The organism is Cylindrospermum sp. FACHB-282 (assembly GCF_014697195.1).
Taxonomy (GTDB): domain Bacteria; phylum Cyanobacteriota; class Cyanobacteriia; order Cyanobacteriales; family Nostocaceae; genus Cylindrospermum.
This window is the reverse complement of the sequence record NZ_JACJRJ010000002.1, coordinates 173,014-219,972: the sequence shown is the minus strand read 5'-3', so window position 1 is coordinate 219,972 and position 46,959 is coordinate 173,014. Positions and strand designations below refer to the sequence as shown.

The 46,959-nt window shown below is 40.5% G+C and carries 41 protein-coding genes; 22 read left to right on the top strand and 19 right to left on the bottom strand.

Annotated elements, in window-relative coordinates; translation table 11 throughout:
* Nucleotides 1-133: 133 nt before the first annotated feature.
* On the bottom strand, nucleotides 134-1,330 hold the full coding sequence (locus tag H6G32_RS02060; protein WP_190453991.1) for a site-2 protease family protein: 1,197 nt from the start codon (nucleotides 1,328-1,330) through the stop codon (nucleotides 134-136).
* Between the two features lie 415 nt (nucleotides 1,331-1,745).
* Between H6G32_RS02060 and H6G32_RS02055 the strand changes: the two genes are divergently transcribed.
* Entirely contained in the window at nucleotides 1,746-2,030 is a 285-nt protein-coding gene (locus H6G32_RS02055) for a hypothetical protein (RefSeq protein WP_190453987.1), read from the top strand.
* A 111-nt stretch (nucleotides 2,031-2,141) separates the two neighbouring features.
* Here H6G32_RS02055 and H6G32_RS02050 read toward each other — a convergent pair whose 3' ends face one another.
* Together H6G32_RS02050 and H6G32_RS02045 are read right to left on the bottom strand one after the other, a co-directional pair.
* Entirely contained in the window at nucleotides 2,142-2,987 is an 846-nt protein-coding gene (locus H6G32_RS02050; protein ID WP_190453984.1) for a metal ABC transporter permease, read from the bottom strand.
* A 62-nt stretch (nucleotides 2,988-3,049) separates the two neighbouring features.
* A complete protein-coding gene (locus H6G32_RS02045; protein ID WP_375539784.1) occupies nucleotides 3,050-3,820 on the bottom strand; it encodes a metal ABC transporter ATP-binding protein in 771 nt (256 codons plus the stop codon).
* 197 nt (nucleotides 3,821-4,017) lie between these two features.
* On the opposite strand from H6G32_RS02045, the gene H6G32_RS02040 reads away from it, so the two are divergent.
* The 6 genes from H6G32_RS02040 to H6G32_RS02015 all read left to right on the top strand — a co-directional run bounded on the left by H6G32_RS02040 (nucleotide 4,018) and on the right by H6G32_RS02015 (nucleotide 12,811).
* Nucleotides 4,018-4,989 carry a metal ABC transporter substrate-binding protein gene (locus H6G32_RS02040; protein ID WP_375539783.1) on the top strand — a complete coding sequence of 324 codons (972 nt, stop codon included), beginning with the start codon at nucleotides 4,018-4,020 and terminating at the stop codon, nucleotides 4,987-4,989.
* 130 nt (nucleotides 4,990-5,119) lie between these two features.
* Complete coding sequence (locus H6G32_RS02035) at nucleotides 5,120-5,452, top strand: hypothetical protein (RefSeq protein WP_190453976.1); 333 nt, start codon at nucleotides 5,120-5,122, stop codon at nucleotides 5,450-5,452.
* 173 nt (nucleotides 5,453-5,625) lie between these two features.
* On the top strand, nucleotides 5,626-8,466 hold the full coding sequence (locus tag H6G32_RS02030) for a CHAT domain-containing protein (protein WP_190453972.1): 2,841 nt from the start codon (nucleotides 5,626-5,628) through the stop codon (nucleotides 8,464-8,466).
* A 118-nt stretch (nucleotides 8,467-8,584) separates the two neighbouring features.
* Nucleotides 8,585-10,756 carry a S8 family serine peptidase gene (locus H6G32_RS02025; RefSeq protein ID WP_309232553.1) on the top strand — a complete coding sequence of 724 codons (2,172 nt, stop codon included), beginning with the start codon at nucleotides 8,585-8,587 and terminating at the stop codon, nucleotides 10,754-10,756.
* 110 nt (nucleotides 10,757-10,866) lie between these two features.
* Complete coding sequence (locus H6G32_RS02020) at nucleotides 10,867-12,222, top strand: GTP-binding protein (RefSeq protein WP_190454034.1); 1,356 nt, start codon at nucleotides 10,867-10,869, stop codon at nucleotides 12,220-12,222.
* 343 nt (nucleotides 12,223-12,565) lie between these two features.
* A complete protein-coding gene (locus H6G32_RS02015) occupies nucleotides 12,566-12,811 on the top strand; it encodes a Calvin cycle protein CP12 (protein WP_190453966.1) in 246 nt (81 codons plus the stop codon).
* A gap of 230 nt (nucleotides 12,812-13,041) precedes the next feature.
* On the opposite strand, the gene H6G32_RS02010 is transcribed toward H6G32_RS02015, so the two are convergent.
* The 4 genes from H6G32_RS02010 to apcB all read right to left on the bottom strand — a co-directional run bounded on the left by H6G32_RS02010 (nucleotide 13,042) and on the right by apcB (nucleotide 15,880).
* On the bottom strand, nucleotides 13,042-13,491 hold the full coding sequence (locus H6G32_RS02010) for a DUF29 domain-containing protein (RefSeq protein ID WP_190453961.1): 450 nt from the start codon (nucleotides 13,489-13,491) through the stop codon (nucleotides 13,042-13,044).
* Between the two features lie 135 nt (nucleotides 13,492-13,626).
* Nucleotides 13,627-14,445 carry a TlyA family RNA methyltransferase gene (locus H6G32_RS02005; RefSeq protein WP_190453958.1) on the bottom strand — a complete coding sequence of 273 codons (819 nt, stop codon included), beginning with the start codon at nucleotides 14,443-14,445 and terminating at the stop codon, nucleotides 13,627-13,629.
* Between the two features lie 127 nt (nucleotides 14,446-14,572).
* A complete protein-coding gene (locus tag H6G32_RS02000; RefSeq protein ID WP_190453954.1) occupies nucleotides 14,573-15,214 on the bottom strand; it encodes a Uma2 family endonuclease in 642 nt (213 codons plus the stop codon).
* A 156-nt stretch (nucleotides 15,215-15,370) separates the two neighbouring features.
* A complete protein-coding gene (gene apcB, locus H6G32_RS01995; RefSeq protein ID WP_190453951.1) occupies nucleotides 15,371-15,880 on the bottom strand; it encodes an allophycocyanin subunit beta in 510 nt (169 codons plus the stop codon).
* A gap of 361 nt (nucleotides 15,881-16,241) precedes the next feature.
* On the opposite strand from apcB, the gene glnA reads away from it, so the two are divergent.
* Nucleotides 16,242-17,657 (top strand): type I glutamate--ammonia ligase, encoded by a 1,416-nt coding sequence (gene glnA, locus H6G32_RS01990; protein WP_190453948.1) that lies wholly within the window; start codon nucleotides 16,242-16,244, stop codon nucleotides 17,655-17,657.
* A gap of 219 nt (nucleotides 17,658-17,876) precedes the next feature.
* On the opposite strand, the gene H6G32_RS01985 is transcribed toward glnA, so the two are convergent.
* The gene (locus H6G32_RS01985) at nucleotides 17,877-18,416 is read right to left on the bottom strand and encodes an SH3 domain-containing protein (RefSeq protein WP_190453946.1); all 540 of its coding nucleotides are present in this window, start codon (nucleotides 18,414-18,416) and stop codon (nucleotides 17,877-17,879) included.
* Between the two features lie 250 nt (nucleotides 18,417-18,666).
* On the opposite strand from H6G32_RS01985, the gene H6G32_RS01980 reads away from it, so the two are divergent.
* On the top strand, nucleotides 18,667-18,918 hold the full coding sequence (locus H6G32_RS01980; protein ID WP_190453944.1) for a hypothetical protein: 252 nt from the start codon (nucleotides 18,667-18,669) through the stop codon (nucleotides 18,916-18,918).
* A gap of 45 nt (nucleotides 18,919-18,963) precedes the next feature.
* Here H6G32_RS01980 and H6G32_RS01975 read toward each other — a convergent pair whose 3' ends face one another.
* Nucleotides 18,964-20,472 (bottom strand): UbiD family decarboxylase, encoded by a 1,509-nt coding sequence (locus H6G32_RS01975; RefSeq protein WP_190453941.1) that lies wholly within the window; start codon nucleotides 20,470-20,472, stop codon nucleotides 18,964-18,966.
* Nucleotides 20,473-20,927: 455 nt separating this feature from the next.
* Between H6G32_RS01975 and H6G32_RS01970 the strand changes: the two genes are divergently transcribed.
* Nucleotides 20,928-23,390: a vWA domain-containing protein gene (locus tag H6G32_RS01970; RefSeq protein ID WP_190453937.1), complete on the top strand. Its 2,463-nt coding sequence runs from the start codon at nucleotides 20,928-20,930 to the stop codon at nucleotides 23,388-23,390.
* A 336-nt stretch (nucleotides 23,391-23,726) separates the two neighbouring features.
* Here the strand turns inward: H6G32_RS01970 and H6G32_RS27220 are convergent, their stop codons facing one another.
* A complete protein-coding gene (locus H6G32_RS27220; RefSeq protein WP_190453933.1) occupies nucleotides 23,727-24,770 on the bottom strand; it encodes a response regulator in 1,044 nt (347 codons plus the stop codon).
* A gap of 588 nt (nucleotides 24,771-25,358) precedes the next feature.
* Between H6G32_RS27220 and H6G32_RS01960 the strand changes: the two genes are divergently transcribed.
* The 8 genes from H6G32_RS01960 to H6G32_RS01925 all read left to right on the top strand — a co-directional run bounded on the left by H6G32_RS01960 (nucleotide 25,359) and on the right by H6G32_RS01925 (nucleotide 34,513).
* Complete coding sequence (locus tag H6G32_RS01960; protein ID WP_190453931.1) at nucleotides 25,359-25,781, top strand: response regulator; 423 nt, start codon at nucleotides 25,359-25,361, stop codon at nucleotides 25,779-25,781.
* Between the two features lie 396 nt (nucleotides 25,782-26,177).
* Nucleotides 26,178-27,884 carry a circadian clock protein KaiC gene (gene kaiC / locus H6G32_RS01955; protein ID WP_190453929.1) on the top strand — a complete coding sequence of 569 codons (1,707 nt, stop codon included), beginning with the start codon at nucleotides 26,178-26,180 and terminating at the stop codon, nucleotides 27,882-27,884.
* Nucleotides 27,885-28,418: 534 nt separating this feature from the next.
* Complete coding sequence (locus tag H6G32_RS01950; protein ID WP_190453926.1) at nucleotides 28,419-28,727, top strand: circadian clock KaiB family protein; 309 nt, start codon at nucleotides 28,419-28,421, stop codon at nucleotides 28,725-28,727.
* 20 nt (nucleotides 28,728-28,747) lie between these two features.
* Nucleotides 28,748-29,110, top strand: a complete 363-nt coding sequence (locus H6G32_RS01945) for a circadian clock KaiB family protein (protein WP_190453922.1) — start codon at nucleotides 28,748-28,750, stop codon at nucleotides 29,108-29,110.
* A 4-nt stretch (nucleotides 29,111-29,114) separates the two neighbouring features.
* Complete coding sequence (locus tag H6G32_RS01940) at nucleotides 29,115-31,697, top strand: PAS domain S-box protein (RefSeq protein WP_190453919.1); 2,583 nt, start codon at nucleotides 29,115-29,117, stop codon at nucleotides 31,695-31,697.
* A gap of 15 nt (nucleotides 31,698-31,712) precedes the next feature.
* Entirely contained in the window at nucleotides 31,713-32,093 is a 381-nt protein-coding gene (locus tag H6G32_RS01935; RefSeq protein ID WP_190453916.1) for a response regulator, read from the top strand.
* 500 nt (nucleotides 32,094-32,593) lie between these two features.
* A complete protein-coding gene (locus H6G32_RS01930) occupies nucleotides 32,594-32,848 on the top strand; it encodes a DUF4212 domain-containing protein (protein WP_015208192.1) in 255 nt (84 codons plus the stop codon).
* 9 nt (nucleotides 32,849-32,857) lie between these two features.
* A complete protein-coding gene (locus tag H6G32_RS01925) occupies nucleotides 32,858-34,513 on the top strand; it encodes a sodium:solute symporter family protein (RefSeq protein WP_190453913.1) in 1,656 nt (551 codons plus the stop codon).
* Nucleotides 34,514-34,534: 21 nt separating this feature from the next.
* Here the strand turns inward: H6G32_RS01925 and H6G32_RS01920 are convergent, their stop codons facing one another.
* Both H6G32_RS01920 and H6G32_RS01915 read right to left on the bottom strand, forming a co-directional pair.
* Entirely contained in the window at nucleotides 34,535-35,374 is an 840-nt protein-coding gene (locus H6G32_RS01920; protein WP_190453909.1) for a tetratricopeptide repeat protein, read from the bottom strand.
* Between the two features lie 366 nt (nucleotides 35,375-35,740).
* Entirely contained in the window at nucleotides 35,741-36,661 is a 921-nt protein-coding gene (locus H6G32_RS01915; protein ID WP_190453907.1) for a ribonuclease D, read from the bottom strand.
* 290 nt (nucleotides 36,662-36,951) lie between these two features.
* Here H6G32_RS01915 and H6G32_RS27005 point away from each other — a divergent pair, with 290 nt between their 5' ends.
* Nucleotides 36,952-37,476 (top strand): methylated-DNA--[protein]-cysteine S-methyltransferase, encoded by a 525-nt coding sequence (locus tag H6G32_RS27005; protein ID WP_309232552.1) that lies wholly within the window; start codon nucleotides 36,952-36,954, stop codon nucleotides 37,474-37,476.
* Here H6G32_RS27005 and H6G32_RS01905 read toward each other — a convergent pair.
* Nucleotides 37,444-38,301 carry an acyl-CoA desaturase gene (locus H6G32_RS01905; RefSeq protein WP_190453905.1) on the bottom strand — a complete coding sequence of 286 codons (858 nt, stop codon included), beginning with the start codon at nucleotides 38,299-38,301 and terminating at the stop codon, nucleotides 37,444-37,446. The genes H6G32_RS27005 and H6G32_RS01905 overlap by 33 nt on opposite strands.
* Nucleotides 38,302-38,455: 154 nt before the next feature.
* Between H6G32_RS01905 and H6G32_RS01900 the strand changes: the two genes are divergently transcribed.
* Both H6G32_RS01900 and H6G32_RS01895 read left to right on the top strand, forming a co-directional pair.
* Nucleotides 38,456-39,673, top strand: coding sequence for a TetR/AcrR family transcriptional regulator (locus H6G32_RS01900; protein WP_190453902.1), 1,218 nt, complete (start codon nucleotides 38,456-38,458; stop codon nucleotides 39,671-39,673).
* A gap of 235 nt (nucleotides 39,674-39,908) precedes the next feature.
* Nucleotides 39,909-40,190 carry a zinc-binding dehydrogenase gene (locus H6G32_RS01895; RefSeq protein ID WP_242046466.1) on the top strand — a complete coding sequence of 94 codons (282 nt, stop codon included), beginning with the start codon at nucleotides 39,909-39,911 and terminating at the stop codon, nucleotides 40,188-40,190.
* Between the two features lie 106 nt (nucleotides 40,191-40,296).
* Here the strand turns inward: H6G32_RS01895 and H6G32_RS01890 are convergent, their stop codons facing one another.
* The 6 genes from H6G32_RS01890 to H6G32_RS01870 form a co-directional block, all read right to left on the bottom strand.
* Nucleotides 40,297-40,605 (bottom strand): RNA recognition motif domain-containing protein, encoded by a 309-nt coding sequence (locus tag H6G32_RS01890; RefSeq protein WP_015208201.1) that lies wholly within the window; start codon nucleotides 40,603-40,605, stop codon nucleotides 40,297-40,299.
* A gap of 198 nt (nucleotides 40,606-40,803) precedes the next feature.
* A complete protein-coding gene (locus tag H6G32_RS01885) occupies nucleotides 40,804-41,970 on the bottom strand; it encodes a hypothetical protein (protein ID WP_190453898.1) in 1,167 nt (388 codons plus the stop codon).
* A 127-nt stretch (nucleotides 41,971-42,097) separates the two neighbouring features.
* On the bottom strand, nucleotides 42,098-42,298 hold the full coding sequence (locus tag H6G32_RS01880) for a hypothetical protein (protein WP_190453895.1): 201 nt from the start codon (nucleotides 42,296-42,298) through the stop codon (nucleotides 42,098-42,100).
* Between the two features lie 264 nt (nucleotides 42,299-42,562).
* A complete protein-coding gene (locus H6G32_RS01875) occupies nucleotides 42,563-42,937 on the bottom strand; it encodes a hypothetical protein (RefSeq protein WP_190453893.1) in 375 nt (124 codons plus the stop codon).
* 28 nt (nucleotides 42,938-42,965) lie between these two features.
* Nucleotides 42,966-43,889 (bottom strand): CHAT domain-containing protein, encoded by a 924-nt coding sequence (locus tag H6G32_RS26430; protein ID WP_309232555.1) that lies wholly within the window; start codon nucleotides 43,887-43,889, stop codon nucleotides 42,966-42,968.
* A gap of 2 nt (nucleotides 43,890-43,891) precedes the next feature.
* Nucleotides 43,892-45,721, bottom strand: a complete 1,830-nt coding sequence (locus H6G32_RS01870) for a tetratricopeptide repeat protein (protein ID WP_199327953.1) — start codon at nucleotides 45,719-45,721, stop codon at nucleotides 43,892-43,894.
* Between the two features lie 379 nt (nucleotides 45,722-46,100).
* On the opposite strand from H6G32_RS01870, the gene H6G32_RS01865 reads away from it, so the two are divergent.
* Complete coding sequence (locus H6G32_RS01865) at nucleotides 46,101-46,709, top strand: DNA-3-methyladenine glycosylase family protein (RefSeq protein WP_190453890.1); 609 nt, start codon at nucleotides 46,101-46,103, stop codon at nucleotides 46,707-46,709.
* Nucleotides 46,710-46,959: the final 250 nt, after the last annotated feature.

Below are 46,959 nucleotides of genomic sequence, written 5' to 3'. Positions count from 1 at the left end.
CTCGGTCAATCCTGCGGATTGATGTGGTCAAGGGACGTTTCGTTTTTGTCTCGCAATTCCTCTCGTCACCTCCCTTGCGGGTAGGTGAGAGGCTCCTTGCTGTTCAAGCTGAATGCTGATTAACTTCCTCTCTTTAACTTCTAGTTGATTTTGCTATTACCCCTAGTTGTAAACCAGGTGGATAGCTGCCTTCGTCTTTGATGCGCTTGATTTCAGCTTCGGTAATCTGCAAATCTAACTTATGTGCTAAACACTGCATAATGTCTCCCCGGTCAATGACACCTGCGACTGCACCGGCGGGAGAAAGAACGGTGATTTGGCGTAGATGTTCATTTTCTAATTTGTTAATCACCTCTGCCAGAGTAGTTGACTCAGCAACGGAGGGTATTGTGGTGAGGGGATGAACAATGCTGTGCAGGGTTTGGGTTTCCCATTGACTTCGTTCAATTGTTCGCAAATCATCAACGAAAACCATACCCCGGTAGCGTCCATCAGAAGCGGCAAAATAAGCTTGCAAAAAGGCAGTTTCTAAAAGGTATAGGTCGGCGAACTCACGTAATGTCTGGTCTGCATCGACCACACGAAAATCACGGGTCATAGCATCGGTGGCGGTTAGCTTTAACAAGGTTTCTTGCAATGTGGTAACACGGTCATAGCTGTTGGCGTTGCGGACAGCAAACCAACCCAACATGACAATCCACAAACCAAACACTAATTCTTTGGTTAAGAAGTCTACAGCAAATCCTAAGGCGATCGCACTATAACCCAAAATTTGCCCCGCCCTTGCTGCCCAGTGTACCGCTTGAAAGCGATCGCCTGTTATTTTCCATAGTGCTGCTTTTAAGACTTGTCCCCCGTCTAGTGGTAAGCCAGGAATCAAGTTAAACAAGGCTACAACTAAGTTAATTCTCGCTAAATCCCCCAACATTACATCCAGAGGGCTAGCCTCAGGCACAACATTGCTAGCCAGACGCAGCACTAAAAATAGGATAACGCTAACTATCGGCCCGGCGATCGCTACTTGAAAAGCTTTGCCCGGAGTTTTTGATTCTTCTTCTATGGCAGCAATGCCACCAAACAAAAACAGGGTAATTGAGTTAACCTTAATACCTTGTGACTGAGCAACTAAGCTGTGACCCAATTCATGCAACAATACAGAAGCAAATAGCAACAGCGCCATGACTATGCCAGCACTCCAACCAATCGCTGTCCCCCATTCCTGGTAAGCTACCCCAAAATTGAGGGTTGCCAGCCCTAAAATTACAAACCACAACGGGTCTAAAAATAGAGGAATTCCAAATAAAGACCCTATTTTCCAATTTGTTTCCATTGCATTGTCCTAAAACTAAATATTTCCAGCAGTCTCTATCCTGAATATTGTGTGTCTATTTTTATACGGCAATGGCTCTAACACAATAGTCTCGGTGCGAGATGCTCTAACTTCTAGAATAGACAATTAATTTCAGATATTCACACCGCAAGGCGGAATTCAAAATTCAAAATTCAAAATTCAAAATTCAAAATGGATATAGTGTGAGATTTTTAGAGATTTGGAATGAGTGGTTTATTTTGTCCGATCTGTACTAGTTCAGATTTCTTTACAAAGTTATTTTTAATTAATGACGCTTTTCTACTTAAACAAATCATAAATAATTTGTAAAACCTTAAACACTTATAAACCATAAATCATGATAATGTGTGTTTTATAACGTAGATACTAATGCTGTATTGCCGAGATAGACGGTATGATATTAGAAGCTTTTTACATGAAAGGCCTTGATGATATAGACATTGTAAACCTTCCTCCTGCTGAAATCCAGGCGCGGACGATTGCCAAGAATGTTTCAGTAATTCCTACTTTTTTTGTTTATGCACTATTTCTACCATTGTTGATGGTTTTACATTTCTGTCATCAACCTAGTCAAGAGAAAGTACAGGCGATTATTTTTTATTTCCTGCTTAAACCAATTCGTTGGATTTGGTATAAAATAGTTATCTTTGTCTGCCGTTTGTTAATCAGCGGCAATTAAATTTGTGAAAATTAATCTTAACTTGTCTTTAAATACTCGCCTTGCTAAATCCTCTCTCAAAGGGAGATAAATCACAGTCCAGTCATCGCCTTGCTTCACCAAACCCCAAAACTATTTCTGTTTGACATTTGGTATCAAAATCCCGTGTCTCGGACTAAATAGTAATGCCAACAAAAATAACCCGGATACGACTAACACAATTGCCGGGCCAGAGGGCAAATTATAAAAATAGCTGAGATACATACCGCTGATACTGGAAAATACGCCAATCACTGCCCCGAAAATCATGACTTGGTGTAAGCGTTTAACTAATAAATAGGCAGTGGCTCCCGGCGTAATCAAAAGTGATAATACGAGGATGACGCCTACAGCCTTCATGCTGGCTACAATTGTTAAAGCAATCAGCAACATTAAGCCAAAATTTAGCCGATTAACTGGCAAGCCTGCGGCTTGAGCACCTAAAGGGTCAAAGGTGTAAAATAAAAGTTCTTTGTAGATTAAAACAACGACTATTAAAACTATAGCGGCTATGATCGCCGTATCTCGCACTTCGTCACCAGTGACGCCGAGAATGTTGCCGAAAAGAAAGTGGTTTAGGTCGATTTTGTTATCTTTTTGAATGAGGGTAATTAGAGTAATTCCCAGAGCAAAAAATGCTGAGAAGACTATACCCATTGCGGCATCTTCTTTAATAGGCGATCGCGTCCTAATTACAGAGATCACCATTGTACTCAAGACACCGGCAATAAACGCCCCCAGATATATATTGCTTCCCACCATAAAGGCGATCGCTAAACCGGGCAAAACTGAGTGGCTAATAGCATCACCCAGCAATGCTAGTCGTTGTACCATCAAGTAACTACCAACGACTGCACACAACAAACCAACTAAAATGGCAATCATGAGTGAACGCTGCATAAAGCCATATTGCAACGGCTCAATTAATGCTTGGAGCATAGTTTCTTGATTGATAAAATGTAGGGGCAGGGAAAACCGATCCTTGAGGGTTTCTCCATCCTTTAGGCAGCATCAGAAAAGTACATTACTTTACCGCTATAAGCAAGATTGAGATTTTCTTCTGTGAGTACTTGTTGCCGTGAGCCTGTGGCGATTAATTCACGGTTTAGTAAGATTAAATCATCAAAGTGGGTGATTGATTCGCCTAAATCGTGATTGACTACTAGGACGATTTTGTCAGCAGCGGTGAGTTCGTGGAAGACTTCAAAAATTACTGACTGGGTTTTCTGATCGATACCTACCAATGGTTCATCAAAGCAGAAAATGTCTGCTTGCTGGGCTAAAGCACGGGCTAAAAATACCCTTTGTTGTTGTCCTCCAGAAAGTTCACCAATCGGGCGATCGCCATAAGCACTCATACCCACCCGTTCTATGGCAGCTTTTGCTACTTGGCGGCTAACTGCTGAGAAACTACGTAACCAGCCCGTTTTTTTTACCCGTCCCATCATCACCACATCCCAGACTGTAGCGGGATAAGTCCAGTCTATTTGACTACGTTGTGGCACATAGGCAACTTTCTCTAGTTGCTGCATCAAAGGCTTACTTTGGTATAACGCTGTACCACCACTCAGGGGAACTAACCCCAATATGCCTTTCATCAGCGTACTTTTACCAGCACCATTGGGCCCAAAAATCCCCGTCAGCCGCCCCGGTTTAACAATACAGTTAACATCCCTCAAGGCTTCTTGTGTACGGTAGTGTACTGCTAAATGAGCGATGTTAATTGGTGCTGAGGAATTCATCTCAATGGTTTTTATAGCTTGTGCAGGCATCTCTCGGAACTGTCGCTGAGATTGGCTAAATTTCTGGTAAAAAAAGACTTTTTGCATAACTTTGTTTAATTATCCATTTCTTGAGCTTACTATAAAAATGAGAGAAATATGAAAAAAATCATAATTAGAAGTAATATCTAACATAAATGAAACTAATACTTAAGATAGAGAGTCAGGCAGCCGGGAAGCAGAAAACAATGGTTTCGAGGCTTTGCCTAGGGATGCTTTTACCTTTGGCTTTATTGAGTTGTACCAAAGTGAACCCTAACCCCGACTCGGCCAAAGGAGAGGGTAAGCCCCAAGTCGTAGCAACGAGTACCATTATTGCTGACTTGACACAAGAGATTGCCGGCGACGAGATTCACCTCAGCGGAATTCTCAAACCCGGTACTGATCCTCATGTTTACGAACCAGTACCAGCAGATAGCCGGGTTTTAGAAAAAGCCGACTTGATTTTGTATAACGGCTACAACCTAGAACCAGGACTGATTAAGTTAATGAATGCCACTGGGGGGAAGGCACGGAAGTTAGCGGTGGGGGAAGTTGTCAAACCTTTGCAGTTGGACAAAGGCAAAGGGCAAATCGTGCCAGATCCCCACATTTGGGGGGATGGAAAAAATGCGATCGCCATGGTAGAGGCAATTCGAGATGCTTTGATTGAGTTATCACCAGCAGATAGAGAAAAATTCACTCAGAAGGCCTCAGAACTTACTCAGGAATTACAGCAGTTAAATATTTGGATTAGTCAACAAATTCAAACCATTCCCCCAGAAAAACGCAAACTCATCACCACCCACGATGCATTTCAATATTATGGGCAAGCTTATGGAATAGCGATCGCCGGGACTTTAATTGGCATCAGCACCGAAGAACAACCCAGCGCCCAAACAGTACAGCGATTAGTAGAGTCAGTTAAAAAGATAGGCGTACCCGCAATTTTTGCCGAAACAACAATTAATCCAGCATTAATTAAAACCGTTGCCCAAGAAGCAGGCGTGACATTAGCCCCGCACCAACTTTACTCTGATTCTATTGGTGCAAAAGGCAGCGACGGAGATACTTACATCACAATGATGCAGGCAAATACCCGCAGCATTGTAGAAGCATTGGGCGGAAAATATACACCATTCCAAACAAATAAATCTAACAGCATCAGCAAGGTTGATTAACTCTGATGTAACTATTATTTAATACCTCAAAATCTCCCTCAAGCTCTCTCTGGAGAAAGAACTGTTCACGCTGATAATTTTCTAAAATTTATGTTTAGCGAAAACACAGTTGTTCATTTGCGACACACCTATGACTAACGATTATCTAGACGAGGAAATTCACCAGCCAGTCAGTGAAGACCCCCATTCTCGTGAAGAACCAACAGTCAAAGAAAGAGATTTAACAGCAAATCCGGGAGATAGAATTTCCGAAAAACCACAATCAATTCAAGAAAAAGCCAAGCAGGTTGCTGTAGACGTCCCCGACATTACAGGTGACTGGATTAAAGTCCCGACTTACTTTGTGGTGGAATATCCTGATGGTACAAAAAAAGCACTCCACCATGTAAAAGATGCTGAAGAAATATCTGATATCATTCGCCAAGCACGAGTGGATGAACACGGTAATCGTATTTGGTGGTAGTGGCTAATCATGGGGCTTAAACCTGGCGTCCTTTGCGGTAATACCGACCGCTCCCGAAGGGATAGGTTTCTTTATCCGTCAAAATTTATTTGACAGACTACTAGTTTTGGGAAAGTTTTTCAGAGCGGATATAACTGTAAGCAAGCAATCAAACTACTGCAAGAAGAATTGCAATGCACAACTGCCTGAAATACTTCACACTTTTGACCTTATCTCCCTTGCCTCTGATATCCCTCTCTCCCCTAACAGCCCAGGCGCAAACTTATCAACAGCAAAAAAATCAGGCTTTGCGGCTTTACCAATTAGGTATTCAGCAGTTTAATCAAGGCCAGTTTCAAGAAGCTTTAAAAACCTTTGAGCAAGGTTTAGTAATTGTCAGACAAATCCGCGAACGCCGAGGCGAAGGAGTAATTCTTAATGAAATCGGTGGAGTTTATCGCAGCTTAGGAGAATATGCCAAAGCCTTGGAGTTTCTTCAGCAAGCTTTAGCCATTTACAAACAAATTGACGACAAAGCCAGCGAAGGGGGAACTCTTAACAATATTGGGTTAGTTTACAACAAATTAGGAGAATATCCCAAAGCTTTGGCGTTCTACCAGCAAGCCTTAGCTATTCACAAAGAAATCGATAACAAAGGGCAGCAAGGGGGAATTCTTGAAAATATTGGCTCAGTTCACAACCGCATGGGAGATTATACCCAAGCGCTAGATTTCTTTGAACAAGCCTTAGCCATTTACAAAAAAAGCGGTGACAAAGGGCAGCAAGGGGGAATTCTCAACAATATTGGCTCAGTTTACAACCAACGAGGAGAGTATACCAAAGCCTTAGACTTATTTGAGCAAGCTTTAGCTATTCACCAAGAAGTCGGAAACAAAGCACAGCAAGGCATTAATCTCAACAATATTGGCTCAGTTTACAACCAACGAGGGGAGTATACCAAAGCGCTGGAGTTCTTTGGGCAAGCCTTAGCCATTGACAAAGAAATTGGAAACAAAGCTGAACAAGTAACAGTTTTCAACAATATCGGATTGACCTACGATAATCTAGGGCAATATGCCAAAGGGTTAGAATTCTTTGGGCAAGCTTTAGTCATTGCCAAAGAAATTGGTGACAAGGCTGGAGAAGGGGTAATTCTCAACAATATTGGCTCAGTTTACCGCAACTTAAGACAGTATCCCCAAGCTTTGAAATTTTTAGAACAAGCTTTAGTAATTCGCAAACAAATTGGCGACAAGTTTGGAGAAGGCAAAACTGTCAATAATATTGGGGAGGTTCACCGCAACTTGGAAAAATATCCCCAAGCCTTGAAATTTTTTCAACAAGCATTAGTCATTCACAAAGAAATTGGTGACAAGCAAGGGGAAGGAACAACTATTAATAATATTGGAGAAGTTTACCGCAACTTAAGACAGTATCCCCAAGCCTTAGAGTTATTTCAACAAGCATTAGTCATTCACAAACAAATTGGTGACAAGCAAAGGGAAGGAACAACTATTAATAATATTGGAGAAGTTTACCGCAACTTGGGAAAGTATCCCGAAGCCTTAGAGTTATTTCAACAATCAAATGCCATTGCCAAACAAATTAGCGACAAGCTGGGTGAAGGGATAACTCTTAACAACATTGGAGCAATTTATAATCGTCTTGGTCAATATTATAATGCTGAAAAAACCCTATTTGCTGCTGTAGAAATTTGGGAATCTCTGCGACCAGGATTAACTGATGATCAAAAAATATCTATCTTTGAAAACCAGGCAGAAACTTACCGGTTTCTCATACACAGCTTAATTGCCCAAGATAAAATTGAAGCTGCTTTAGAAGTAGCCGACCGCGCTAGAGCTAGAGCATTTGTTGAGTTGTTAGCCTCTAAACGATTAGAAAAACCAAACGCTCAATTTAATATTAAACCTTTGACAATTCAGCAAATTAAAGAAATTGCCAAAATTCACAATGCTACTCTCATTCAATATTCCACAACATGGAATAATGCACTCTACATATGGGTAGCCAAACCTACAGGTGAAATTTTCTTTGAGCAAGTTGACCCGCAAAAAAGCCTAGATACTTCCCTCAAAGAGTTAGTAAACAACAGCCGTCAATCTATGGGTGCAAGAGGTCGGGGTATCAACGTTGAGCCTACAGGTGGAGGTCAGCAAACACAACAGCTACAAAAACTCCATGAAATCTTGATAAAACCCATCGCTTCCCATCTTCCCACCAATCCTAATGCCCGTGTCATCTTTATTCCCCAAGACTCGCTGTTTCTTGTGCCTTTCCCTGCACTGCAAGATGAACAAGGCAAATACTTGATTGAGAAACATACTATTCTCACAGCCCCTGCAATTCAAGTTTTAGACTTAACCCGCTTTTCAAAACTAAGGAGTGGAAAACGGGGAGTAGGGAGTGAAGAAATTTTAGTAGTTGGCAATCCTACAATGCCGAAAGTTCCCATTGCAAACGAGCAGTTACTAGCTCTCCCTGGTGCAGAAATAGAAGCTATTAAGATTGCAAATTTGTTTAAAACTAAAGCAATTACAGGTAGCAAAGCAACTGAGACTTCGATTGTGCAAAAGATGACTAAAGCCAGGATAATTCATTTTGCTACCCACGGCTTACTTGATGATTTTAAAGGATTGGGTGTACCGGGAGCTATGGTTTTTGCTGCTGGTGGTCAAGATGACGGTTTTTTGACAGCCGGCGAAATTCTTGACATGAAACTTAACGCCGAACTCGTTGTCCTGAGTGCTTGTAATACTGGGGTTGGCAATATTACAGGTGATGGTGTCATCGGCTTATCCCGTTCTTTGATTACTGCCGGAGTTCCTAGCGTCATTGTATCGCTATGGTCTGTACCAGATAACTCTACAGCCTTTCTCATGACCGAGTTTTATCAGAACCTCCAGAAAAATCCTGATAAAGCTGTAGCCCTAAGACAAGCCATGCTGACTACAAAACAAAAATATTCTAATCCGATTGACTGGGCTGCATTTACCCTCATCGGTGAAGCAGAATAAAACTCAGTGAAAACCCAGATAAACCTGCTGCCTTGGGTCGTGGGATACTAATAAAAAATATTCAAATCTTCAATATTGGGCAGCTTTTACCCTAATTGGGGAATGTGAGTAATGTTCAGTGAATGACAAAAATAGTGGAAATCGGGCTATGAAAGGCATCGCATCTGGCATTTTACTAACTGGTTGTGTTTGGTCTGGGTTGGGTATGTTTTCCATTTCACCACAGGTAAGGGCAGTGGCACAAACTCAAGAGAGTGGTGATTTATTTTACATATATAAAGGACAACGCATAGCTCTAAATCAGCGAGAGGATGCGATCGCAGTTGCTTTTAAAAAAGTAGCTGGAACACGTCGTCTTGGTGGTAGTCCCCCCCTGTACCTCCAACTCCAGCAAGACATCCAGGGCAGCGTTCGCACAACTACTCCACCAAAGGTCAGTCCTTTGGGCGAAAATTATGCTGTGGTCAGTCTGCCAACGGGAACGGAGAAAGTTGTGCAGCAGCGTATCCAACAGCAAGCCTATGTGCAAACAATCCTACCGGTGCTGACTCGCAGTCAAAGCCAAGAAATTATTATTGTCCCCAACGAAATTATTATCAGCTTTGATGCCAAACTCACGGAGAGTCAGAGGCAAGCAATTTTACAGCAAAATAATTTAGCGATTGTCCGTCCATTGCGCTTCAATCGCTCACGCTATCTAGTCAAATCCACTACTGCTGCTGGCACAAAAGTCCTCAATGTTGCCAACCAACTCAACGGTGTCAAGGGGGTGACTTCTGCATCACCCAACTTTATCCAATCTGTTACTGACCAAAAGCTCAAAACATCTGCCAAACAAGTTGCCAAGCTCAAAAAATCTGCGCAATTTTACCCCCTGACCAAAGAAAATACCGCCCCCGAATCTAGCAAAGGCATTTCCCCAAAAACCAACTTACTAGGATTAGCATGGCATCTGAACAGCTTACCTCTCAAACAATGTCTGCAACAGGAAACATCTGCCTGGGAATCACTGCAAACCTGCCTGCAAAAACCAAATGTGGCAACAAAAACGGTAATATCCCGCACAGATATGCGGGTTACAGATGCCTGGAAACGTAGCAATGGGGGACGCGGTGTAGTTGTGGCAGTCCTAGACAGCCTAATTCAGTGGGATCATCCCGATTTGGCAGATAATTTATATACAGTCAAAGCTGCCGATAAATGCCCAGGAGAAGTTCACGGCTGGGATTTTTCTGCCGGTGGTGATAGCAGCGACCCCTGCAAAATCGGTGATGCTGATACTCGCGTCAGTCCAGAAGAACTGGCTGTTCTCGGTGCAAAATTTCAGGATACCTTCCAACTAACTGACGCTCGATTAGTTGAGCGATACCTCAAAGAAGCGCTGGAAGTGAAGCTAGAAAACCCAGAGTATTCACTAGAAGAAGTTGCTGAGGTGTTACGTTATGTTTTTCGCACTGATCAAATAGGTGGGGAATTTCACGGTACTTATGTGAGTGGAACTATTGCCGCTAAACCACAAAATGAACAAGGATTAGCAGGTGTGGCTCCCAATGCTCAAATTTTACCAGTGCGGGTGTTTGGGTTAAATGGTAGTTTTGAGCCTTCTGCCTACATTGAAGCCATTGGCTATGCGGCTAATCGCGGCGCTGATATTATCAATCTCAGCTTGGGTAGTACCCTACCTTCTACAGAAGAAGAAGAAGCGATCGCTGATGTCCTCAAAGCCAACCCTAAACTAGTAATTGTCGCTGCTGCTGGTAACTCCAACAGTCATCAAGTCGCTTTCCCTGCTGCTTATCCGGGAGTAGTTGCAGTTGGGGCCACTAATATTTTGGGTAATCGTGCTTCCTACAGTAATTACGGCAAGGGATTAGATGTAGTTGCACCAGGAGGCGACCTAGATACACCAGGATTGTTGGGGGGAATTCCCGCCACAGGTGGTACTTGGCTAAATGCCTTTTGGCAAGGGATACCCAACCCCACCTCTCGTTGGTCTTCTGAGGTTGACTCTAAAGGTAAGTATTGGTGGGTACAAGGGACATCTTTTTCTTCCCCAGCGGTGGCTGGAGTGGTGGCATTAATGAAGGGAGAAGATCCCAAAAGAGTATTGAGTCGCGATCGCCTGATCAGTATCCTTAAATCTACAGCCACTTACCAAGGGCTGACTATTTCTGAGGAAGATGCCAAGGGATATCGTACACAACCCTCAGTTAAAGGTCAGCAACTCTTCTTTGGTAAAGGACTAGTCAACGCCGATGCAGCAGTTCAGGCAGTGAAACAGGGACGTTGAGCAATAAGTCTGAAAAAACTAGCTACAGAAGTGGAAACAGACAACCCAAAAATTAGACCAAAATAGATATGTAACCTGTGGTTTCTTCCACCTTGAATCAACCTAACCCAGTGCGAAATCAGCAAGAAAGTCACTTAAACCGCGCTCGTGCTAGCCTCAGACAAGCGCTGTCTTGGTATGGATATCTCCGGAAATCAGGACAGTTAACATCAAACCCAGAATTGGCGGCTTTGGTGAAACCAGAATTAGAGGCTTTAAACGCTACCCTCAACAAGCTAGATTCTAATGTGATTAGAATTGCTGTTTTTGGTTTGGTGAGTCGGGGGAAGTCAGCGGTATTAAATGCCTTGCTGGGAGAAAAGATTTTGCCAACTGGGCCCCTTAATGGTGTTACTCAATGGCCTCGTTCTGTACGTTGGCAACCAGGAGGTAAAGTTCTGGTTGAATTAATTGATACCCCTGGATTAGATGAAATTGAGGGTGATGCACGGGCGCAAATGGCGCGATCTGTGGCACAGCAAGCTGATTTAATCTTGTTTGTGGTGTCTGGAGATATCACGCGCACAGAGTATCAGGGATTGCTGGAATTGCGACAAGCACAAAAACCCCTGATTTTGGTCTTTAACAAGATAGACTTATACCCAGATACAGACCGGACAACGATTTACAATAATTTACAGCAACTGGGCGCAGCAAATCCTCAAGCCCAGCCTTTACTACCTGATGAAATTGTCATGGTGGCAGCGGAACCTGCCCCAATGGAGGTGCGGGTTGAGTGGCCTGATGGAAGTGTTAGTTATGAATGGGAGACACAACCACCTCAGGTAGATGAACTGAAGCAGACAATTTTGAAGATATTGAATCGTGAGGGGCGATCGCTACTTGCTTTAAACGCACTCATCCAAGCACGGGATGCATCCGTTGCGATCGCTCAAAAAACCATCGATTTACGCCAACAAGAAGCAGAGGCTACCATCTGGCAATTTACCAAATACAAGGCTTTAGCAGTTGGGCTAAATCCCATCGCTTTTTTAGATATTCTCGGCGGAACTGTGGCGGATTTGGCTTTAATTCGCTCTTTGGCTAGGTTGTATGGTTTACCAATGACTAGCTATGAAGCTAGCAAAATTCTCAAAACGATTTTATTTAGTTCCGGTGGCTTGCTACTCTCAGAATTAGGCAGCAGTGTGCTGTTAGGTTTAGGCAAAAGTACAGCCGCTCTTGCTAGCGGTGACAATCCCACCAATATTACTGTTTTCGCTGGCAGTGCGATCGCTCAAGCAGGTATCGCCGGTTATGGCGCCTATTCTGTAGGTAAAGCCGCCCAAGTCTATCTAGAAAAAGGCTGTACATGGGGACAATTGGGCGCTAGCACCGTCATACTAGAGATTCTTTCTGAAGTTGACCAAAATACAATTTTGTATCGTTTGCGCCAAGAGTTGGGAGGTAAGTTCGGAGAGTTTTAAAATGTAACTCGCCTCAGCCCTGCTCATAAATAAAAATTATTTTGTAGCCTCAAATACAATATGTTTTTAAGAAATTCAGTTAAATTAAATGTAACCCGCAAAACAGATGAGTTGCGTACATAAACAGCCCGAAACTCAACAGTTATTGCAACAGGTGAAACTTGAATAGCTTGAAAAATTGCAAATGACAAGAGGGCTTTCACCACTCATTTTCGCTAAAAGAATGACGGTGTTTACACCAAACTCTTTTGCGGAACTTATCTAAACTAAAAGAAATGTGAGTTTCCTGATGTTAACAGCCGCTCACAATCAGTTTTTATCACAAGGATCAAAGGTAAAAAACATGACCACAACTTTAAATGCAACTACCAGTCTTGAGCAAACAATTGTCGATGCGATCGCCGAAGCCCGCGAAACCTGCGATATTAATGGCAGTAACTCCGCCGGTTGTGCTGTAGCCTGGGACATCGTCGAAGAATTGCAAGCTGAAAAAGCAGATCAACAGCGAGCAAAACAACAACAAAACTCCTTAGAAAACTATTGCGACAACCATCCAGATTCCGTAGAGTGCCTAATATACGACGTTTAAGGGAACCCCAACAAATAAATTATCCCATCTTGTAGGATGGGCGTCCCGCCAGTCCAATAAACTGGGCGGGCTAGAAGCCCACCCCACAAGAATTAGTTGGATATTTTTTTTTAATCGGAAGTCCCTAATCGTTTCCTAGATTCACCACCGCTGATTTAGTCATTACGCCCAATAGCTTCTAACATCAGCGGTAATGCCTTAAACAATATGTACTAGCATTTTTTTGGCTTTTAATCAGGTAAAAATTGACTATCTATTACCTGTTGACGAGTAAAGGGACATTGTGGTGGAAAAATATCTTGAGATAACCCGGTTTCTTCCACCGCCCAATCTAAAGCAGGAGGATAACATTCCTCAAAAATAGTCTCATAATATCTGCTCAAACTGGGATGTTTTTGGATAGATTTATTAATGCGGCGACGATGTTCTTTAATACTCCCTCGCCAACTTCCTGAACGATGACCGGGTTGATATTTCCATTTAAGTAAATGGGCTAAAATAACAATTAAATTATTTTCTAAAGCATCTTTTAAGCTCCCACCCATTTCCTCTATTTCTTCTATTAATAAATCAATATCTAAATTATCAAAGTCATGCTGTCGCAACTGATTAATAGTTGACTCCAGCCATAATTCATAATCTTGTCTATAGAGAGATGACAAACCGAATTGATTACTCATTTTTAAATCTCCCATTGATTAAATAGTAAATATTTTTACCAGGGCTGTTTCATTCTTTTAAAGCCTAGAATAATTTTAGTTATTTAATCTCCGACGTCGGAGTTCGTTCTGGTAGCTACGATTTCCAGTCATTAGCTATTTTTTTAGAAACTCCTGAACTACTTTCTTCGTCATTTGCAAAATCGCCTCTAAATCTGGCGGTGGTGTTTCACCTTCCATTCCCAACCACAAAAGATACTCAATATTCCCCGCAGGCCCGGTTATTGGCGACCAAGTTAACCCCTGATATTTCCATCCTAACTCTAGAGCCACCTGCAACACCTGGAAAATCGCCCCAGCCTGGTCACTAGGATCGCGCACAACACCCTTCTTACCCACACGAGACCTCCCAACCTCAAATTGTGGTTTCACCAGCAACACAGCCTCTCTGGGAGATTGCGTCAATTGCCACAAAGCAGGCAAAATCTTAGTTAAAGAAATAAACGACACATCCACCACCGCCAAATCAGGAAGCGTTGCATTTTCAGCATATAAATCTTGTGGTTGTAGTTGACGTAAATTGGTACGTTCTTTTAAAACTACCCGTTCATCAGTTCTGATTTTCCAATCAACTTGTCCGTAACCAACATCAACCCCGTAAACTTGGATGGCGCCGGCTTGCAATAAACAATCAGTAAAACCACCCGTAGAAATTCCCCCATCCAAACAAATCCGTCCAGCTACAGGAATTGCAAAGATTTCTAAAGCCTTAGAGAGTTTTTCCCCACCTCTAGACACAAAAGGAGGACGTTCTTTTACTTGAATTTGCGCCGCAACATCAACCTCAGTCCCGGCTTTATCAATCATTTGTTGATTCACCGTCACCTCCCCAGCTTGAATTAGCCGCTGTGCTAGCTGACGAGATCCACATAAACCTAAATCTACTAAAAGCGTATCTAGTCGCTGTTTAACCAATTAAATTGACTCTCCTGATGATATTAAATCTAAAGCATAGATGTTGTAGCCAAGTCAAAAAGTTTGGTCACAGAAATCTTGAAGTCTTTTCCCGCATAACTACGAGTAAAAAATGAGTTTTTATGGGTTAGGATTTTTCATGATCAAGGAATTGCCTCAGTTCTCGTATGGCTGCACTCGTATTGCGGTTATAGGCAGTTTTCAAACACTGCTGGACAATCCCATGTAAGTCAACATTAGGGAAGTAGCGGCTATGGGTTTGGGATAAATAGCTGTTTTGGTGAAGTTGATAAATAAACAGTTGCTTTTGTTTACACAGCCAAATTTCTGGCACTCGATAGGGTAGATAGTCGTTGACATCAGTATAACTGGTGACATCAATTTCCAGCACCAGATCAGGAGGTGGATCAATACTCCAGTTAATGCGCTTTTTGCCAGATACAGCTTGCCAGTTGTCAATGTAGAAACAGTAATCGGGTTCTAGTCCGCTTTCTTCGGGGAGTTCCATTGTCACCGGGGTGAAAGCATCATACTCAAGCTGAAAATAATCGAGAAGGGTAGTAATTACACTGGCGATGAGGTGAACATCTCGACCATGTTGTGGCAACGGTGACATCAGCAGAACTTCCCCATCTCGATATTTTAGCCGGGGAATTGTGCGATCGCCCCGTTGTTGGCAGAGAGTTTGATATTCTTCCCAAGTTGCTGGCATCCGCACCACTGCACCTGGGGGAATTTGGGTTTTATCTGGTGATATTAGGGCAAACATAGCTTAAGCATCAGACCGCTAACTATAGTTTTATTTTAGGTTTAAAAAAAAGTAAACGCACCTTGCTAATAAAGCCAAAGTGCGATAGTCATTGATCCCGCGTAGGCGGACTTTATTTGTATAGCCGCGATTTATAATCGCCCTGGCTTAAATTAGCTAAATATCTCTCTCGCTCAACTCACGAGTGATATGGTCAAAAGGTTCATCCACAAAAGCCGTATTGGCGATACCAGCCCCTGCAACCTGTGCCTTCACTAGATCCTTCATAATCTGGACACCGCGAACCGTAGGCCCAATAGGAACGCCTAAAGAATTGTAAGTTTCCCGCAAACCTTGCAGCACGCGTTCATCCAACACATTGGTGTTACCAGCAACCAGGGCATAGGTAGCATAGCGTAGGTAGTAGTCCATATCCCGCAGACAAGCCGCATAACGACGAGTCGTATAGGCGTTACCACTAGGGCGAATCAATTCTGGCTGTTCTTCAAATAACTTAGAACCAGCCTGTTTGACAATTGCCGACGCATTGGAATTAATTGCCGCTGCTGCCTGCACTCGTGCTGTACCGCTTTCAAAGTAAGACTTGAGGCTATCGATCGCATTCCGGTCAAAATACCGTCCGGTTACGTCATAATTCTTAATTAAACTTGTTACTGCATCGCGCATTCCTGTTTCTCCCAATCATTACTATCTGTGGTTTGATATTTATTTGACTGCACTCATGCACCAGTAAATTTTTTGTGCCATTTAAAATAGACTCGGCACAAAAACAATCCATCCGCTATCTAAGGATTCTATGCCAAAGTTGTCCCATGATGTGATGAACTTTCCAGTTTTGTGCAGATCAGCCGAGAAAGGTTAATATAACCTGTAATCAGGATAATCTGTATCAAAGGCTACAAATTTACCCAATGTCTAGTATCTAGGATATTTCAGGTGTGTCGCAACTTGGGTTAGTTCCGCAGGGTTAGGATGCTTTAGCAGATTCTGGTTTGACTTTAGTTAATTGGCTACAGAAGGAGTAACAATGACAACCCCAAAAGAAGTCTTGAAGTTGATTCAAGACAAAAAAATTCAGATGATTGATCTGAAATTCATCGATACACTAGGTACTTGGCAGCATCTCACCGTGTACCAAAACCAAATCGATGAGAGTTCATTCTCTGATGGTGTACCTTTCGACGGTTCCAGTATTCGGGGTTGGAAAGGCATCGAAGAATCAGACATGACAATGGTACTTGATCCAAACACCACTTGGATCGACCCGTTCATGAAGGAGCCAACTCTAAGTATAATTTGTAGCATTAAAGAACCACGGACGGGTGAATGGTACAACCGTTGCCCACGGGTTATTGCCCAAAAAGCAATAGATTACTTAGCTTCCACTGGACTTGGTGATACAGCCTTCTTTGGGCCAGAAGCTGAATTCTTCATCTTTGATGATGTCCGTTACGACCAAACCGCCAATGCAGGCTACTACTACGTAGACTCCGCAGAAGCGCGTTGGAACACCGGCAGAGAGGAAGGCCCCAACCTCGGTTACAAAACACGCTTCAAAGAAGGTTACTTCCCAGTTGCACCCACGGATACCTTCCAAGATATTCGGACAGAAATGTTGTTAACAATGGCAGATTGCGGTGTACCCATTGAAAAGCAACACCACGAAGTGGCTACTGGTGGTCAGTGCGAACTAGGCTTCAAATTTGGTAAATTAATCGAAGCAGCAGACTGGCTGATGACTTACAAGTACGTCATCAAGAACGTTGCCAGAAAGTACGGCAAAACCGTCACCTTCATGCCAAAACCAGTTTTTGGCGATAACGGTTCTGGTATGCACTGTCACCAGTCTATCTGGAAAGATGGTAAACCCCTGTTTGCAGGTGATAAGTACGCTGGTATGAGTGAAATGGGACTGTACTACATTGGTGGTATTCTCAAGCACGCACCAGCACTATTGGCAATCACCAACCCCACCACCAACTCTTACAAGCGCCTAGTACCTGGTTATGAAGCACCTGTAAACTTGGCTTACTCCCAAGGTAACCGTTCTGCTTCTGTGCGGATTCCTCTGTCTGGTGATAACCCCAAAGCCAAGCGGTTAGAGTTCCGTTGTCCAGATGCTACTTCTAACCCTTACTTAGCATTCGCTGCTATGCTTTGTGCTGGTATTGATGGTATTAAGAACAAAATCCATCCTGGTGAACCCTTAGATAAGAATATCTATGAACTGTCTCCAGAAGAGTTGGCAAAAATTCCTTCAACTCCAGGTTCTCTAGAATTGGCATTAGAAGCACTAGAAAACGATCACGCTTTCTTGACAGATACAGGCGTGTTTTCTCAAGACTTTATCCAAAACTGGATTGACTACAAGCTAGTTAACGAAGTTAAGCAAATGCAGTTGCGTCCTCATCCTTATGAGTTTTATCTCTATTACGATTGCTAATTTCAACAATTAGTAAATTTTTTTGCCACCCTAGAGGGTGGCTTTTTTTCCACATTTGATATGTGTACAGTAAATATATTCAACTAATACCTATTTGAAAAAAAGAATGTGACAAATACAAGCCCGGAAACCTATGAAATCAAGCTTTATTAATTTTGAATTTTGAATTGGTATAACGTTTTTTTAGATTTGCATAGGTTTTTCAAAACGGCTATTTGATTAAGAACAACTAGTAAGGGCAGCGCCACATTGATCTTCTTTTTTCAACCAACCCTTAACACCTTGATATTCCACCCATGCCCAATTGCTCTGACAGCCTAACAAATTAACATTTACATCAGGGGAAACTCGTCCTACTTTTTTGCTTTGTTGATTAGCATTGGCGTAAAGATTCACGCCATTAGAACCATAGCCCCGTGTTGATATGCCTAACTTGAGCACAGACACCCAACCAGTTCCTTTAAAACCATCACTAGCATTAATAATCTTTACCCAATTTCCCAAAACAGCAATAATTTTAACTGTTTCGTTGGTGGGTACTGTGCCTAAAATTTTGTTCCTGGTACTTGCACCACTCCGCACATTTAAACCTTGGGGATCTTTCTCAGTCACATAGGCAAAAATATCACATTTTACTGGATTGGCGGTTTTCGCCAAAACTATTTGATTAGCTATCCCACTATTAATCATCACACTAATACAACTTAGGGATAATCCCATCACTAGTTGTGATGCCGAATTTTTAAATGTTTTTTTCATAACTGCTCTAAACTTTTTCACACCAGCACTAATACTATTGTTCTATTTTAACGTCGGATTTTACATAAATTGGGGTTAGCTTTATAGCTAGATTACTTAAAATTCAAAGCGAATTCTGTAACAAAAATTAATAATTTTATTCTCATTCTCCCTGGTGGATGCAACACAATAATTACTATTGAGTCTAAAATGTGAATATTATATTGTGTTTTATTGTGTTTAGAAAATTACTCAGCACTTATTAGGTTTTATGAAAATTAATTTACAGCCAATATCAGAAAGAATAGGTCAACAAATTATTAATATCAATAATGCCAGGATTTTGGAAATAGATAAAGAGGCAGTTATTAGTCTATTTAAATCTTCTGGTGTCTTACTTTTTAGAGGATTTGAAACTAATGCTGATATTTATAACACTAGAATACTTCATGGCAGAAGAGCTTTTACGGATGTTCAAAGAGATATTTATATCAGGCTAGGCGTCCCAGGTTTTGCATTTTAAGGAAATCTCCCCTCCCGGATGTTTCGTGGAGGGGTTTTGTGGGTATTACTTCATATCGTAGCCGAATAAGTTGGGATCAACTTCTCCTAATTTCAAATCTGCTAAACCATACTCCGCCCATCGCTTTTCAACCATCGCCGCCACATTGGGATCTGACTCTAGGGGTTTACCCCATTCATGTTCAGTTTCTGGGGGAATTTTTGTCGTTGCATCAATTCCCATGCGTCCACCTAAACCCAGTTTTTCACTGGCAAAATCTAACGTGTCAAAGGGAGTATTTGGTAAGATAAATACATCCCGTGTGGGGTCAACTTTGGAACTAATTGCCCACACTACTTGACGCGGATCACGAATATTTATGTCTTTATCCACGACAATGACAAATTTGGTGTATGTAAATTGGGGTAAGGCACTCCAAAACGCCAAAGCTGCCCGTCGTGCTTGTCCCGGATATGCTTTATCAATGGAAATAATCGCCGCTTTGTAACTTAAAGCTTCCATTGGTAAGAAGAAATCGACAATTTCGGATACTTGTTGCCGTAGGATGGGGGTATAGATGCGATTTAAGGCGATCGCCATCATCGCTTCTTCTTTGGGTGGACGACCGCTGAATGTGGTTAGATAAATCGGATTTTTGCGGTGTGTCATGCACTGGAAGCGAATCAAGGGCGAATCCTCGACGCCGCCGTAATAACCCATGTGATCACCAAAAGGCCCGTCTGGTAAAACTTCCCCTGGTGTAATTGTCCCTTCTAATACAAATTCAGAATCTGCGGGAACTTCCAAATCTACGGTTTTACACTTCGCCAACTGCACCCCAGAACCGCCGTACAGCCCCGCAAACAGCCATTCTGATAAATCTACAGGGATGGGTGTGGCAGCTGCCATAATGATTAAAGGATCTACGCCAAGTGCGATCGCTACCTCTAATTTTTTACCCCGTTCCGCCGCTTTCCGCAAATGTCTCGCCCCACCCCGCACTGATAACCAGTGAACTGTCATCGTATTCGCCGATTGCAGTTGCAAACGATACACACCCACATTTGGCGTACCAGTCTCACAATCCTTAGTAATCACTAGCCCCAACGTAATAATCCTGCCAGCATCACCAATATAAGGACGTATCAAAGGCAACTTATTTAAATCTAACTCATTGCCTTGAAGCACCACTTGCTGACAAGCGGGGAAAAAGTCCCGTCCCGGTTTCGCCTTCACCACATCAAACAGCACTTTACCAAAATCTATCGCCTGAGAAATCTTCTTCGGCGGTTTTGGCTGTTGCAGCATACTCAGCTTTTTCCCCAGAGTCTCCAACTCCTCTGGACGCTGCATATTCATCGCCCAACAAATCCTTTCCACGGTACCCATCAAATTCACCGCCACCGGGAAGGAAGCACCTTTAACATTTTCAAACAACAACCCAGGCCCACCCTTTTGCAGCATCCGGTTGGAAATCTCCGCAATCTCTAAGTCTGGGTCAACTAAAGCGGAAATTCGCCGTAATTGTCCTCTTTCTTCCAGAATTTTAATGAATCCCCGTAAATCTCTCGCCATTGTTCTAGTACAGATGAATAATTAAGAATTATGAAGCGCTCTCTTATATTATTCAGCATTCTCGCCGCCTCTGAAGAGGAAGCCACTTGACATTTTATTAGTACTAATGTACTATATATTTATGAACATTCAATTAAGTGTGCCAAGCAATTTACAAGATGATGCCCCAGATTTGTAGTTGCGGATAGTCCATAGCACCCGTTTCGTAAATCCAACTATCACCACATAGTAATTTGTGTTTTCTATGTCAATTTTAACATTGGCATAAATTTTTAAGCGCGGATTTTTTGATTATTATAATAAATCCTAACACCTTGACAAATATTGTCTTTTTTGTCTTGGCGAATTTAGCGATTTATTTAAACAAAAAATACCCGTAACTTACTCAAAAAGCATTGCCAGATTTTGCGGTAAAAACAAACTGGAATAATACTGTAAAACTTCAGGATAAAACTATGTCAACTCAAACAGCAAAATTCATTCTTTACAACTTAGCTGGCAAAGAAAAAGATTACTATTTAGTAGACAGAGTTAATCTAGAAATCAAGCCTAATGCTATCCCTAAAAAAACAGTAGCTCATAGTATCATTATCATTGATCGTTCTGGCTCAATGTCTAGTGATATTGATGCTTTGAAAGACACACTAATTAAACTTTTGACTTTAGATGAATACAGCAACTCTCAGTTAGTTATTTCTCTAATATCTTATTCTTCTCAGGGTGATGTTACTTGTCATTTCCAACGCATCCCAATTCAAGAAGTGATGAGCCGGAATTCACCGTATTTAGAAGAAATTCAAAAAATTAGCGCCAGCTATCTTACCTGTATTTCTCAGTCATTGCAATTAGCTAAAACCCTGATTAAAGTTGGTGAATTGACAGCGATTACTTTGCACAGCGACGGTTATGCTAATGATAGTAGCCCGACTACAGAAATAAAGGCTTTAGATGCGATATGTAACGAACTCAAGTACCTAGATGTTTTTGTTAATACTATCGCCTATTCACCTTATTCTGATTTTAAATTATTGGCTAAAATTGCCAATAATCTTTCTGGTAGCTGTGTCCAAGCAGGAAATATTAAAGAAGTGTATGATGCAATTTACAGCACTGCGAACTTATTAACTGAAGCAGTAGGAATATCAATCGAAGAAGCATTAGGTAGTGATTACAGCTATCAGGTGTTTTTCTCTCAAACTGCAAAGAAAATTTACGGAACAAGCCAGACACTTAAAATCTTGGGTTTGAAACCAGAAGATGAGGGGATTATCTATAAATATAAGCAAGTCACTAAAGACGCTTATGAACAACTTCAAGATATCCCGGTGATGCAGAATCATGAATCAGTTTATGCCTTTGCTAAAGCAAATTTAGCTGAAGGAAATTTGAATACTGCGAAGTATGCGCTGGGGAGTACATTTAACGCCACATTAACAGAAAAACACGCTAAAGCACTTACCAATCACGATATTTGTAACTTTGCTCAAGATATTGACATTGTTTTGTTTTATCCCGATGTTCTAGAAAAGCATGAAATATTTGATGAAGTAAAAGTCAACAACAGAATTTCCTTACTCGAACTTATCCAAATCTTTGCGGAATATCGTCAAAGCATTATTGTCAACATCAAAAATCTGCAAGATAACTATCAAAGAAAAGGTGTCAAGCGGGTAAAAGGTGTACGAGATGAAAATGGGGAACTTATCAAGCCTTGGTTACAAACAGAAAATATCATTCAAGGTGATTATGTGGAAATGGGTGTGTTTGAAATTAATCGCAACACCGCCACTATCAATATGCTTGTTAACCGCAAAGTCAAGCTTGTCAAAGCTGAAGATAAAACCCCGATTATTGAAGTTGCAGGTTTGTTGGTAAATGACTTAGCTACTTTTAATAATTACACCATTGTCAGTGATGGTGAAATAAATGTTAAATCTTTGCAAGTCAAAATTAGCAATAAAAAAGCCTTTAATTTGCTTAAAGATAAAAGTGTTATTGACGCTGAAAAATTTGATTTTCATGCTGAATACACCATCCAATTAGACAACTTACCTCTAGTACCCTTTGATGTAAGTCACAGCAGTATTGATGATTTATTCACTCAACTAGCAGAAATCAAAGTTGTCTCTAGTATTATTTCTGCTTACTTGCGCGATGAATCCGATGTGTTTATCCCAGAACAATTAGATGAGTTGAAAAAATATTACTTATCTAAAAACCTGTACCTCAATTTTCCCTCAACCAACGATTACACCGACCTCAACGAAGCTATAAATAACGGGAAAATTGACTCCCGTGTTAGCTATAAAATCGATATTGGTAGTCAAGATATCCTCAACCTGAGCAAGCTTTATTCTGCTAATAAATTCTTAGAAAGAAGATATGAAGCTTATGATAAAGAAACTGGAGAGATTTTTACCAGTCCTAGCTTAGAAATGGTATTTAATCAAAATATAGCTTTTAGACCAAAATCAATTTCGGCGCGGATGAAAATTACCAAAGTTGATGAATTGATGAAACCAATTTTTGATGACTTTCTCGGACTTGATAACAATCACAGAGTTGCAGAAATTTTGAGCAAAGTTGGTGCTGATATTTTGGTGCTAGTATTGCAAGCTAAACACTCTGGTAAAAATGTCAGTAAGGAGGAAATTATTGCTGCAATGACAGCAGCAAATAGTAAGTTAGAGCAATATACTGACAAAATTTACCAGGAGAAAATTTCTCCTTTGGTATTTTATATTGGTGCTACAGGACTGTTACCAGATGAAATTTTAGCTAAAGCCATGACTGCTGAAGAAGTTGCTGCTAAATACCCCAATTTGCAGTTCTCTAAACATGAGCAAGAAGGCACATTTTTTGTAGTTAGTGATAGCATTATCAGCGTCTATGCTCAAACTGAATATTACAGCAAATAGTAGGTGACTAAGTAGGTAGCCTGAATTAAATATCAGACCTCCCTTTCATTCCTCTCCCCTGGAAGGCTACCGATTACTCAAAGAGTCCTGACCGAAATCCCTCTCCTTCATAAGGAGAGGGACAGGTAAAGCGATAGCAAAACCAGGGTGAGGTTTTGTTTCCTCTGTTCTATAAACCATAAAACTGTAGGGTGTGTCATCGCTTTCGTATAGTGCAGGTTGGCGGAAAATAAACCACCCATTCCAAATCTTTGAAAATCTGACGCTGTATTCATTTTAAATTTTGTATCCCTTACGGGAGCCGGAGGCTCTATGAGAGAATTTCCCCTTGCGGTACTAGTCTAAACTCCAGTGGCTGATTTCTTGTTGTATAACTTTGCTCAATTCCATTGCTTGCTGGATATGCATAGTATCTAAAACTGTCTGTTGCAACAACAACTCTAGCTTTCTTGCTTGTTGGGATGCATTCACCAAACCAAAAATTCCCAAAGCTCCAGCTAATTTATGAGCAATTTCCTCCGCTTGATGTTGTACTTCTAGATCAGATTTTTTCGATGACAAAACAGTTATAATTTGTGCCAATTTCCTGGCTTGTTCTGTATACTGAGTCTGAAATTTTTTCCATACCCCTGAGGTAATAGTCTGGGCTTTTTGTTTAGTATCATCTTTAATATTTGAAATGCTTGACAGTGAGCAGTGACAAGACTCGCTGGGAGTCTTTAAACGATACCCCAAGCCATACACGGTTTCAATTGGATTTTCTGCTCCCACCGCTTTTAACTTTTGACGCAAACTCTTAATATGAGTACTGACAGTACCTTCGCTGGGAGATTCAGAAAAATCCCAGAGTCGATCTAAAATGGCTTGACGACTAAATATCCGTTTAGGGTTGAGTAAAAATAATTCCAATAACCAATACTCTTTAGGTGTGAGATGTAAAAGTTGAGTGCCATAAGTTACTCTGCTATTTACTGAATCAAAGTGGATATTTTCCCAAATTATTTCCTGATGATTGAGATATTTTCTCCGGCGCAATAAGGCACTAACCCTTGCTAGTAATTCTTCTAAATTAAAGGGTTTTGTAACGTAATCATCTGCTCCCGCCTCAAGTCCGCTAATTTTTTCTGTTACTTTATCTTTAGCAGTAAGTAACAAAATTGGAGTTTCGTAGCCTTGCTTTCGCAACTGCTTACATAGACTAATCCCATCTATTTTAGGAATTATAATATCTAATATTACCAAATCATACTCAAACTCTTCTATCAATTCTAATGCCATCTGTCCATCGGTAGCTAAACTGACTTGGTATTGATGAGCAGTTAGCAAATTAGCAAGTATCTCACTGGTAATACTATCATCTTCTACTAATAATATTTTCACAATATTTTTAGCTCCTATATGTTAATTTTGCCCTGATTTAAGGTAATTTGTTGTTTTTTGGTTGATAGTAAAAGTATTAAAGCCCAACATTACAACAGGATGAGCAAGACTATAAATCTATTTTACACAATACTTTTAAGTAAGGTTTTGTATAATAACCAGGCATCTTGCATCACGACTAGAAAGTGCAAATATTGTGAATAAATGAGCTTAAAAATAAGAATTTTAAGCTCAAAAAGATGTATTTCTGAGCTTTTTGACGAAAAGCTAGAAGATGTAATCCTCTAATTAGCAACTATTGCCACTAGCAACACATCAAAGAAGCACATCTAACTAAATTATTCCCTGTTATCTGTTTTATGGATAAAGTTAAGTTTAGTAGTAAATTTAAATACTAAGATAAAATAATGATTCTATAGCAAGACAGTTTAGAGTAAGCTTTGTTGTCTCACAGCACTCACTTGAATAAATAAATTTACTGAACCAAACTGTATTAAATCTAGAGTAATTAAAGTTTTGCCATCTTCAAAAAATCTTCAAAACTATTGTGTAATCTTAAAAATAGTTGAGGTAGGTTGAAATAGCTATATGAACAGTAAGTTACAATCCTGCACTCCTGACAAAATGGTAAAGAAAAAAATTTTGGTGATTGATGATAACCCTGATATCCGGACGTTGGTGCAGTATTCTTTAGAAGATATAGGTGGTTGGGATGTAGTGACTGCCAGTTCAGGATGCGAAGGGTTAGCAAAAGTCATGGCAGAAAAGCCAGATGCAATTATTCTTGATGGGATAATGCCAGAGATGGGTAGTCTAGCGTTTTTAAAAGAACTGAGAACTAGTCCAGATTTCCAGTTTTTACCAGTAGTTTTAGTGACAGGCTGCACAAAGTTAACTGAACATATACTGTGTTCAAATTTAGATGTGGTCGGAGCAATTATTAAACCCTTCGATCCCATGCTTCTCTCTGAACAAGTCGCTAAACTTCTGGGTTGGACACTAGAAGCCTAGGAGATTAAAAGTATTTTTGCTGTCATGATCAATGCAGCATAAAGCCCTGCGGGCATAGCTAGAACTTACGGCACGCTACACGACCTAGCGTCAGCCATAGCGAAATAAAGCATCTCATTGTATGCCAGAAACCCAAGATTATAGAGCCTCGGGCACGCTAAACGAACAGAATTACAAATTCTACCTACCCTGATGTAAAACATCCTCTAAGAGGCTTTGTCAATCTTCAAAAAATATTCAAATTTTAGATTTAAAATTTTAAGCAAAACTCAGATAAAAGTTGGGCTGCCGTTTTAGAAATTTTTGAATTAAGTATGAGTACTGTGTGTAAGAGCAAATCATAAAGCAATGATGGGAAGAAAAAAGTAGCAGATTTCTCCTAAATGAGTATAAGTTATGGTTAAACAAGATACATCTGCAAAAGTTAAAAAAAATTATCTTCCTAAGTGTCCAACTGGCATTCAAGGTTTAGATAAAATTACAGATGGAGGAATACCATTAGGTCGTCCAACATTAGTTTGTGGTGCTGCGGGTTGTGGCAAAACCTTAATGGGGATTGAGTTTTTGGTACGAGGTGCAACCGAGTATGCAGAACCAGGAGCATTCATTTGTTTTGAAGAAACCCCAGAAGAAATAGTGCAAAATGTTACTTCTCTGGGGTGGGATTTAGAGCAGCTAATACAGGAAAAAAAATTAGCTATTGAACACATCTACATTGAACCCCAAGTAATTCAAGAAGCAGGTAATTATGATTTAGAAGCGTTATTTATTCGCATTGGTATGCTTGTAGATTCAGTAGGTGCCAAAAGAATAGTACTAGATACCATCGAAGTGTTATTTGTCGGTTTAAGCAACGCTGCTATTGTCCGCGCTGAGTTACGTCGTCTATTTCGCTGGCTTAAACAAAAAGGCTTAACTGCCATTATCACTGGAGAACGGGGCGACAACACCTTGACACGCCAAGGTTTAGAGGAATACGTTTCTGACTGTGTAATTAGGCTAGATCAACGAACTAATGAGGAGCTAGCAATACGACGACTGCAAATTATTAAATATCGAGGTTCTCAACATGGTTCTAACGAGTATCCCTTCTTAATTACTGATGATGGCATTTCCGTTTTGCCCATTACCTCTGTTGGCTTAGACCATGTAGTCTCAACAGAACATATTTCCTCCGGTATCCCTCGTTTAGATGCCATGTTGAGTGGAAATGGATACTTCCGGGGTAGCAGTATTCTTCTTACTGGTACAGCTGGCACAGGTAAAACTACTATAGCTTGCCATTTTGCTGCTGAAACTTGCCGTCAAGGAGAAAGGTGTTTGTATCTAGCATCAGAAGAAGCACCGCAACAAATTATCAGGAATATGCGCTCTGTTGGCTTAGATTTAGAACCATATTTACAGCAGGGGTTGCTCAATTTTCAGGCTGTCCGTCCCACCGAGTATGGGTTAGAAACACACCTGGTGAATTTACATCACCTCATACAGAAATTTAACCCCTCTACCGTGGTTATTGATCCTATAAGCAACCTCACCTCAAGCGGTAATCTTAATCAAACCAAGATGTTCTTTATCCGATTGGTTGATTTTCTCAAATCCCAACAAATTACAGTGTTGCTCAATAACCTAACTCCTGGGGGTGGCCCATTTGAGCAGACGGAAATGGGAATTTCCTCCCTCATGGATACTTGGATAGAAGTCCGCATGCTAGAAAGCAACGGGGAACGTAGCCGACTTTTGTATGTTCTCAAATCTCGTGGTATGGAACACTCTAACCAAGTGCGGGAATTTTTACTGACTAAACAAGGTATTCAACTGTTAGATGTGTATTTAGGACAAGGAACTGTCTTAACTGGTAGTGCTAGAATTATTCAAGAAGCACAAGAAAAATTAGCAGCCAGTCAACGCCAACTGTTGTTAGAGCAAAAGAAACGAGAATTGGAACGCAAACGAATGGTAGTTTGCTCCCAAATTTCTACATTAGAAGCAGAATTGGCAGCAGAACAAGAAGAACTCCGCATTCTCACAGAACAAGAAGCTCTTAATCAAAGCAATTTAAAGGAATATAGCCAGATACTAGCTCAATTAAGAAAAGCAGATTAGCCTTGTTTTGCCACTTTCGTTCAAGAAAAAATCTGACATTCTATTTTACCACTAGTTTCAACTTTTTTGGAGAAAAAGAAAGTTTATCTTCAGTTTAGTTGTAGCTTGCTTAGTGTAGGGAATGAAGTGAAATTCAAATATAGAATTGCTGTTTGATTTTTGGAAAAATTACCTACACGTCTACCTCCCTTATTTGCTTGTTAAGAGCCTCTATGAGTAAGTATGGCTACGCCATGCAAGCTATCACAAATCAAATCGGATTCCGATAATTCACTGGTAATGTTGGGTTTAGTTCCTCAAATGCCACTGCACTCCAAGGTGAGAACCCCCGCAGGTGAGTGGCTCCCCAACCTACATCTGAATCCTATTCGTTGAGAATCTCTAAGCAAGTATGCAAAAAGAAATCAAACTATATTAAGTAAAGTAATAAATGTTGAAATTAGCCTCAAAGTAGGGCTGAATTCCTTACTACAAACCTTTAATTATTTACGTTACTCTACTTATTAGTTTTAGCAAATTTAAGGAGATTGTGTTATGGAAGAAATCAATCAATCAGAGGAATTAGTTTTCTGGAAATTACGTCTTTATGTTGCTGGACAAACACCTAAATCGGTGACAGCATTTGCCAACTTAACAAAAATATGTGAGCAAAATCTTCAGGGCAAATATCAAATTGAAGTAGTCGATTTAGTTCTACACCCTCATCTAGCCCGAGAAAATCAAATCTTTGCTATCCCCACTTTAATCCGCCAGCTACCTGTTCCTATCAGGCAAATAATAGGGGATCTATCAAATCAAGAGAAAGTATTGTTGGGTTTAGAAATCAAGCCTGTTAATTACTAATAAATTAGAGGTAAAAGTAGATGAATAATGAAAATGAACAAGACAATCCTGAAGATGTGAGTTCTGAATTTAAAAAGCTAATGGCAAAGGCGGAAAATCCAGTTTTTTGTTTACGCCTTTATGTGGCTGGTGCTAATTTGCATTCTCTTGCTGCTTTAAAAAATATTAAAGATATCTGTGAACAATATTTACCTGGTCAATATAGTCTGGAAGTAATTGATGTTTATCAACAACCGGGATTAATTATTGTAGAAAATTTAGTTGCTGTTCCTACATTAGTGAAAGAATTGCCTCTTCCCATCAAAAAAGTGATTGGTGATTTATCCAATACATCCAAAGTGCTTTTAGGTTTAAATATTGTGTCACATAACAAGGGAAATTAAAAAAATGACTCTATTCAATTATTCTAAAGAAGAACTTTTGAAAGAAATTCAAGTACTGCGAGAAAGGCTAGTTGTCGCTGAAGATACATTACAAGCTATTCATGAAGGGGCAGTTGATGCTTTTGTTATTTCTAGTCCAGAAGGTGATAAGATATTTACGCTGCAAAGCGCAGATTATACCTATCGCTTGCTGGTTGAGCAGATGTGTGAGGGAGCAGTTATCATCACATCAGATGGATGGATTTTATATGCTAATCAAGCATTCGCTAACTTACTCAAGCATCCTTTAGAGAAGATTATTAGCTCTCGGTTCCAAGAATTTATTTTAGAGCGAGATATTAATATATTTCAATCTTTAATGAAAAAACAAGAGCAAGAATTAACGGCAATAGGTGAATTATTACTGGTTACTATTAATGAACAGGAAGTACCTGTTTATCTGGCCGCTAATAAGTTCAATGTAGATAATCATTATATTAATTGTATTATTATTACTGATTTAACAGAAAAAAGACAAAATGAAGAAATTATTGCTTCTGAAAAGTTTGCTAGATCCATTTTAGAACAAGTGGGCGAGTCTGTAGTGGTTTGTAACCAAAAAGGTATAATTATTCGTGCTAGTCAAGTTTTTAAAACTCTATGTTGTGACAATTATCTTTTTCAAGACTTCGACCAGATATTATCATTGTATTACTCTAAATTAGATATACATATCAAACCCCAAGCAACTCAATCTGACCAAAATATTCTCCCAGAAAAATTTTTAATGGAAAATTGCTTTTCTATTAGTAGAGTTTTACAGGGACAGCATTATAAGGGAGTAGAAGTTTACTTTCAACGTTCTAATGGCGAGCGGGTTGATTTACTACTGAATGCCTGTCCCTTGTTAAACTCAATGGGAGAAATTATTGGAGCAATTATTAATCTTACAGAGATTACAGAGCGCAAACGCCAAGAAGCAGAACTCCACCTGGCTAAAGTGGAATTAGAAATGCGTGTTGCAGAACGGACTGCTGAACTCTCTGAACTCAATAAACAGCTACGTCTGACCCTAGATGATGTAAAACAAAAGAAACAAATTCTTTTGGAACAATCAAAACTTTTAGATTTAGCCCACGATACGATATTGACGCTAGATTTAAACATGGTGATTACCTTTTGGAACAAAGGAGGAGAGCAGATGTATGGCTGGACAAAATCTGAAGCTATAGGACAGGTATCTCACATACTTTTGCAAACCAAATTTCCGCAGCCATTGACAGAAATTGAAGCTCAATTACTCAATCTAGGATATTGGGAAGGTGAGTTAATTCATACTGATAAAAATGGCATTTCTATAACTGTATTCAGTCGTTGGGTGTTACAAAAAGACGATCTAGGTAGACCTATAAAAATTCTAGAAATTAATAATGATATTACGTCCCGAAAGCAAAAAGAAGTAGCACTACAGGCAAGTGAAACTAAGTTTCGCTCACTAAGTGAATGTTTACCCATAGGTTTGTTTGTGATTGATCAACAGGGGATATGCACTTATGCTAATCCTTGTTTTCTACAAATTTTCGGTTTGACGATGGCAGAAGTGATAGGACAAAGTTGGTTAGAATTGATTAATGCGGATAATAGGGAGAAGTTGTTAAATCAATGGTTGAGGATTTTTAAAGATATATCAGAAAGTTTTGATCACGAGATTCGCTATCTTCACAAAGATACTAAAACTCGCTATGCGCGAATTATACTTGCTCCTATATTGATGGAGAAGACGAACTTGAGTGGTTACATTGGTACTGTGGAAGACGTGACAAAAATTCGTGCGGTTGAGCAAGTAAAAAGGGATTTTATCTCTATTGTCAGTCATGAATTGCGAACTCCATTAACAGCAATACATGGTTCTTTGGGATTGTTAGCAGGTAAAGTCTATGACAAAAAGCCAGACAAGCGTAGCCAGATGCTGAATATTGCTACCTCTCAAACAGAGCGTTTGGTACGGTTGGTTAATGATATTCTTTGCCTAGAAAAGTTAGAGTCTGGCCAAATGAAGCTGGTGAAACAACGTTGCGATGCGGCTAAATTAATTATAGATTCGGCGGATACTATGCAAGCGATCGCCCAAAAACAGCACATTAGTATTAATGTTAAACCGCTCCCTGTGGAAGTTTGGGCTAATTCCGATGCCATTATTCAGACTTTGACAAATCTGTTGAGCAATGCCATCAAGTTTTCTGAACCTTGTACCACTATTTCTGTCAGTAATAAATTAATTGAGACAAAAGAAACTCAAGCACAAATATTTTCCCATCTTGCCAATCGTTCTATTTTTAACTTCCTCACACCACCTTATATCCTGTTTCAGGTTCAAGATGAAGGACAGGGAATTCCCGCAGATAAATTAGAGAGCATATTTGGTTGGTTTCAACAAGTTGATGCTTCCAATGCGCGGGAAAAAGGTGGTACAGGTCTGGGACTCGCAATTTGCCAGAAAATTATCCGGCAACATGGGGGATACATTTGGGCAGAGAGCATATTAGGTCAAGGTAGTACATTTTTCTTTACATTGCCCTTCGTACCAAATTACGTGATCGAAAATTAGGAACTTTTTTAAGTTATGTCTAGAAAACGAGTGCTGGTCGTTGACGATGAAAATGCAATTCAAGCTGTGATTCAGGGTTGCTTAGAAGACATTGCAGGATGGGAAGTTTTGCTTGCTAGTTCAGGTCAGGAAGGATTGCAATTGGCTGAAGCTCAAAACCCAGATGGTATACTTTTGGATGTTTCTATGCCACAAATGAGTGGAATTGAAACATTTCAAAAATTACAAGCAAATTTTGCGACTCAATATATTCCAGTGATTTTTTTGACAGCAAAACTACAGCCTGAAGACAGAGCGCAATTTTCGCAGTTAGGGATTTTGGGTGTGCTAGCCAAGCCTTTTGAGCCAATGAATCTTGTGTATCAAGTAGCTAATATATTTGGTTGGGAAGTTTGAGCAAAATCTGAAAACGGCTATTGTACTAATTGCCAACAGTCGTGAACTAAAGTTCCGGCTGAAAGCATAAACTAGTTAAAACTAGTTAGAAGTCGTTAAAATTAGTTAAAACCAAATTTTTTGGTATATTTCTCCAATAAAGTTGCGTAAACTACTATATTGTGGTATTGACAATTAATAGGGAATATTTGGATTAATAAAATTTAAAATTTGTTAATAATGACGGTTAAATAAGCTACATTTTATTTTGCCGTAAATTCTCATTGGTGTTGGCGGAAAGAGCTTTAGTTAAAGTACTTTTTTATACACAAAAATGAATTAGCTCTTAATATGCGCCTAATACACCTTACTGTTTTTGTATGTTTACTTTATAAATGACCTCTTACGGTTAAAAATTTTATATATCTAACTCTAATAAAGAAATAAAAAATAACATAAGAATTCGCTATTAAAATATCGGCTTATTGCTATTATTTTTGTTGCACTTATGGTAAAGAACGATGGATGAACTTGAGCGCCGTGCTTATTGGCGTGCTAATACTGCTTTAATTCGTAATCTTTTAATTGTCTGGGCGCTGGTTTCCCTCGTTTTTAGTATTTTGTTGGTTCAGCCGTTGAATGCGATCCGTTTTTTTGGCGTACCTTTTGGTTTTTGGATGGCGCAGCAAGGATCAATCCTGATATTTGTGGCATTGATTTTCATTTATGCGTTCCAAATGGACAAGCTAGACCGCAAATACAATATCAGGAAGTGAGGAAAAACTGTGTCAGTTGAAATTTGGACTATTTTGTTGGTGGGACTGTCTTTCCTCATCTACATTTATATTGGTTGGCAATCACGAGTTGAAAATACGAAAGACTTCTTTATAGCAGGTCAGGGGATACCTTCAATTGCTAATGGTGCTGCTACTGCTGCTGACTGGATGTCCGCAGCTTCGTTTATTTCAATGGCGGGATCGATTTCTTTTTTGGGTTATGACGGTTCTATTTATCTGATGGGCTGGACTGGTGGCTATGTGCTGTTAGCATTGTTGCTGGCTCCCTATCTGCGAAAATTTGGTAAGTATACAGTGCCGGATTTTGTAGGCGATCGCTACGATTCTAATCTTGCACGTTTGGTGGCGGTAGTTGCAGCCATTTTTATCTCCCTCACCTACGTTGCTGGACAAATGCGAGGTGTGGGTATTGTCTTCAGTCGTTTTCTCCAAGTAGATATCAATACAGGTGTGATCATCGGCATGGTGATCGTTGGCTTCTTTTCTGTGTTGGGGGGGATGAAAGGCATCACTTGGACGCAAGTGGCCCAGTATTGTGTGTTGATTTTTGCTTATCTGATTCCGGCGATCGCGATCGCTTGGCTGTTAACGGGTAATCCTATCCCCCAATTAGCATTTACCTTTAGTGATGTGGCTGACAAGCTAAATCAAATTCAAGTTGAACTGGGGTTTAAGCAGTATACTGAGCCATTTGTTAACAGGTCGATGTTAGATGTGCTGTTCACCACTCTCGCTCTGATGGTAGGTACTGCTGGTTTACCCCATATCATCGTCCGGTTTTATACGGTTAAAAATGTGCGTGCAGCACGTTTTTCTGCTGGTTGGGCACTATTATTTATTGCCATTCTTTATACCACAGCCCCCGCCCTCTCGATGTTTGCCCGCTATAACTTAATTGATACTCTGCATAATCACACGGTTGCAGAAGTGCAGCAGCTAGACTGGGCGACCAAGTGGGAAAAAACTAAACTGCTAAGTTTTGAGGATAAAAATAAAGATGGGCGTTTGCAATTAACCCCCAATAAAGACACTAACGAAATTAAAATTGACCGAGATATCATTGTGCTTTCTACCCCAGAAGTGGCGAAACTCCCAGCTTGGGTAATTGCTTTAGTGGCTGCTGGCGGGTTAGCTGCGGCTTTGTCTACAGCATCAGGTCTGTTGCTGGTAATTTCTAGTTCCATCGCCCATGATGTCTACTACCGGATTATAGATTCGACGGCCTCGGAAGAGAAACGAGTGTTTGTTGGGCGCGTTATGGTTGGTTTTTCCCTCGTCCTCGCTGGATATTTTGGGGTGAATCCGCCGGGATTTGTGAGTGAGGTGGTGGCTTTTGCCTTCGGTTTAGCTGCTGCTAGCTTTTTCCCGGTTATACTCCTGGGGATTTTTGACAAGCGTACCAATGCGTCCGGGGCGATCTCTGGTATGTTGACTGGTTTGATTTTTACAATCATCTACATTATCGGAGTCAAATTCGGGGGTATGCAACCCTGGTTTTTTGGAGTTTCACCGGAAGGAATTGGTACTTTGGGGATGATCTTTAACTTCATAGTTGCCTTGGTGGTTTCTCGCCTTACACCACCTCCAAGCGCAGAAATTCAAGCGCTAGTAGAAGACCTCCGCAGCCCGACTATTGAAGAATAGACGAATTGTAAAAATTGCTGACTACCTCATTTCTTGAATGTTCTTCATCACTTGTCGGTATAAGTCGTCGTTACCTTCTTTTTCAAAGATAGCAGCGGCCCGTTGTAAGTCTTGCAGCGCCCCCATTTTATCTTTATTGGCGGCGCGGGCATTACCTCGGTTGTTGTAGGCAGGGCCAAAGTTGGGATTGAGGCGAACGGCTTCATTGTAATCTGCGATCGCTCCTTGAGGATCTCCCTTAGCAGCGCGGATATTTCCCCGGTTATTGTAGGCAATGCTATATTTTGGGTCGAGGAGAATAGCTTGGTTGTAATCATCTAGGGCGCCGTTTTTGTCTCCTTGGGTAGCACGGGCGTTCCCCCGGTTGTTGAAAGCTTCGGCATAGTTGGCAGCCAAGCGAATTGCTTCGTTATAATCGGCGATCGCCATTTTGTTGTCTCCCATTGATGCACGGGCGTTTCCCCGGTTATTGTAGGCTTCGGCATCATTAGGGTTGAGGCGCAACGTTTGGCTATAATCGGCGATCGCAGCTTCCTTGTTTCCGATATCAAAGTACGCCAGTCCGCGACTCCTGAAAGCCGGGGAATACCTGGGATTTAAACTAATCGCTTTGCTATAGGCAGCAATAGCAGCTTGGGAATTGCCTTTAGCATGTTGATTCTGTCCCTGAATATAGAAGTCCCCAGCTTTGGTTGTTTTCGCTGTCCGACGATTTGGAGGACTAATTCCTACTTCTGTTACCAATACATCCTTGTTGCTACTACAAGAAACTATTGTAATTCCGCTCAAAGCGGTAAACAAAGCGATAGTAAATACTCTGCCTACCCCTTGCCCTCTGTGTGCAAATAACCGCCATCTCATAAGTTTCTATAAACCGCCATTATACTTAGAGGAAATTAGTACCAAAATCTAGTTAATTATTTAACTCCAGAATAATTCTAACTTTTGGCAGAGGTTTACAGTCAATTGACAATCTTTCCTTATGTTTTCTTGGTGTAATTAACAGCTTTTTGAAGAATAGATTAGGCAGAATGAACTATGAAGTATAAAACTTTTCATCTTTGATTTTTTATTCTTCAGCCATTGCCTGATCATCTCCTGATTGAGGAAAGCTATTTATGTTTTTTATGATACTTTGTACAAAGAATGTATTTGCTATTTCCCAGATTAAGTTTTCTGCTTTACCATAACCCGATAATTTCTATTAGTCATCTGGTGATGACTAATTTATTCCTGATCAACATCACTTTCCTGGGTTTTGGCAGTCAGTCGCCAAGCAGTCGTTTTATCGATATCTACAGCTAGTTGTTCTAGATTTTCCCCTAAATCTTTCTGAATTTTCTCAGTTAGGGTGATGGGAAAATCTAAATCAATTTCTTGGTTTTGGACTAGTTTTGCTAATTCTATAAACTTTACTTTTACGCTTTTGCGCTCATAACTAGTTAGCTTACAATAGTCAGTTTCTGAAATATTTTGTACCTGCATAGCATTTTTAATTCTTTCTTGCAGATGTTCACATTCTGAAGTCAATAGCTTCCGCTGCTGCTCTAGTTGTGTATATCTTTCTCCAAGTATTTGTAAGTCTTCTGTAGCGGGTTCATGGCTGATATTTGCCTGTAACTTTAATAAACGCCAGTGTACTTGAGCCAGATAAATACAGTCTAAGTAAGCATATTCTATCTGTTCTTCCGTTAAAGGTCGTCTGCCCCAATCGCTGCTTTGTTCTTGTTTATCTATATTGTTAAATTGACAAAGTTTTGTAGCAAGTGTTTTAAGTTGGTAGTTAGGTAATGACAACAGATAGTAAGGAATACTTTTTGCCATTTCTAAAGTGCAAGTAATATTTTTCGCTCGCTTATTACCGAGAAATTTCAGATCAAAACTAGCATTATGGAATACCTTTTCAATGGCAGAATTTACCATGATTTTTTCAACAAAATTATCTATAATGTCAGTCTGATCTAATACATCTAAAATGTAAACAGAATCGCCACTCATATCTTGAGGATTATCCAAAATCTGAATCAGTGACAACCTGGGCTTACGACTTTTATAGTCAGCCACTTCTGTATCTATCCACAAAGTTTTAGCTTTGGTATATTCAGCGATCAGGGAATGAATTTCGCTGGCAGTAGTAAGATAAGGCATTGGCTAAGATTCCCGGAGATTTGGGACAGCGTAAATAAGTCATAGTCCCCCAAGGTAACATTTTGTGAATATTTTTGCTGGCAAGTACTGCCAAATTATTATGATTGACAATTTTTTCCAAAATATCCTGCCAATCTGCCAAAATACTCAGACTTGGGGATGATTTTCCCTTTTTTTGCTGCAGATGATAACTTCCAATTTTTACTTGACGAAAAGTAGGGTTTCTGGCAAAATAAATTTATATGTTATAATTTGCTCATATATTTAAATTTTTAGGTTAATTCTAGATTGTGCAATTACTAATTGACAAAATCAATTCGGAAATTGGGACAATTTTAATTGTTTCCGATGGTGAGAAACTCTGCGCTGTTGATTTTGTCGATAGCGAGCTGAGAATGATCAAACTTCTTCAGCGGCGCTATGGTAACTTTACTTTCCTAGATGTGAAAGATCCGCAGAGTTTCAGTAGCCGGATTCGGGCTTATTTTAAAGGTGATGAGCAAAGTTTAGATGATATTCCTGTAAATACTGGGGGTACTGCCTTTCAGCAGCAGGTTTGGTTAACACTGCGAACTATTCCTTGGGGAAAAACAATTTCCTACGGTGAGCTAGCAAAGAAAATTGGTAAGCCGACTGCTTGTCGTGCTGTCGGCTTGGCAAATTCACTCAATCCAGTAGCCATTGTGCTTCCCTGTCATCGAGTGATTGGTACCAACGCTGCACTCACAGGATACGCAGGGGGTTTAGAGCGCAAACGTTGGTTACTTCACTATGAGGGGGCATTAACCTTGACCTGCACTTTGAGGAGGATGTGAGACAACCTTTTTGGCTAAACCTAGTGTTTGTAAAGCTTTGATGCTCCACCAAGTAACATCAATTTCCCACCAACTCAATCCAGATTTTGCCATGTGGGGATAAGTATGATGGTTGTTGTGCCATCCTTCTCCATAAGTTACCAGGGATACCCACCACAAATTACGCGCACCGTCGTTGCTTTCAAAGGTGCGATAGCCCCAGATGTGAGATGCAGAATTCACAAACCAAGTGGAATGCCAAATCAATACTGTCCTGACAAACATACCGTAAATTACAAAAGACCACCCGCCTAAGGCATACAGCAGCACGCCTAGGGGAACTTGTAGCAGCAAAAAGTAGCGATCTAACCAGCGATAGAATGGTTGCCGTGCGAGGTCTGGCGCAAATTTTTGATAAATTTGATAATCAAAAAATTCTGGACGAGGGTATAAAATCCAAAGAATATGACTCCACCAAAAGCCTCGTTGAGCCGAGTAGGGGTCGAGGTGAATGTCTTCAGTGTGGGCGTGATGCTGGCGGTGTGCGCCAACCCAGGAAATTGGGCCTCCTTGAAGTGCAAGTGCTCCAATGAAGGCGATCGCATATTCTAACCCTTTGGGTACTTGGAAACTCCGATGGCTTAACAGTCGATGATATCCCAAGCAAATGCCGATACTCCCAAACAACCAGTGGAGAAATAGCAGCAAACCTAGTGCCGACCAGGAGAAAAACCAAGGGGCCAAGAGAGCTAAAGCATGAACTGCGGCAAAAAATGCCACATTCGTCCAACTGAGGCGTAGTGCTTGGCCTCCCTCAGGGGCGATCGCCAGAAATTTTGCGGGCATAAAAATTCTTGTGGATGGGTTATTTAAGTGATCGGTTGTTTGTCTGGTGCAACCTGACAAAAGATTTCGTTAAAGTAAAGCAAAGCAAGTATCACTTACATTTGCTATGCTATCAATTCTCCTATTTTTATGCAAGTGACACTTGCATTATTATATGTCGTCTCAACCGAGTTCAACTCGTCAACGCCTGATTCAAGCAGCACTTGAGTTGTTTTCTGCCCAAGGGGTGATTGCTACCACTACCCGTCAAATTGCCATCAAAGCCGAAGTTAACGAAGTTACACTATTTCGACATTTTGGTAATAAGCATGGGCTGCTATTAGCGGTATTGGAAGAATCCGCAGCCTTTAAGAATTTAGGCGAGTCACTGGTACAGCGGGCAACTCCACCTGGTAATGTCTATCAAGCACTGAAAGATTATGCAAGTGACAGTCTACTAGCATTAGAACGAGTGCCTGAGTTTGTCCGGTCTGTGGTAGGAGAAGCAGACCAGTACCCGATGGAAAATCGCCGTGCTTTAGGCAGGGGGTTAACAGAGGCGAACCGCTATGTAGCCCAGTATTTAGCCACCGTTATTGAGCAGGGACATTTAAATACTTATTTACCCGCTGAGAAATTAGCCAGTTTGCTCAATGGAATGATCTTAGGATATGCCGTGATCGAATTTACAAGTGAATTTCACGAATTGTGGGAGGGGAGGGATGATTTTCTCGAAAATTTAGTGGAGTTATTTTTACATGGAGCCATGTCATCCCTAGGGGAATCAACCTTAGAAAGCCCCATTACCAAAGAAGTGGCTGATTTACCCGCTGGTTTAGTTCATGAAATTTTACACCAAGCCAGAAAATTGGGAATTCAAGATTATGCCTTGGCTTACGTGTTATTTAGCACAGGAATATCTCCCATAGAAATAGTTAGCTTGCAACGAACGCACCAAATCTACGACACCAAAGGGTATTTCCTGCAAATTACAACTCCAGGAAGCACCCGTCAGGTACCCGTAAATCAGTGGATTCTAGGCAAACGCTATGGCTCCTACACAAATAATCCCTTAACCAAATGGCACAAAAGTCGCAAAGATTCTCAACCCGCGATGTTTATTAACAGCACAGGTAAACCCATCTCAGAATTAGAGCTTTTGGGACATTGGCAAGCATGGACTGAGGGAACATTGACTCCCCAAGGAAAACCACCTGCGATCGCCCAAGCACAACATACTTGGTGTGTAGAAATGTTGATACGGGGCATTAGCTTAGATAACCTGACGATTCTTACCGGTTGCGATCGCTCCAAATTACAGCCCTATGCCCGGAGAGCTAGAGAAAAAGCCGCCCTAGAACAAGCCACCCGTTTAGATCAGAAACTAGGATAGAAGTTATACCAATTCAAAATTCAAAATTCTCTCATAGAGCCTACGGCTTCCGTAAGCGATACAAATTCAAAATTAAAAAAGCTTGATTTGATAGGGTTTCCGGGCTTGTACCTGTCGCATTCTTGTTTTAAATTGATATTAGTTATATGACAGAATAATCAGCAATGGCGCTGCCTACAAATTGTTAATTAAAAATCTATGAAAAAATCTATTTGCACGTATTACCCTATGCGGTTTGATATCCACTTATAATGCTGATAAACCTGTTCCTGGCCCCTATAATTACAGCAAAATTTTGATAAAGCGTTTGCGCTTGCAGGGGTTTATTGTCACCGATTATTTAGCGCAATTTGATGTTGCTTTCAGGCAAATCGGACAGTGGCTACAAGAGGGGAAAATTAAATATACTCAAGAAATGGTTGAGGGTTTAGAAAATGCGCCACAGGCAATCCTCAAGCTTTTTAATGGCGATAAGACGGGAAAACTGATTGTGACAATTTCCGAGGCACCTCGTTAATTTTTTGCATTAAAAAGGCTCAAGCATTACTGCCTGAGCCTCTTCTAACTCTAATTAAGTTACTAATAACTTACGAGTTAGCTAAATAGGTTTATCCTATTTCGCATTAGTAGCGGTTACGGTTACCGCCACCGCCGCCGCCACGATTACCGCCACCAAAGGAGCCTCTGTCTTCTCTGGGTTTAGCCTTATTCACTTTTAGGTCACGTCCCATCCATTCAGCACCATCAAGGGCTTCAATGGCAGCTGTTTCTTCAGCTTCTGTGCCCATTTCTACAAAACCAAATCCCCGTAACTGACCTGATTCACGGTCAGTAGGGAGTTGAACGCGTTTTACAGAACCATATTCTGCAAAAACTGCGCTCAGAGTATCTTGGGTAACTTCATAAGAGAGGTTGCCTACATAAATTGACATAGATTGTCTCCAAAATCATAAGAGTGTAGAGATTTAGATTTCGGAGAAAAGTCTGTATATACCATACCAAAAGGGAAAAGCCTGTCAATACTAAAAACAAACGCTGTCGCCGAATTACTTCTCAACTCCCATCATGGCACAGCAATCAACTATTGGGGGGAAACTGGAAAAACTGTTACATAACTTTATATTGGCCATTTATTTATTCTTTGCCAGCCAAGTTTTACAACCCCACCAAACGGCAAAACCAATCACAGTACTTAACACTAAGGAGATAATCAAGGGATGGGGATAGTTGCTAGCATCTTTATCCCCAGGCATTCGCCAAGGTATAGTGATTAATCCAGAACTGGAGGCGATGAAAGAACCAGCAGCGATTCCTGTACCAATAGATGTAATGGAATTTTGCAGTTGCTGATCAGCTTGCTCTTTGGCTGTTCTTACCAGTGCTGCTGCTTGCTCTCTGGCTCTGTGCTCTTTTTCAGCAAGTTCTGCTTGGTCACGGGCTAAACGCGATCGCTCAATCTCCACAATACCGCGAATCGATGCGATCGCTTTATCGAGCAAGCTAGAACCATTCTGGAAATAACCTAAATCAACCTTTATCTGTTCTTGAAAATAAGGATAATTTTTCTGATAAAAATATTCTAAAAATTCGAGGTTTTCATCAGGTAATAAACTCTGTATTTCTTCCAGTCTACTTTTATAAGTATGTCCGTTAATATATATTGTATTTTTAAACTCGGCTAAATATCGCAGTAAATTCTCATATTCTAATGCTAATTGAGGTAAACTCTTGATTTTTATTTGTAATTTATCCAAATCATCATTGCTTAATCTAGGGTTATGACCTAGGTTTTGTAATATTTGAATTTCTTCTTCAATTTTGGTATAGCAGTCTTTTATCTTTTGATAAATTTTTCTACTATCTTTAAAAGCACTGATAACTTTATTTCTAAAGAAAAACAAATCAATCAATTGATTATAATATTCATCAAGGATTTTCTTCTCAGCATCACTATTAGCAAATAGCCAAACTAAAATATGGTGATAATTTGGCAAGTCGTTCAAACCATATTCAAAAATCTGACTACCAATTAGTGAACCAGAACGATTAAAAGGTGGTAGAGAACCATCAACAGGCAAAAAAGCTGTTAAACAAGCATCAGCGAGAAGTCTTAATTCTGCTGCACTCTTATTTTTATCTTCATCAGTCAGGAAAGCTGTAATTAAAAGAGTTTCCCCCAGAAATTCGTCTGTATCAGTTAAAAATAAGCAATTATCTGGATTTAGTAGCTGTAAAAAATTGATTTCTACATCTTCAGATTTTTGACCTTTTTCTTGTTGAGGACGACGCAAATTCAACCATAAACCGTAACTATCAAATAGCCGGAGAGCGTAAACAATGCCTGTAACTCCGATAGGTTGGCTATTGAAATTTACATCCCCCTTCAGGGAAACTAGAAAGTTATTATTTTCGACTTTCTCAGGTTTAGTTAAAGCGATGCGGGAAGAATCTTTTTTTTTGCGTTACATCTAGCCAATCATCTTTAAGCTGAAATCGTTGCTGGAGAACTTTAGCAATAATTTGATCACAGTTTTGCCAAAGCCAATCTGTATCATTTCCCTGATTATCTTCTTGCAGATGAAAGGCGAATAAATGTACGTTTGGCGCGTAAACTTTAAAACTCATTATCTATACCTAATTTTTTTATAGCGATTCTCTGTCGGATGAAATACAATCGATGGCGGGTAAACCCCGCCCCTAGAGGGTTTGCGATTGAAAACTGTACCTCACTGATATGAAAACCGCTATATCGTGCGTTAAACCTACAGTAAATTTTATCTGAGTGAGGTACACAAAGGCGGGCAAGATGCCCACCCCACAGGATTTATAATATTGAAATGTGTACTTTATTTACTTATGAAGTACTGTATTTAACGCACCCCTAATATTTTAAGGATTATTGTTGGAATTATTAGTTGTACTATCAGCAGGTGGATTTGGAGGATTTTGGCAATTTTTAATTGCCTCTTTTATGCGGGGATAATGATTAACGAGGGTAGTTTCTGTACTGGCTGATTCACCTGAACCTGCCGTTTGAATTTCTCTGTTATTATTATAATTGTATCGGACTACATCTCTAACTTCTGGATGTTCCTTACACCAAGCGATAATTGCCTCAGCGCCTAATTTGATGGGTTGATTTTGCAAATTTGACAGAGTTTTATCAAGCTGATACAAATCGGCAATAGTTTCGGCTGCTAACGGATATTCACTGTCTTTCAGAACTTCTATAAAAGATTCAATAATTGCATTATCTTTCATCATGATGAAACTCCTTTTTAGTTATTTAGCATTATCCAATTATACAGAAGCTAGCCCAATCTATAGGTTTATAAAATGGTTTTTGTTCTGATTTAAACCATAATTCTAATTCTTCCTGAATCCTATCCTTATAATGTTGCTCAATTTTTGGGTGTTCGCTAGTCCATTTAATTAATTTTATTTGGGTGGCGTTACGTAACCAAAGCTGAGATTCTTGTAAGGCTTGCACTATGCTTAGAGAGTTTAAATTATCATAAAAGCGAATCATTAATAAAGTAGTAGAAAAATCTTCCACAGACCATAAGGTACTAATTACAACTGCACTACCTGCTTTGATAAAACCACTAGGTAAGCCAATGTATTCATCGCTGGTGTTTTCGTGGTTAATGATTCCGGTTTGACAAGCTGAAAGAGTGACAAGGCGACATTGACGGAGATTAAGATTAAAAATATCACCTAAAGTTAGACATTTTTGTAAGTCGAAGTCGCTATCTTTGGTAAAGCGGCTATAGCGTCTGCTGTCGGCATTGGGAACGGAAGAAACGCGAGAGTTAGCTAGGGCTAGGGCAGAATTTAAAGGTGCTTCGAGGTCAAAATAACCGTGACAAGAAAAGTGTAAGCAATGGGCAGACTGCAAACTATCATTATGTGGAGGTTGATATAAAGCGTCTTTAGTAGCTTGGCTTTTTTTCAAAACTATTGGTGCTGGTTGAAAGTGACGGGCAATGGTTTCAACTTCGATATTAGTGTAATACAAGTCTTCATTGGGGTCTTGAATGGCAAAGATTTTACCTAACTGCCCAGAAGGCTGTGGTTGATTTTTAGCAAGCTGCAATAACTGACAACTGGGAGCATATCTCACACCATTGGTGAACCTATCTATCAAAAATTCTTTATCGCTATTTATAGGTAAAGCATGGAAAGGAAATAAATGTAAGTAGCGATGGGGGACGATAATTAGGGCTTGAATATTGGGGGGATGAATTGGGCGAGAATTTCGTTAATGTGGAGAATTTCTGCTAACTGCTGTAGTTTTGCGGCTAGGTTTTGTCGCCAAGTGCTGTTTTTGGGTTCGTAGATGTTGAGATAATCTGCTTTCCAGTTTTCTAAATTATCTAAATCTTCCCGTGTAGATGACCAAACTTGTGGTTTTGGATGGTGAGGGGTAATGATGAAGGCGCGGAAGCAATCATCAAAAATGTACCATTGCAATATTGCGGTGTGATCATCTATTAAAGCTTGGATATCGCTGAAGCTGATGGTAGATAAGGGAACTTCACCCTTTTGGATTTCCTCACGTTTTGCTTGGAGTTGATTAAGGTGTGTTTGATCTGGGTTTTCTGAGGTTTTGAGGCGTAGTAGTTCCTCAGCAATTTCGTTGTCTAGAGGTTGCAGTTCCTGTTGGAGAATTCGCTTAACTATTACTTCTACTAAATTCTGCGTTTTACTCCGTTCAATATATCTCAGCGCTTGGGAGGAATCATGCCGTTGCAAACACACATCTATCATCCGGCGATAAAGTTCGTTCCATTCTTCCGCCAGTTTTTGTTTACTTTCATCACCAGAAACAATTTGCCGCCGCAGAAATTCTACACCTTCAATGGCAGATTTATAGGCGTTGTAGGCTAGTTCTAAATTCCCTGCCTGACTGTATGCATTACCCAGATTGTTTTGGGTCTGTGCCCATTTTAGGGGAAAGGCAGTGCGGGTGTAGACTTGCAATGCGGCTTCGTAAAATGCGATCGCCTGATCTAAATTCCCTGCCTGACTGTATGCATTACCCAGATTGTTTTGGGTCATTGCCCATTTTAGGGGAAAAGCTGTGCAGGTGTAGATTTGCAATGCAGCTTGGTAAGATGCGATCGCTAGTTCTAAATTCCCTGCCTGATTGTATGCATTTCCCAGATTATTTTGGGTCATTGCCCAGTCTTGGGGTAAAGCTTCGCGGGTGCGAACTTCCAATGCAGCTTCGTAAGATGCGATCGCTAATTCTAAATTCCCTGCCTGACTGTATGCAATTCCCAGATTGTGTTGGGTCTTTGCCCAGTCTTGGGGAAACGTTGTGCAGGTGTAGACTTGCAATGCAGCTTTGTAAAATGCGATCGCCATTTCTAAATTATCTGCCCTGTTCCCAAGTATCCGGTTTCTGTATGCAATTCCCAGATTATTTTGGGTCATTGCCCAGTCTTGGGGAAACGCTGTGCGAGTGTAGATTTGCAATGCAGCTTGGTAAGATGCGATCGCCATTTCTAAATTCTCTGCCCTATCCCCAAGTATCCGGTTACAGTATGCAACTCCCAGATTATTTTGGGTCATTGCCCAGTCTTGGGGAAACGCAGTGCGGGTGTAGACTTGCAATGCTGCTTGGTAAGATGCGATCGCTTGTTCTAAATTCTCTGCCTTGTGCCCAAGTATCCGGTCACTGTATGCATTTCCCAGATTGTTTTGGGTCATTGCCCATTCTTGTGGAAAATCTGTGAGGGTAAAAAAAGTCAGTAATAGCTCGTAATCGGCAATCGCAATTTCTAAATTACTCGCCCGGTTGCCTAAGGGGAATTCACATATCCGATTAGTGAAATTATTAATATTGGAGGCAATATCTCGTGCTGCTTCCCTCTCCAATATGTCAAACTGTTCCCTAGCCCAGCTTTGCAAAACTTGAGCAAATTCTTGATCTAATAGGTGTTGCTTCGCCTTCAGCCGGGGATAGATGTTTTCCGGCGTGTTGTTCTTGGCGACGGCTTTTAAGATTTCGATTAAAAACTTAAGGCGCGGGTTATAAGGCATCGAGGGATATTATCTGGCTATAAATTTATCCAGAAGGCGGTTTTCTGGCATAAACTCGCTTTTTCCAACTCAGGGCGAGGTTTTCTGACCTCCATATATTATTATCACCATAGGTATAAAGTTTTTTGCAAAATTTCGCCTTAATCGTATTTCTCTAGGGAGTAGGTTGTTTGAAAAATACAAAACCTCACCCTGGTTCTGCTACGCAAAACCTGTCCCTCTCCTTGCGAAGGAGAGGGATGTCCGTTAGGAATCTTTGAGGTTTTTCAAGATTTTTGGGTAATCGGATAACTTGTGTGTACACGGTAGCCCCTCAAGAGGGGAGAGGTTTTGAGAGAGGTCAAATTTAATTAAAATACTGTTAGCGGCTATAAAAACAATGGATTATTCTTTGGCTATTGCGGCACTCAAAAAAGACCCGATTTTAGGATCTGTAATTGAGCAGGTTGGTGATTGTCAACTTGACCAAGTACAGCCAACTGGAGATTTATTTTTTTCTCTATCTAGAGCAATTCTCTATCAGCAACTTTCTGGTAAATCCGCCGCTGCAATTCATCGCCGATTTCTAGAACTTTATGCTGAACAACCTTTTCCCACTCCAGAAGCTATCCTCAATACCCCAGATGAAATGTTGCGCGGGGTAGGTATTTCTCGCCCCAAAGTTGTCTATCTCAAAGATTTGGCGCAGAAAATAATTGATGGATTACCAACTCTTGCAGAGTTAGAGGTAATGGAAGATGAAGCTATTATCCAAACCCTGACGCAAGTCAAAGGCATTGGACGTTGGACTGTGCAAATGATGCTGATTTTTCGCCTACATCGCCCTGATGTGTTACCTGTGGATGATTTGGGAGTTCGTTCGGGAATTCGCCGCCTCTATGCGCTGCCAGAATTGCCAGATAAGAAAACTGTAGAGCATTTTGGGCTAAAGTGGAAGCCTTATTGCACTGTAGCATCTTGGTATCTGTGGCAAAGTGCAGAACTTTAAAAATCCTGGCTCAACTAATGTGATTTCAAACTTGCTTTTTTTTAATAATTAGGAACCTGGATGATCAATTTTAGGAATCTTGGATTATAGATAAAATTTAAAATTTTAATCCGTGCGTTAGGGAACGCACCCTACTAAAATGCGTCAGGGGACGCATTAAAACACTATTAAAAAAACCAAAATTAGGATAAATTTCCAAAGGAAGTAAGTCCTATATCTGTGGTTTCAAATAATCAAACAGGATTTTTGC

What these genes read in the sequence shown, in the direction of transcription:
- H6G32_RS01960 (WP_190453931.1), top strand. Translation starts at nt 25,359, where the DNA reads ATGAACAGTAAGTTACAATCCTGCACTCCTGACAAAATGGTAAAGAAA.
- H6G32_RS01975 (WP_190453941.1), bottom strand. Translation starts at nt 20,472, where the DNA reads ATGGCGAGAGATTTACGGGGATTCATTAAAATTCTGGAAGAAAGAGGA.
- H6G32_RS01905 (WP_190453905.1), bottom strand. Translation starts at nt 38,301, where the DNA reads ATGCCCGCAAAATTTCTGGCGATCGCCCCTGAGGGAGGCCAAGCACTA.
- H6G32_RS01945 (WP_190453922.1), top strand. Translation starts at nt 28,748, where the DNA reads ATGAATAATGAAAATGAACAAGACAATCCTGAAGATGTGAGTTCTGAA.
- H6G32_RS02060 (WP_190453991.1), bottom strand. Translation starts at nt 1,330, where the DNA reads ATGGAAACAAATTGGAAAATAGGGTCTTTATTTGGAATTCCTCTATTT.
- H6G32_RS02055 (WP_190453987.1), top strand. Translation starts at nt 1,746, where the DNA reads ATGATATTAGAAGCTTTTTACATGAAAGGCCTTGATGATATAGACATT.
- glnA (WP_190453948.1), top strand. Translation starts at nt 16,242, where the DNA reads ATGACAACCCCAAAAGAAGTCTTGAAGTTGATTCAAGACAAAAAAATT.
- H6G32_RS02010 (WP_190453961.1), bottom strand. Translation starts at nt 13,491, where the DNA reads ATGAGTAATCAATTCGGTTTGTCATCTCTCTATAGACAAGATTATGAA.
- H6G32_RS01940 (WP_190453919.1), top strand. Translation starts at nt 29,115, where the DNA reads ATGACTCTATTCAATTATTCTAAAGAAGAACTTTTGAAAGAAATTCAA.
- H6G32_RS01870 (WP_199327953.1), bottom strand. Translation starts at nt 45,721, where the DNA reads ATGCCTTATAACCCGCGCCTTAAGTTTTTAATCGAAATCTTAAAAGCC.
- H6G32_RS02050 (WP_190453984.1), bottom strand. Translation starts at nt 2,987, where the DNA reads ATGCTCCAAGCATTAATTGAGCCGTTGCAATATGGCTTTATGCAGCGT.
- H6G32_RS01920 (WP_190453909.1), bottom strand. Translation starts at nt 35,374, where the DNA reads ATGAGATGGCGGTTATTTGCACACAGAGGGCAAGGGGTAGGCAGAGTA.
- H6G32_RS01985 (WP_190453946.1), bottom strand. Translation starts at nt 18,416, where the DNA reads ATGAAAAAAACATTTAAAAATTCGGCATCACAACTAGTGATGGGATTA.
- H6G32_RS01950 (WP_190453926.1), top strand. Translation starts at nt 28,419, where the DNA reads ATGGAAGAAATCAATCAATCAGAGGAATTAGTTTTCTGGAAATTACGT.
- H6G32_RS02035 (WP_190453976.1), top strand. Translation starts at nt 5,120, where the DNA reads ATGACTAACGATTATCTAGACGAGGAAATTCACCAGCCAGTCAGTGAA.
- H6G32_RS01930 (WP_015208192.1), top strand. Translation starts at nt 32,594, where the DNA reads ATGGATGAACTTGAGCGCCGTGCTTATTGGCGTGCTAATACTGCTTTA.
- H6G32_RS01900 (WP_190453902.1), top strand. Translation starts at nt 38,456, where the DNA reads ATGTCGTCTCAACCGAGTTCAACTCGTCAACGCCTGATTCAAGCAGCA.
- H6G32_RS01980 (WP_190453944.1), top strand. Translation starts at nt 18,667, where the DNA reads ATGAAAATTAATTTACAGCCAATATCAGAAAGAATAGGTCAACAAATT.
- apcB (WP_190453951.1), bottom strand. Translation starts at nt 15,880, where the DNA reads ATGCGCGATGCAGTAACAAGTTTAATTAAGAATTATGACGTAACCGGA.
- H6G32_RS01915 (WP_190453907.1), bottom strand. Translation starts at nt 36,661, where the DNA reads ATGCCTTATCTTACTACTGCCAGCGAAATTCATTCCCTGATCGCTGAA.
- H6G32_RS02045 (WP_375539784.1), bottom strand. Translation starts at nt 3,820, where the DNA reads ATGCCTGCACAAGCTATAAAAACCATTGAGATGAATTCCTCAGCACCA.
- H6G32_RS02015 (WP_190453966.1), top strand. Translation starts at nt 12,566, where the DNA reads ATGACCACAACTTTAAATGCAACTACCAGTCTTGAGCAAACAATTGTC.
- H6G32_RS01880 (WP_190453895.1), bottom strand. Translation starts at nt 42,298, where the DNA reads ATGAGTTTTAAAGTTTACGCGCCAAACGTACATTTATTCGCCTTTCAT.
- H6G32_RS01970 (WP_190453937.1), top strand. Translation starts at nt 20,928, where the DNA reads ATGTCAACTCAAACAGCAAAATTCATTCTTTACAACTTAGCTGGCAAA.
- H6G32_RS02000 (WP_190453954.1), bottom strand. Translation starts at nt 15,214, where the DNA reads ATGTTTGCCCTAATATCACCAGATAAAACCCAAATTCCCCCAGGTGCA.
- H6G32_RS02030 (WP_190453972.1), top strand. Translation starts at nt 5,626, where the DNA reads ATGCACAACTGCCTGAAATACTTCACACTTTTGACCTTATCTCCCTTG.
- H6G32_RS01890 (WP_015208201.1), bottom strand. Translation starts at nt 40,605, where the DNA reads ATGTCAATTTATGTAGGCAACCTCTCTTATGAAGTTACCCAAGATACT.
- H6G32_RS01875 (WP_190453893.1), bottom strand. Translation starts at nt 42,937, where the DNA reads ATGATGAAAGATAATGCAATTATTGAATCTTTTATAGAAGTTCTGAAA.
- H6G32_RS02040 (WP_375539783.1), top strand. Translation starts at nt 4,018, where the DNA reads ATGGTTTCGAGGCTTTGCCTAGGGATGCTTTTACCTTTGGCTTTATTG.
- kaiC (WP_190453929.1), top strand. Translation starts at nt 26,178, where the DNA reads ATGGTTAAACAAGATACATCTGCAAAAGTTAAAAAAAATTATCTTCCT.
- H6G32_RS01935 (WP_190453916.1), top strand. Translation starts at nt 31,713, where the DNA reads ATGTCTAGAAAACGAGTGCTGGTCGTTGACGATGAAAATGCAATTCAA.
- H6G32_RS01865 (WP_190453890.1), top strand. Translation starts at nt 46,101, where the DNA reads ATGGATTATTCTTTGGCTATTGCGGCACTCAAAAAAGACCCGATTTTA.